Here is a 57,414-nt window from a genome sequence, read left to right as displayed (position 1 = left end):
TTCTGGCTTCTCTGTGAGAATTTTTGGCACTACGGTTTTAGAGAAAGTAAAACAATGCGGACAATAGAAAGAGAAAAACTCAGTAATCTCAGGCTTCGCAGTTGCTGGGCCATCGTTAATCACTGTGTAATGCACACCTTCTTGGTATTCCACAGTCGATACTGCCAGTGGCGCCAGTAACAGAGCCGCGGCCATGAGTAATACTTTTTTCATGAAAATTCCTTAAATCATTTTGATAAATTGGCTGGAGACTAACATATTCCATTTTTTGAGTGTAACTCAAGCTTAAGAGTTCAATCTAATGTCACAAGATACGTCTGTGAAATCATATTTTGCTCAATGCTAATACGGCACTAGGCTCAGTGGTGGTTCGCTAAGGGCAAATAATTGCTCTTTGAACGCCAAAATCTGCTGTTCCCAATACTTTTCATCCCCAAACCACGGGAAGTTCATCGGGAAAGCAGGATCGTCCCAGCGACGGCCAATCCACGCGTTGTAATGCACCATACGCAGCGCCCGCAACGGTTCAATCAAGGCTAACTGTCTTGTATCAAACTCACAAAATTCTTCATAGGCTTCGAGTAAGATCTCAAGCTGCATCAGTTGCTGCGCTCTATCCCCGGTTAGCATCATCCATAAATCTTGAATCGCCGGCCCCATGCGAGCATCGTCTAAATCGACGAATCCGGGACCGTCTGGCGTCCACAAAATATTGCCTGGGTGTAAATCGCCGTGCAAACGAATGGCCGCAAAATCTTGGCGATCCCAAATCGCATTCGCCTTAGCCAGCACCTGCTCTACTACGGTAAAGAACGGCAAGCGTAGGCTATTAGGCACCAGATTAGATTGCTTTAACCAGGCAAGTGGCTCGGCGCCTAAAATCTGCGGATTCAGCGGTTCACGTTCAGCAAATACCGTTTGCGCCGCGTACTGGTGTATCCGACCGATGAACCGACCCACTAATTCCAGCTGCTCTAAATTATCGACTTCGAAGGCGCGACCACCCAAGGAAGGAAACAGGGTAAATCGATAACCTTGGTACTTGTGTAACGTATGGCCTTCGATAATTACAGGTACGGCAATCGGGATATCTTCTGCCGCGAGTGCGAGCGCATAATCATGTTCCTCTTGGATCTGCGCATCGCTCCAACGGTCTGGACGATAGAACTTCACCACATAACGCAGTCCTTCATCGCTACGGAACTGATACACGCGGTTCTCGTAACTGTTCAGCGCGAGTAAGCCCGTTTCCGGGTACACGCCCAGACTTTCGATCGCATCTAAGATCAAATCCGGCGTTAGGGCTTGAAAATGGAACTCTGCGCCGCTAGAACTCGTGGTTGGTGGCGTCATATTCTGACTCATATTCAGTTCACTCTTAGGTGAGGTTGCAGCAAAGTGGCTAAGTATTCCAGCACCTCAAAATCGGCTTCTCGTTCGGTCGAGAGCCAGCAAATGTTGCCGTAAAACTCATAATTGAGCCATAACTGGCTGCCTTCAAATTCTAATAACCATTGGTGCCTATCGGCGCCCCACTGACGCTCGCGCACAGTGCAATCGAGCGCCGCGGCTAAGGGTTCGGCAAAGTCGGCGAAACAATCAAAATCGATATCCGCACTGACCGCTAAACTTAAGGCGCTTTTATCTAAGCTAATGGTATCTAAGCTCATGGCTTTTAAATGCGTGCTTGGTAATTTCATGCTTGTTATCCCATCAACTACTACATGACATGATCAAACCTTGGCCCCAGTCCGGTGGACGCTTGGCTAAGTCTTCATGCTCTGCGTGTTCGGCAAAGGGCTGAGTTAAGATTTTTTGCAGCAAATGCAGCGGCGCAAGATTACCCTCTTCCACCGCAATTATCGCCTCTTGGGCTAAATAGTTACGCAAAATATATTTGGGATTCACACTATTGCGCTCAGTTTGCCACGTTGGGATATCCGCTACTGCGCCCAATCGCTGTTGGTAAACTTGATACCAAACATCAAACTGGCTGACATCAATAAAGTCATCCCGCAGCGCACTGTGTTTGCTGGTCGGATCTAACTTGCCTAATTGACGCCAAGTTTGAGTGTAATCGAGTTGATTTTTCTCCATCAGCACAGTAAATCGACCTATAAGTTCGAGATCCTGTTTGTCTTGCTCCACCGACGAAACATCAACTGCAGATAGACCTAGTTTTGCCCGCATCAAGCGCAAATAAGGCTGCACTAGCGCCTCTTGGTATTGATTAAGAATGGCAATTAAGTCATCGGATGGGATCACTGGTGTGAGCGCCTGCGCTAAACGTTGCAAGTTCCACAAACCGACTCCCGGCTGCTGACCAAAGGCATAGCGACCTTCGGGATCAGAATGATTACAGATAAAGTCTTCTTGGAATGTATCGAGGAACGCAAAGGGACCGAAGTCAAAACTGTCACCTAGAATCGACATATTGTCTGTGTTCATCACGCCATGGGCAAAACCGACCGCCTGCCAGTGGGCAATCATCTTAGCGGTATCTTGCACTACCTGTAAAAACCACGCTTTATAGCCTGCGGCATCACAACTCAAATGGGGATAATGCTGAGTAATAGTGAAGTTGAGTAATTGAGTCAGCTTATCGGCACGACCGCGCTCACTGTGGCAGAAAAACTCGAAATGACCGAAACGAATGTGGCTGCGAGCTAAACGTACGGTAATGGCTGCGGTTTCTTGGCTCTCACGCCATACGGGCAAGTCAGAGCCAATCACAGCCAAGGCGCGGGTCGTCGGCACATGCAGATGATGCAGCGCCTCAGAGACTAAAAACTCGCGCACTGCGGAGCGCATCACAGCACGGCCATCACCACGGCGCGAATAAGGCGTCGGACCGCCGCCTTTAAGAGCGACATCCCATGCGCCATTTGGACCAATCGCTTCACCTAAAATGATCGAACGTCCATCCCCTAAGCGCGGCGTGTAACCGCCAAATTGGTGGCCACTATAGACTTGGGCATAGTAAGTCGCGCCATCGACGGCAGCATTGCCAGATAAGCCCAATAACAGCTCATCTGTGGGTTGGCTTAAGCCAATCAATTGGGCGGCGTCATCACTCCATGCCAGCCATTCAGGCTTAGTTATCCCTTGCGGGTATACTTGCGAGTAAAACTCAGGTAACTGCGTAAAAAAATCCTGTTTAAACTTCATCTTGTCCACCTATTGGCTCATGGTCTTGCAAACCAGCACCGACTTATCGTCGAACTCACATAGGTGCCCACATTGATAAGATCCAAGGCCAAAACCACTCACGCCAGAACGACTTAGGCGTTGCATACCATGAGCCTTGCTCTGGCATTGCGCTAGAGAATCGTAGTAACCATTAATATCTTCGGCCTGCAAAGGTGTCACCGGAATGGCACTCACATCGGGATAATAAAATAGGGTCCATTCTGGGGTTTTAGTACAGCCACTGAGTAGCAATAATCCAAGCCCGAATAAGACATTCGGTAAGGCATAGCTTAGTTTCATTTTTCCCCTATTAAGCCCATAAAAAAAGCGAACCTTAGTTCGCCTTTTGCGCATTCAGTTAGCAGGGATTCTACACTGCTTAGACGAGGGAAATAACCGCTTTTCGACTAAGGGTTTACCCGCTAAACGCTCCCTACAACATATCAAGCCGTGGTTGCTTTAGTCTGTGCTTTCTCAATCCGGTTGATTCGGCCCTCAAAGCCAGTGACAGTGCCATCGCTCAGCCCAAGCTCAAGTGCTTTACGACAGATGACAATGGCGGCATCGAAGGCTTGGGTATCATTTAGCAAGGTGGCTAAATGCAGGAAACCGGAAGATTTAAGCTCAGTATCTTTGCCTTGCTCGGCGCTAGCCGCTTGGAACAGTGCAATATACTCTTCCGCTAATTGAGCACCATAGTTGAGGTAATCCGCCGATTTACGCTGTTTGTAGCATTCAGCAATCATATTTTGCAGCGCGGTATAGCGAGCACTGGCTGACGTCGCTCCTTGATACTCCTCAAAGGCCCGAACTAAAGTCACATTCGCCCAAGCCCCTGGCGCAGCTACCTCAGAACGTGTGTTCGATACTGGCTCTGCTTCAGTCTTAACATCATCTTGTTCATCTGCAGGCGTGGCGCCTAAAATGATCACTGCCTCTTCATTATGGGCCGCAGGAATATCAACTTCGATAATATCTGTGTCTAGCGCCACCGAAATGCTCGCAGGGCTTTCGGTCTCACGGGGCATTAATTCGGCTTCAACTTCGATAACGGGCTCTACTTCAGCCACGCCAGTATCCTCAATCCTTTTAACTGGCTCAGGTTCTACACGCTCGGGCTCAGCAGCGGAGAAAATAGGTGCCTCTTCGGTGGGAACTACAGGTTTTACCGAGGTCGACTTGGGTTTCATCGCCTCTTGTTCTTCTTTCGCCAATCGCTGCGCGCGAAGGAATAAAAACACCCCGACAGCAATCAGTATAAATACGACTAAGATCTTCATTCTTGTTCACCTTTGATGGCCGCTTCTCATCAGAAGCCGTGTCAATGGGTTTGCCAACGTCCATCAGGACAGTGTCTATGGCAACCGAGTCTAGCTAAAAATTGAGCAGAGATTAACCGCTATTAAAGTCCATTGTGTCGGTGCAAATCAAGTATTTATGCCTTTTTATACGATCTTGCGCTCAAATAGTTATAGCCAATTGCGCTAGACTGGCACAATCGAGTTCCCTAATCCCCCCATCCACCTGCTTATAACAAACATAAGGAAAACCTGATGCAAAGTATTCTTATCGTGGCCCATGCCAGTCCCTACGGAACAGAAAAGCTATTTAATAGCTTACGCATCGCATTAGCCCTGAAGGATCAGGACGAGCAAGCGGTCGATCTTAAACTTTTTCTCATGTCAGATGCCGTGTTTGGCGCACTCAAAAATCAAACCACACCTGACTTAAGCTACAACCTGCAGCAGATGTTTGAAATTCTCTCGGCACAGCAAGTTCCTATTCTACTTTGCAAGACCTGCGCTCAAGCACGAGGCGTCACTGCGGAAATGATTATCGAAGGTGCGCATATAGGCACACTGCAAGATTTAACTCGCTGGACACTGGCCGCCGACAAAGTGATGCATATCTAAGATTTATTTTTAGGTGTGACATTGGGGATAGTTGGATTATTTAAAGCCCCATTTTGTGCGCACCTTCATAAATTGGCGCTTTCGTTTTGTCAGCGCCGATTTCACTGCCTATGATGGGATATCCGAGTGACAAGCTAAGGTATTCCAATGGGCACAGCCACACTGCTTACGGGCAAACTCCTGTACGAACACCAAACCATTGCCGCAATGGTGACAATTTATTGCAAGGCGAAACACCAAGGCCAAGACGCGACGAGCCTATGTGCAGATTGCATTGAGTTATTGGATTATGCCGCAACACGCCTAGATCGCTGCCCCTACGGACAAAACAAACCCACCTGTAATAAATGCCCAGTGCATTGCTACAAACCCGCGCAGAAACAAATCGTCAAAGAGATCATGATCTTTTCTGGTCCACGGATGTTATTACCGCATCCCGTTCGTGCAATCAAACACTTACTCGCGGAACGCATCCCTGTTCCCAGCGTTGTGCCCGAGGCGGCTTCAAATCGCCATCAGCGCATAGCAAGCCAACAGAAAAACTAACGGCGATACTTTTACCGAGCCGATTTCCCTGATATAACAGGGCTCGAGGTATCGCATATGAACGAGTTTCATAGTTTTTTCACTCAAGCTTACTGGTGGTTGTCATTATTTGGAGGCGTACATTGCCTCGCGTTAGCTATTTATATTCGCTATTTCTATCACCCAGACGCTAACCAAAAACTCCTCGCCGCTTTCTTAAGTCTTATTGCTCTATACTTCCTCACGGGTATGTTGAACCGCGATAACAGTCCAATTCCCATTCATATCCTATTCAATCTGATTAACCCTATCTATTTTTTGCTCATGCCTTTGCTCTATCTCTATTGCAAACGCAGTTTAGCACCAACCAATAAACCGCTAGGGTTTTCAAAGCATTACTGGCCATCTGCATTAACATTAGTTTTCGCCATTTTAGATATTGCCCTAAGATTAACTGCGCATCCCATTAACGAGTGGCAACCCATAGCTCTGATGCTTAAAGAAATGAGTATCAGCCAATGGGGCGCTCTACTCCCAGCGCTGTTATCTGTACAAACCTGTTTTTACTTTATCGCGCTGTGGATGTTGTTTCGTCGACATAAGCGCAATCAAAGAGATGTCACTCAAACCCAAGAGGCGCTCGGCACCATTCGGTTTCGTTGGCTGATAAGCTTGACCTTGGCCATGTTGTTGAATTGGTTAATCCGCGTATTTGTGGTGATTTTGCCTTTCTATCTTGGTGATAATCTATCGCTACTTTCCCACGCATTGCCAAGGCTGACCTTACTACTGAGCATGTATATGCTGGCGGTGTATGGGCTAAAGCAAATCACCCGCTCTGCCTACTTAAAAGGCCGCATGGCCGAACCAGAGTTAGAGCAACGCCCACTCGTCATTGAAAATATTCTCACCCCAGAGGAGTATGAATTTTTGCATCAAGTTCAGCAGGACGATGCAGAAAAAAACCAAGGTTCTTCGCCACCTAAGAACTAATTGGCGAAACTGCACTCCAATCATCACCACCAATATCACTCCAACCATTAAGTCGAACACTGAACCTAAGCTGACACATATGTCACTTTTGGCTGTCATTTGTGTCGATAAAGGCTAGTCTGGAACAACTAAAGACTTGAAGAGGCGTTACCATGAAATCATTTTTAACAGCCATTGCGGCATCAACATGCCTTATTGTGAGCCTATTTGCTGCCCCAACTGTACATGCAGATGAAAGCTACGATCAGGCTGTAGTCAATTTCCAAAAAGCGAAAGAAACCAGTAAATTTTTCGACACAGCCTATGGCTATGCTTTATTCCCAACTGTGGGTAAAGGCGGAATTGGGATCGGTGCAGCCTATGGCAAAGGCCGAGTCTACCAAGGCGGTGCCTATATGGGTGATTCGAGTCTGACTCAATTATCCATCGGTTTTCAATTAGGTGGACAAGCCTACAGCGAGATCATCTTCTTTAAAGATGCCAAAGCCTATGAAGCCTTCACGAGCGGCAGTTTCGAGTTTGATGCCCAAGCGTCGGCAGTTGCCATCAACATGGGAGCAAGCGCTCAAGCAGGAACCACAGGCAACTCAGCAGGCGCAGGCCAATCAGGTGGTAATCGCTCGGCGAGCGGCTCTTATATCAACGGTATGGCAGTATTTACCGCAGCAAAAGGCGGCTTAATGTTTGAAGCCGCTCTTGCGGGTCAAGCCTTTAGCTTTGAGCCTAAAGCTAACTAAGACGAGCCATTCGGCTGTGATATCAAACGGCGAGCCTAAATGCTCGCCGTTTTTTCTTAAATGATTACCTCAAGCTTCTGACTCAGATGTTCTAACTAAAACCAAGTCATTAGAATTGAGCGAAATAAGTTGAAATGCATATTTAACTTAGCGAAGTAATAACAAGGGGATATGGCTTTTACTGATCATCCTTGTGGTATTACTACCCACAAAAAACTCCCGAATACGCGAATGACCATAGGCGCCCATCACCATAAGATCGATTTGATGCTCAAGTTGATAGATCTCAAGGGCCGTTTGCACTTCTCCCTGACAAAAGGCGGTAACCACATTGAAATCCGCCGCAATCAGAGATTCGGTCACCAACGCCAGTTCAGCTGTCGCCAGCGATTGATCATCAGACACCATCACTAAATGACATTCGAGCCCTTTCAAGAGCGGACTCGTTAGCACTTGATTAAGGGCTTTTTTCGCAGTAATGCTGCCATCATAGGCGATCATAAATCGCTTCGGTGCAGTAAACTCGTCCATCACCACTAAAATAGGCTGCTTAAGCATGCGAATGACATTTTCTAAATGGCTGCCAATGGCCTGCGCTTGGTCTTGATGCTGCTCCCCTTGACGGCCCATCACCACCAGTCTGGCATGGGATTCTTGCTCTAACAGAGTTTCGACTAAATCGCCGTGACGCTGCAAGGTTGCAACCACGACTGCGGGTTGTGCCTCCACGATGCGCGTTTGCGCATCTTGCAACATATACTTACCCTGCTCAAGTGCGAGTTTGCCTCGACGCGCTTCAAGCTCAACCATCTCATTAAGCAAGTGCTCCCGTGTACCTAGGCCAATATTTCCCGACAGATTTGTCTCTGTTGGATAAGTTGATTTATCTAATACATGCAATAACGTCACTGGCGCATCAAGTTGATTTGCAGCCCAGCCACTAGCATCACATACGGCAAGTGTCGCTTTTGAACCGTCGATACAGGCAATCACATTTGTCATCGTTATTTTCCTTTTTACTGTGTTGCTAGAGAGTTAGTGACCAGACATCATTTTTTCGACTTCTTCTGGCTTATCATGCACTCCAAATTTATCGACTATGGTTGCACTGGCTTGGTTAAGGCCAATTAACTCCACTTCAGTTCCCTCGCGACGGAATTTAATCACTACCTTGTCGAGGGCTGATACCGCGGTAATATCCCAAAAATGCGCTTGAGATAAGTCGATAGTCACTTTATCAACCACTTCCCTAAAATCGAATGAATTACTGAACTTATCTGCCGAGGCAAAAAAGACTTGCCCAATAACTTGATAATGGCGACCTGCGTCGGCAGCCGTCGTTGCACTCTTAACCACCATAAAACGGCCCACTTTATTAGCAAAGAACAAAGACGCGAGTAATACCCCTACAAATACCCCCATTGCTAAGTTATGAGTAGCGACCACCACAGCAACGGTCGCCACCATCACAAGATTGGTCGACATTGGGTGATGTTTAAGGTTACGAATGGAATCCCAAGAGAAAGTACCGATAGACACCATGATCATCACAGCAACCAGTGCCGCCATAGGGATGAGCTTTAACCATTCGCCGAGGAATACAATCAATATGAGTAGAAATACCCCCGCTGAAAAGGTCGATAACCGTCCGCGACCACCCGATTTAACGTTGATGATCGACTGACCAATCATAGCGCAACCGGCCATACCGCCCATTAAACCCGCGCCGATATTGGCAATACCTTGGCCCTTACACTCGCGGTTTTTATCGCTTTGGGTATCGGTTAAGTCATCGACTATGGTGGCAGTCATCATAGATTCCAGCAAACCCACCACGGCAAGGCCGGCCGAATAAGGGAAGATGATCATCAGAGTTTCAAGGGTCAATGGCACTTCAGGCCAGAGGAAAATAGGCAAAGTATCAGGCAGTTGTCCCATGTCGCCAACCGTACGAATATCTAACCCCATATAAACCGCAAACAGTGTTAATCCGACAATACACACGAGAGGCGAAGGTAAGGATTTACCAATCACAGGGATGAGTGGGAATAAGTAGATAATGCCAAGACCTGCAATCGTCATCGCATATACATGCCAAGTCACATTGGTCAGTTCGGGTAACTGGGCCATAAAGATCAGAATCGCCAGCGCATTCACAAAGCCCGTCACCACAGAGCGGGAGACGAAACGCATCAAGCTTCCTAGCTTTAAGTAACCCGCGGCAATTTGCAGCACACCAGTTAATAGGGTCGCCGCGAGTAAATACTCGAGGCCGTGTTCTTTCACTAAGGTCACCATCAACAACGCCATAGCACCCGTTGCGGCAGAGATCATACCAGGACGGCCACCTGTAAACGCGATGACCACTGCGATACAGAATGAAGCATACAGGCCGACCTTAGGATCGACGCCTGCAATAATAGAAAAGGCAATAGCCTCAGGGACTAACGCCAGTGCAACCACAATACCGGCTAACAGATCTCCGCGTATGTTGGAGAACCACTCTTTTTTCATGGTTTGTATCATGTCACTCACTCTGATTGAAATTTAATCATATCTTCCAATAGCTAATATCAACACTTGACTCAAATGTCAGCGCATAGCCAATGAGTTACTTATGCGTCAAGGTGACGAAATGCAATTGGGATTATGGGGTACAGCAAAACAACTACCGAGTCGGTAGCGACTAAGGACGGATCTTAACGATCCAAGAAGGAAGGATTAAACTAATGCGGCTTAATGCTCATCACCGAAAAATAACCTCACTTATATGAGCCAACTCAAATTTGACTGCATTAAAAATAGTTGTGCTATTGGGAATAGCGACATAATGACGTGTATAAAACAGGCCGGAGTATAGAGAGTTGTTTGCTCAAAATCAAAAAACTTCAGTTAACATCAGAGTGATTAAAATACCCACCATACTTTGGTGGGTATTGAATAAAAACAACCGCAACAACTCAGGGATAGCTTAGGTAAGTATTAAGCACCATCTGATATCGCTTTATGCCGAGGCAGTTTGATTGAGATAAGCGCCGCTAACGCAATAAATGCCGCCGATATCCACAGACAAGCCGCCATGCCATACACTTGATACACCCAGCCAGACAACACAGTCCCGATCAAGCGTCCCATAGCATTCGCCATGTAGTAAAAACCCACATCTAACGATACGCCATCTTCATCCGCATAACTGACGATAAGATAGCTGTGTAATGAAGAGTTGATCGCGAATAAGGCGCCAAACAGCATCAATCCCCAAATCAGTATATTCGCGGCATGGAAGTCATAACTTATCGCCAGCGCAATGCCTGCCGGCACTATGCTCAATATCGCCGCCCAACCTAAGGCGCTACGTCCATCGGGAACCTTGTTTTGGCTCGCCGACTTTGTCCCCGTCAAGCGAGGTGCGAAGCCTTGCACTATGCCATAACCTATTACCCAGAGTGCGAGAAAACCGCCGACATACCAATGATCCCAACCAAAGGTTGAGGCCAAATAAACGGGTAAAGCCACCACAAACCACACATCCCGCGCACCAAACAAAAACATGCGTGCGGCAGAAAGCGTGTTTACCGCCGGACTCTTAGAGAAAATTTCCGTGAACTTAGGTTTGTTTTTGGCTTTACCTAAATCGCGTTGCAAACTTAACAGACTAAAAATCCACACCAGCAATAGGCCAATCGCCATGCCTAACACGGCCTGCTGGAATCCAAACAGGGTCAGTAAGGCGCCGCCCAAGAAGAACCCCGCGCCCTTTAGCGCATTTTTGGATCCAGTGAGCATGGCAACCCACTTATACAGCTCACCCTGAGCATCACTAGGCACCAACAACTTGATACTGCTCTTAGCACTCATCTTATTGAGATCTTTAGCGATACCCGATAAGGCCTGCGCCGCCATCACCCAAGCAACCGTCAGCATACCGCTAGGCACAAGCAGCATGCTAAGGGCGACAATCTGCATAAATAGGCCCACATTCATGGTCTTATTTAAGCCTAAACGCGCCCCGAGCCAGCCGCCGACTAAGTTCGTTACCACCCCAAAGATTTCATAGAAGAGGAATAGCATGGCAATTTGCAGTGGGCTATAACCTAAGCCATGAAAATGGAGCACCACTAACATACGTAATGCGCCATCGGTAAGCGTGAATGCCCAATAGTTGCCTGTGACCACCAAATACTGGCGGATCTCGGGTGATATGTTGGACAAAAACCCTGTCAGCTTACCCATAAAGCTTATGCCTTATCCATCAGACCGACCATGCGGGCCAGTTCGACGGTGCGATTGGCATAACCCCACTCGTTGTCATACCAAGCGTAGAGTTTGACTTGAGTGCCATTGATAATCATGGTCGATAGCGCATCGATAATGCTCGAACGCGGATCGGTTTTATAATCAACCGAGACTAATGGACGTTCCTCATAACCTAAAATGCCTTTTAGCGGTCCGTCTGCCGCTTCTTTTAACAGGCGATTGACCTCAGCTTCGGTCGTTTTGCGACTCACCTCGAACACGCAATCGGTTAATGAGGCGTTCGCTAATGGCACCCGCACCGCATGGCCGTTAAGCTTACCTTTGAGTTCAGGGAAAATATGGGTAATGGCCGTCGCTGAGCCTGTTGTTGTGGGGATAAGGCTTAAACCACAGGCCCGCGCACGGCGGAGATCTTTATGCGGTGCATCTAAAATAGTTTGAGTGTTGGTAATATCGTGAATAGTCGTCATGGAACCATGCATTATGCCGAGGTTTTCGTGGATCACTTTAACGATTGGCGCCAAACAGTTAGTAGTACAGGAGGCCGCAGTCACAATCGGATGAATAGCTTTGTCATAGAGTTGATGATTCACTCCCATGACAACGTTTAACACGCCCTCTTCTTTAACTGGCGCTGTGACCACAACGCGTTTAACGCCTTGATCTAAATAAGCTTGCAGCACTGCTTTGGTTTTCATTTTACCCGAAGCTTCAATCACCACATCACAACCGGACCAATCGGTTTCCCCGATGGTTTTATTGCGAGTACAGCGAATACGCTTGCCATCGATAATGATGTCATCGCCCTCGGCATTGGCTTCGTACTGCCAGCGACCATGCACAGAATCGAATGTCAGCAAATGGGCTAAGGTCGCCGCATCCCCTGCGGGATCATTAATCTGCACAAACTCAACCTCATCCCAGCCCCAAGCAGCGCGCAGTGCTAAACGTCCCATACGGCCAAAGCCATTTATCCCGATTTTGATTGTCATACCTGCATCCTTCACACTCAGTTTGATATTAGGTGTTTTATATTATTTTTTTAAGATTAAAGCGTTATCTGTTCGATATAGCCGCGCTAATGCCCTTCTCGTTGGCAATGGCGATAATAATCTCAGCGGTTTTAGTGTATTTAGCGCATCCACTACCTAATACTTTGATATTTAACATTTTTATAATTCTCACAGAATGGGACCTATAGCGTTAAAGATCCAACCGATTAAGGTGAATGAAATCAATAAAATAGCAAAAACGATGGCCAGCAAACGCCATTGCATCACCTGCTTGAGCAAAATGAACTCGGGAAAACTGGCGGCAACCGTAGACATACAAAATGCCAATGTCGTCCCTACGGGCAAGCCATTAGTGATAAGGCTCTCCATGATAGGAATAACCCCTGTGGCATTGGAATACAGAGGAATACCAATCAATACCGCCACAGGAACCGACCACCATTGACCATCGCCTAAGTGAGCTTCAATCCAACCGTCAGGAACAAATCCATGGAGCGCGGCGCCAAGCCCAACCCCAATAATGACCCATTTCCACACTCGGCCAAAAATCTCTAGGGTCTCGCCTTTCGCAAACTCATGTCGTTCCGTTAACGTCATGGATGTTGATGTCATACTCTCGCTATTATCGTGACTTGCTTGCGCTTGACCTTGTTCGAGTGCTTTGGCGGCAAAGGACTGCAGCCAACGCTCAGCGCGAATTGTGTCCAAAAATGCCCCCGCCAACATACCCACTAACATGCCGACCAGCACGTATATCACAGTGAACTGCCAGCCCAGCAGACTCACAAGCAACAGTACGGCGACTTCATTAATTAACGGCGAAGTGATCAGAAATGCCATAGTGATCCCAACGGGGATCCCCGCGGAAGTGAAACCTAAAAAAACCGGAATGCTCGAACATGAGCAGAATGGGGTAACAGCGCCAAAACCCGATCCCATAACGTAACCGACAAAACGATTTTTACCCGCCAAGTAATCCCGAACACGCTCGACATTGAGCGAGGCCCGCACCAAAGCGATGCCATAAATCATCAGCAACAGGAGCGCAAAAATCTTAGTGGTATCTTCAATAAAAAAATGGATGGCGTCGGCGAGCTTAGTATTGGGCTCTAAGCCCATCAAATCAAAAGTTAACCAGCTCGCTAAATCTGAAAATATTTGCAGCATTGTTACGCCACCTTAATATTAAGCAAAACTTTAGACACGTAAACATATGAAAAAACGTATATTTGAGGTTAAATTTTTGCTGCTAGTCTTCTAGCAGCAAGCTTTAGCACGGTCAGGACGCCCGCCCATCTTGCACAAATTACGCATATTTTCTTCAAGGAATACAGTGTTTTGGTTGGTAACTTCACTCAACACTAACTGACTCCATTCGGGTAAGTCATTATTGATACGATAGAAAATCCATTGCCCCTGACGGCGATCAACTAATAAACCGCATTTACGTAATTGGGCCAAATGTCGCGAAATCTTAGGCTGGGTCTCTTGCAATGCCTCGGTCAATTCACAGACACAGAGCTCCCCCTCTTGCTGTATCAACATCATGCAACGCAAGCGGGTTTCATCGGCTAAACATTTAAAAAACTGGGTTGGATTAATCATTGATGCCCCTAGACTGAACTAATACAAACATTTTGATCCTTTTGTTAACTTTCCTAAAGGTTCATTCAAACAGCAAGCTGTGAGCGGTAAGAAACAACACTCGTTTTTCATGGCTATGGATCTTTTGGAAAGACCTTGTACAATATATACGAATTTTCATATATGTAAATATCCGTATATAAGATCACCTTAAGTTTCACGCATTAGCCAAAATGGTATTTAAGTATAGTGTTCAACACTAAGATATATACGAAAATTCACATATAAAAAATCATTCAAACCCACCGACAATATCGTTAGGTGAGGGCATTATTTTATGGTTACGGGTAGACAATCTCTACTCTTTGAGGAGCTGGTATGTGGTTAGCAGGGGCAATTTTTGTTCTCACCATAGTGTTAGTAATTTGGCAACCTAAGGGGTTAGGCATAGGTTGGAGTGCTACCTTGGGCGCCGTATTGGCCCTACTACTGGGTGTGGTCCACTTAGGGGATATTCCTGTGGTATGGAATATTGTCTGGAATGCGACCGCCACCTTTATTGCCGTGATCATCATCAGTTTATTATTAGATGAGTCGGGATTTTTCGAATGGGCCGCGCTACATGTGGCCCGTTGGGGCAAAGGTCGTGGCCGTTTACTCTTTACTTACATAGTGTTACTCGGCGCTACTGTTGCCGCATTGTTCGCCAATGATGGCGCGGCGCTGATCCTCACCCCGATCGTAATTGCGATGTTACTGGCTCTGGGCTTTAGCGCCGGAGCAACCTTAGCCTTTGTGATGGCGGCGGGTTTTATTGCCGATACCGCAAGTTTGCCGTTAATTGTCTCTAACCTAGTCAATATTGTTTCAGCAGACTTCTTCAATATAGGTTTTAACGAATACGCTTCTGTGATGGTGCCCGTCGATATTGCTGCCATTAGTGCCACCTTAGTCATGTTGCATCTGTTTTTCCGCAAAGATATTCCCGCGACCTACGACCTAGAAAAACTGCGCGAACCTAAAGCCGCCATTCGCGACCCTCAAACCTTTAAAACCGGTTGGGGCGTATTAGTCTTACTCTTGGTGGGCTTTTTTGGCTTAGAACCCCTCGGTGTGCCCGTGAGTTTAGTCGCTGCCGTGGGTGCCCTGATCCTGTTTATTGTCGCGAAAAAAGGCCATGCCATAGATACCACTAAGGTACTTCGCGGCGCGCCATGGCAGATAGTGATCTTTTCACTCGGCATGTATTTGGTTGTTTATGGTCTTCGCAACGCAGGCTTAACCGATTACCTATCAAGCGTATTAAATAGCTTGGCAGAACAAGGGCTTTGGGCTGCCACTATGGGCACAGGCTTCTTGGTCGCCTTTTTATCGTCCATCATGAACAACATGCCAACGGTGTTAATTGGCGCCCTGTCGATAGACGGTAGCAATGCCACCGGCGTGATTAAAGAAGCCATGATTTACGCTAACGTGATTGGTAGCGATTTAGGCCCTAAAATCACCCCCATCGGCAGTTTAGCAACCCTGCTATGGCTGCATGTACTGGCGCAGAAAAATATTAATATTACCTGGGGTTATTATTTCCGCGTCGGCATTGTGATGACGCTACCTGTGCTATTTGTCACCCTAGCGGCACTGGCGCTGCGCCTCTCCTTCTAATCTTCGTGCATGGGCACTAGAGCATCTGTTTAGTGCCTATGAATAAATTTATAAGCAATTATTTATCAGAGGCATGTTATGACTAATATGATTGATGACAACATTAAGATTTACCACAATCCAGCCTGTGGTACATCGCGCAACACTTTAGCATTGATCCGTAATAGTGGAGTTGAACCCCAAATCATCCACTACTTAGAAACGCCACCCTCCCGCAATGAATTACTTAAGTTAATTAATGAGATGAAAATCTCTGTGCGTTCATTGTTACGCAATAATGTTGAACCATTTGAACGACTAGGACTTCCTGAAGACACATTTACTGATGAAGAACTGGTTAACTTTATGCTGACTTATCCCATTTTAATTAACCGTCCTATCGTCGTTACGCCGCGAGGCACAAAACTCTGTCGCCCATCTGAGACAGTGCTTGATATTTTGACCAAAGCACAACAAGGCCCTTTCACCAAAGAAGATGGCGAAATCATCATTAATGAACAGGGACAAAGAGTTCGCACATGAAACCACTAAACCACGATATGCCAGCGCTCAAGCAAGAATTAATGGTTAATAACATGGATATGGACTGTTTTAATCTAACTCCTTTAACCCACCCGCCTAGAATACTGATGCTTTATGGCTCAGTACGAGAGCGCTCCTATAGCCGACTGACGACGGAAGAAGCGGCTCGACTGTTAACGCACATGGGTGCAGAGGTGCGTATTTTTAACCCTTCTGGACTTCCACTTCCTGATGATGCGCCTGACAGTCATCCCAAAGTCATGGAACTAAGAGAAATGGTACGTTGGTGCGAAGGTATGGTGTGGTGTTCACCAGAACGCCACGGTGCAATGACCAGTATTATGAAAGCTCAAATCGATTGGATCCCTTTGGCTGAAGGTGCTGTCCGGCCTTCACAAGGTAAGACATTAGCAATAATGCAGGTGAGTGGTGGTTCACAGTCCTTCAACACACTAAACCAAATGCGTATATTGGGACGATGGATGCGCATGTTCACCATACCCAACCAGTCTTCAATCGCAAAAGCTTGGTTAGAGTTTGACGAGGCAGGCCGAATGAAACCTTCGCCTTACTACGATCGCGTAGTTGATGTTATGGAGGAATTGATGAAATTCACTTTACTCCTGAGGGGCAATGTTGATTTCCTCACGAACCGATATAGCGAACGCAAAGAAAGCGCTTCAGAGCTATCAACCCGAGTAAATCAAAAAGAAATATAGATTAAACACTAAAAGTATTCTGAACTATGGAGCAAAAGATTAGCCCAGCGCCAACTTTTGCTCCAGATAAGAACCATCACGCCAAATAAATACATTCCAAATACACGAGTGAGCACCTAAATCCTTAAAACCAGCTAAAAACTCTCTGTAACTTGCTATTAAAGATGCAATTCGTCCATTTGCTTGAATTCATGTTTAATCTGTTGATATTGCAATGGCCATTCATCGTACCAAAGAGCAAACTCCTCTACAGGCATAGGCCGAGCAATGCCATAGCCTTGGCACAATTGGCAGCCCAATTCAGCTAAACTTTTACCATGGGCAATGGTTTCAACACCTTCAGCAATCACATTAAGATTAAATACTGACGCTAAGCGGATAACACCCTCCACGATACGCCAATCATCTTCGCTATCGAGCATACCTCGCACAAAACTCTGATCAATTTTTATCGTCGATATGGGTAATTGGCGTAAATACGTTAACGACGAATAACCTGTACCAAAATCATCTAGGGAAAAATGGACACCCAAACGCTTACATTCCTGAAGGATATCAATTGCCAATGTCATATCTTCAATGGCGGCACTCTCTAAAATTTCCAATTCTAGATCCGAGGCCGTCAAATCGGGATATTGCATTAACGTCGATTTTAAGAACGCGCTAAAGTGTTCAGCCAATAGCTGCCGAGCGCTTACGTTAATACTTACTGCTATCGGACGACCACTCTGCTGCCAATTTTGCCATTGCGCTACTGCAGTATTGATAACCCATTCACCTAAAGCAATTTCAAGATCACTGCCTGCAATATCCGGTAAAAACTCACTCGGACCGACTATACCTCGCAGTGGATGACGCCAACGAATTAAGGCTTCCGCGCCAATAATTTTACCGGTAGCGAGATTCACTTTAGGTTGGTAAAACATCACAAATTCATGACGTTCAAAAGCTGACTTGAGTTCTTCTAACCAAGTTCTCCGAGCAATAATGTTACGATCAATATCAGGATCAAACATTTGGAAACGATTCTTACCTGCCGATTTTGCCATATACATGGCTTGGTCGGCATGGCGCAATAAAATGTCGGGGTCAACGTTATCCTCTGGATACAAACTCACGCCAATACAAGCCGTTAAACAAAGATTTATATCGCCGATTGATATAGGCTGATCGACCGCCGCCAGTATTCGTAATAGTACTTGAGTACATTCTTCCTCAGACATCATCTCAAATAAGATAACGAACTCATCGCCCCCTACCCGAGCCAACGTATCTTGCTGCCGAATCACCACAGACACATTATTTGCAATCGCGATCAACAGTTGGTCACCAACCTCATGGCCATAACGATCATTGACCACCTTAAACCCGTCAAGGTCCATAAAACACACGGCACAGATACTGCCATTACGTTGAACATGGGCAATCATTTGCTGAAAACGGTCTAAAAGTAAGCGACGATTTGGTAATCCTGTAAGTGCATCATAATTTGCCACGCGATCTAACTCAGTCTCATGGGTCTTTAATAACGTGATATCGGCTTGGGTTCCCGAAATCATCAACGCTCGACCTTGACTATCCTCTTCAACGACCCGCCCCTTACACAATATCCAGCACAGCTCGCCAGTCTTTTTAATGCAGCGCACTTCCAACTCTATACTGCTTGTTTTATGGATGAGATGCTGTAGAACCTGTTGCTCTATATTTTGCACATCTTCGACATACACATATTGACGCCAATTATTAACCGTCAGCTTCATCTCGCCAGCTTGATATCCCAAAATGGCTTCAAATCTTGGGCTGATTTGCACTTCTCCAGTAACAGCATTCCAGTCCCAGAATCCTTGTTCAGAACCTTGAATAACCCTTTGCAATTGTGCTGTTTGAGCCGCTAGTTGTTGTTGAAGCTGTCGCGCCTGGGTAATATCTTGCACTGTACCGTGCAATTTAAATATCTTACCGTGCGGATCACGCTGTGCTTGACCCCTAGCCATAATCCAACGATGGGCACGATTAGGATCTAGCAACTCAGCTTCGCATTCATACTCTTCTCCCGTATGCACACATCGCATCACCAGCGTACTTAACGCTTGCCAACTCTCAGGAGTAAATAATTTCTGCACTTGTTCTATCGAAGGGGCGGCTTCTTTATATGGCAAGCCATAAATCACAAAAACCTGTTCAGACCAAGTATGCGAATCAGTAACTAAATCCCACTCCCAACTGCCAATCCCTGATAATTGTTGTGCTTGTTTTAATCCCAACTCACTAATGAGTAAATGTTCAGCATTTTTTTCTTGAGTCGTGACATCCCTTGCTATTCCAAATAAGCCACAAATTGCACCTTGAGCGTCAAACACAGGACCTTTGGTCACTTGAAAAATGGCTGCTTCACCCTGAATATGTAAATATTCTTTATGTGTGGTGACCATTGCGGACACTAATACAGTGCGATCTTTTTCTTGGATAATATGAGTCGAGTCAGCATCAAAAATATCAGTGTCATCTTTGCCCAATATGTCACTCATACTCTTGCCTACAAAGGTAGCGGCACCTTGGTTGACCAAGATATAACGCCCCGCCAAATCCTTCACAAAAATACCATCGGTTGTTTGAGAAACCACAGAATCGAGCAGTTGATGATTCACATCCAATTTCTGTAATGAGGCGCGTAAATAGCCGCTTAGTGCACTGATCACTATGCCGTAAACACTTAGACTAATAAGCTGTAACCAATCGACAGAATGAATATTGTCGAGACTATTGGCGGTTGGATGAAGATAATAGACACACAGAACAGAGAGACATGTCGCGACTAATCCAGGGGCAAATCCGCCAGCAATCGCGCTTAATGAAATAGGCAACATAAAAATCAGCAATAGTAAGCGCTGGTGCTGCTCAGCTGAAAGCGAATTGGCAAACCATAGCGTTATCAGCGTAAAACTCAATATTGCAATATATTTAAGCCATGAGATATTGCTTATCGCTACAGAGCGAGCAAAGGTTATTTCTAGCAAATTACCCGATGGAGCATTATGACGGTCAGGAACGGCATTCAGAACAAAAAGTAGGATAAAGGCACTGGTAAATACAAAGAAAAAACCTTTAGCGAGGGATAAACGAAACACAGTTTCAGTGTCCGTAAATACAAGCAACAATTGATCGGATAAAAAGATCCATCCAAGCGCTGCAAGCGCATAAATAGCCACAGCTAAAATAATATATTGAGTCCGAGATTTATGATTATGTACAGTATTGTCAACCATCCTAACTCCATCACAACTAGCGCCATCAAAACGACTCCCTTGATCTATGATTGACACTAACGCCAACCAACAATAGGTGGTCATTCCACAGATGAACATCATATTCAAGCTAAAGACTATAACTTAAAAAACATCAGTATAATCTAATAAAAACCCGAAAGAACAATGTACAACATAAAATGTAAATCAAATACATGCCTAAAATATAGCTATCAGATATTAAACTGCAAACAGTATCTAAAAATGATTATTGAGCGTTCAATCGTTAACGATAAAAAGCGATATATTGCTAACTTACAGTAAATTTTCTAAGTAAATGCACAGCATATCTGGCTCACAGTGCGATTAAAATCTAAAATCCCCGATGTAAATCATTAGAAACTCAGTCACCACATCGCATTTCTAACTCACCAACTAAGATGAGTGCTGAATCAGCTATGCTGACATAAAACCTCTACCTCCAAAACATAAAAAAACCATAATTTAAATACCTAAAAAGGTAGATATTACGGGTAAGGATATAAGCCCATACCTGTGAGGTTAAAAGAAAAATATACAAGCACTATTAAAACCCATGTCTATAGAACTATCGCAAATGCAATGGAATATCATACTTCCTAAAAAGCTTGATTATCGAATCCTTATATAGTGGTTTGATAATGTAACCTTTAGCTCCTGCAGCTATTGCCTGCTGAACTGATGACTTATTTTTATTCCCAGTCAACATAACAATGGGCGTAATTGCATTTATTCCATTAGACTTATTAATGTGGTTAATAATATAAAACCCATTAGTATCAGGAAGATTTATGTCCATTAAAATAACGTCATATTTTTTCTTAGAAAGTAAATCTAACGCCATACGTCCAGACAATGATGTATCAAGTTCAATGGCATACGTTCTAAGAAGCATAATAGTTAAATTCAAACTAATGTGATCATCCTCAACAATTAACATCTTTGGCACTACAGGAACTTCAACTGATACAAGAGAATTTTTTGACTCCGAATACAATCGATTAAACGTGTATTTAGTATCAGGCACGGTTGGAGCTGCCTTATTGCTAACCTCAATATGCTCCTGTTCTGGCAAAGGGGCTTCTGCGACCATCGCCACATTTGATACATCAGTAACAACAAGTTCAAGTAAATGCAACGCCTTACTTTGTAGTTTCAACAAAGCTGGTCTAATTTCATTAGAACGAATAAATGATAATATCTTCTTCAATGAAGCCAGATCTAACTCAGCGGTTCTATTACTTGCAAGGTGCGCTTCTGCCTTATCTAATGATTGCTCGATTTCAATCAAACTTAATTCAAAGCTATGTTCTAAATCCTTCTTGCGCTGAACACCTTTAAGGACAATCTCCTTGATATGCGAAGAGTAGTTATCTTGTACATTTACAAACTCTTCTACTTTTTTATATTTTCCTCTTAACCCAATTTCCCGCAATAAATGTGTACATATTATAATTGCTCTATGTACTTCATACATTGGCCTAGCGATTAAATAATCATTAATCACACCACTACGATAAGCCTCGTACGCTTCTCTTTCTTGATGTTTTGGAATAAGTGAAACAACAGCATGCTCACATATTTCTACAGCCTGCAATTCCTCTATGGCTTCGTAATAAATAAGTAAAGTTTCTTGTAAAGTTTCAGCAGCAACAAGAATCACTTTTGGGGTTGATTGTTTGATTTGCTCAACAAGCTCAGCATTCGTTTTAATCACATGAATACGAGAAAAGTGACGAATTAGAACACTTATCAATAATCTATCATTATCTTGGTCGTTCGTATAGAGAACGATATGCTCAAAATTGACTCTATCCACTAGCATTACTCCTTTGCATAAAAAACTCAATTAACGCAAATAAATCATCATCAACCTCTTGCCAACATTTTAAGATAACTTTGTAATCAATAGCATTGTTACGCGAAACACGCTCTAGTTCTTGGCAAGAAAAATTTAATTTTTTTGCTCCTATGTAAAGAGAATTACTTTTAAGGGTGTGGCTAATTGCAGTAATAATACGAAGATCATTATCCACAATTGCAGACCTTAATGCTTCACGCTTAACAAATAAATTACTGTAATATTGCTCTAAAAAAATAGATAACTCTTCATCGCTTATATCTTCACCTACAAAATTATATATATCTGACAAGTTGACTATCTGTAAGATGTCTACTAATTCCTACGGTGTTTCATCACAACAGAAAAAACTATTATCAAAAGAAGTATTATCTGCTTTAACTGTAGACTTTTTTAAACTTGTATTATTTGACAAAGTGAGTTTTACTTCATCTAAAAGGCCAATCAAATCATTCAACGTCAGAGGCTTTACAAGTACGCGATTTGCCCCAGCCTGCAAACATTCATCTTTACATATGTCGCCATGATCAGCGGTCAACATCACAATAATCGATGGTGCTAATTCCCGATACCCTTCAACTTCTCTAATGACGCCAATGAGGTCTGAGCCCGATATAGTTGGCATTATCACATCAGAAATAACGACATTAAATTTATTTGTCTTAAAAAGCTCAATTGCTTGCATCGGATCTTGAACACAGGAAACTATGACTCCAACAGATAATAACTGTTTTTCGATAACAAATAAGTTTTCTTGACAATCATCAATAACTAACACACTAATATTACTATAATCAGCACTATCCGAAGCCTGCTCGTCAATAATATTCAAATAATTTTTAACATTAACAAAATCAGTTACTGATTGAATTCTGAGTGGTGGATATGAAATCACTTCGTAGTCGGAGTTAGACTTAGAAAGTGACACTCTCCTCAACTCTGCAACTCTTTCTTTTCTTGTAAAAAGACTAGTTACAAATTCATTCTTTGAGATAATATCATTTTGATTCATGTCAATAAAAAGTATTGAGCTTTCAGTTTCAAATTCCAGTAATTCATTACTTGGTAAATATAGCAACTCGAAATCAAGCTCTTTGGAATATCTTGAAACTGATTCGTGAAAAATCGAACTGTTAGTATATGCTGTTACTGAAGCATCAATATCAGAACGATAGGAGCCGCTTACATCAGGTGCCGTAAAGTGACTATCTAAAGCAAAATCAATAACAAAATAGAAAACGCTACCATCACCGATACGACTAATAACCTGAAGATCACTTCCCATTGAACGACATATACTTTTACTTATGTATAGGCCTAAGCCAACACCACCATACTGACGGTAAGAATTTGATGATGCCTGCTCATACTTACCGAACACTTTTGATTGTTCCTCTTCAGTTAAACCGATACCATTATCAATAACAGAAAACTTTAGTTTTACATTTTCGAATGACTGCTCCAGAACTTCTACGTCTAATAGAATCGACGAGTCAATTTTATTGGAAAACTTAATTGAATTGGAGATTAAATTATAGATAACTTGATTTAGTTTAACTTCATCACAAATAACCCTGCGATTAAAATTTAATGGCATAAAAAAGTCTAAATTAATGTCTTTTTTATCTGCTTGAAGGCTAAACGCATCAACAACAGATTCGCCTAACAACCTAACATCTACCGAGTCATTTTTAACATCTGCACTACTCTCATTTGTCTTTTTAAAATCCAACATACTATTAATGAGTAATAAAACTTGTTTTGAAGTACTGAATGCGACAGATAATAACTTCTTATCCTGTGCCCTTACATTACCTAAACTGAGCTCAATTAAGCCTAGCACTGCATTTAATGGTGTTCTAATCTCGTGACCTAGAGTGGCAATAAAATCACTTTGAAAGCTATTCAATTGTTCCAGCTCTGAACATTTATCTATTAATACTTTTCCTTTCTCATATCGTTTAGATTCATCTATAATTAACCCAAGCCGAGTTCTATCATCAAGGAAGAAATCTCTATACTCAAAATACAACCCTGATTTAGTTTTAAAAGATAGACATATTTTTTTATTAGTTGCACATTTATATCTAAACCACTTCATAATTCTATAATTATTTCTACCAACAACCTCATAGCTAACAATATCTTGAATTAAACTAAAAAATGACTTGCCAATATAATTATCAAAATGTAAATATGGGAAAAGGTATTTAACCCCGCCACCAATAAAATCAATATTGCCAAGACTATTTACGACAAGAACACCATCTGAAGTAATTTTCTGATATCTAGAGTCATCACCCGCAGGATTCTCACACCTAAATTGGCCATACTCGAAACTTTTTGTTATTGGCGCATCATGTTCTACAACACAGAGCACAATAAAATTTTTATTGACCATCTTTAATAGTCTAAATTTTAAACAGTTACTTCCTATCATTAAGCATTCATCAGGCGTGATATTCTGTTTAAGTTTTTCAAAATGCGGAATTATTTTTTCCTTAGCATTTTTTAAAAAATTATTATTTGAAAAAATTTTATTCTCGCCTAACCACTCCCCCTCAGGTGATAGCATAAATGCACAAGAATCAAACAAGTCTAAATCAATACCATTCATCATCGCATATCCTTATTGCAAACTAGCATTCATTACTACTGAACTGAATTTTTATACTGATTAAACCAGCTATACACTTTATCGCACGCAGAGATGAGCCTCTCAGGATCAATATTATAATTATCAATGAAATAATCGACAGTAACCCAATCACCTTTCATATACGCCAGAGTAAGTTGTAAACAATGAGCTAAATATCCATGATTATTAAGTAAAGCACGCTTTATTTGCTGTTCAAGAGGAAGCGGCTCTATCGCTCTGTTCATCGGTTTATCTAAAATGGCATCTAAAGTAGATAATAATCCAGTCAAAAATGCTGACTCTTTCAACAAAGGAAATCCCATTAATGATATTAACTCTTCACATAACCGAGCCCTGATTATAGTATTGTTAATTAACACAACTGGTTTATTGGGGTTAAGTTCAGCCAAAATAATGAGACTTACAAACTTACGAAGTTTATTTTCACCTAAAAAAACCATAGTCTGCTTAATAGAGGTAAATTCATTTACATGCTCAAACTGACTTGAATTGACATATCTTAGTAATTTATAAGTAAGATCTAAATCTTGAGAAAAATAATTTTCAAGTTTTTTATAACTAAAATCAGACTTAAAAACCTCATTATAAATAGACATAACAAAATGTTGTGTAGCACCTATTTCACTCCCCTCTATGAGTTCTGGCTTATAAAAATAATAACCTTGAAAATAATCAAAACCGAGTGACTTAGCTAGCCTATACTCTTCCAATGTTTCAACTTTCTCTGCAAGTAGTTTTAAATTATACTGTCTAAATTTAGGGATCAGATGAGAAACACTATCTAAAGGCGTTGAAATTATATCAATTTTTATAAGTTTAAAAAAAGGAAAAAAACGTTCCCACTCAGGAGAATAAACAAAGTCATCTAAAGCAAGATAATAACCCAAGTTAAATAACTCTTTAATTAAAATAAAGTTATCCTCGCTTGGGCTAACAGTTTCCAATACCTCAACAATAATATTTTTGTATGGGAACATGTATAACAAATGGTCTCGCAAGAAATGAGATGGGAAATTAATTAATGCTGGCTTCCCTTCGGTTAAATCCTCTAGATCCATACTTAAATAACTATTTACAAAAACTTTAGCTGTAGCAACATTGTCTGTAACACCCTGTGGGAAATAGTTATCCCGGCTATTTCTAAAGAGCAACTCATAAGCAACAACGTTTTTATTTCTATTCAGTATAGGCTGTCTTGCCATATAAAAGCGCATAGTTCACCTCTTCCCTTTGGGTCACTTAACTTTATAATCATTAGTGAATCAGTCCTTTAATTTTTCAGTCTAGACCTAGGTGCATCATCTTTCAATAGCACTTTCTCAAGCCTACACTATAAATTGATATAAGTAGCGATTAAATCCGGCTTAAATCTCAGATTTATACTTAATTTAGGTGAATATTTAAGAAATCATACTCAAGATATAAATACCTATTTTGAGGTATAACCATCTTGTTTATCCATAAAAATTAAGTATTAAATGAACCGCTATTCTAGTATCCAGCAACGAAATAAAATGAGTAAAATGAACAGTTAAAACTGAAAAAAACTATTATGAATCCTTTTAGACATAATGGACTTATTGGCTTATTGCCAGTTAATGGCGTCATTACATAGCAGTGATACTACTAGATGAAGAACTTACCGCACTAGGGTTTGCTGGCAAGGATGTCACAACGATTTGACTGGATTTGATGCGAGGCTGAGCCCGTGTAGTGTCGTTATCGACATAAACGGGCAACATAAGCAGGTGATGAACACAATTTTGAGCTAGCTTGATAACAACACTAGTTGTCGCTGAAACCAAACCATGACATAGCAGCATACCTAGGAACAAGTACTTAGCTAAAACATATAACCATACATTGACATAAAATGTACTCATAGTCTGACAAATAGGAGCAACTATAAAATAACTAAAGTGAGAAACTGTAATTTTACTACGAATGTCTATTAAACCTTAGCAAAATCACTTTGGGACAATTCTGAGTTAAAGTCTTAACTCTAATTCGTCAATTTCAGATAAAAATTTCTATGGGGATAATACCCTCTTAAAGTAATAGAAAAACAAACTCCTAAATGGGTATCTTTGAGATCCCAATCAATACTATGTACCGTATTGAAATTTTAACCTTACAGTCGTTTACGACTCAGAGAAAACCAAGTTTGTTGCTATGACTATGTAACTGGCCTATTAGGTTTGCAAACCGCAAAAATTAGATGTCAACTTCTTCCAGGCAGTCATCATCGTAACTAAGTAATGTATAAATAAACCCGTCTTTGAGTACAATTGAGCTTGCATATAACTCCAGTAACTTCATGCCATCTCGCTCTGGTGTAACCCAATCTATCGGGTCTACAACGTCAAAGTCACTAGGAAATGCCTCTTGGCTGACATTTGTACAAGAATCCAATTGCTCTGAGGATAGGTTAGTTTGGTTTATATAAAAATTAAAATGCTTTGTAGGAACAAAACGCTTAAATTGCTTGTTTTGGTGGATTACCATCGCCACAGGCGCTTTCTCAAGCCATGATAGTCTTCTAAAAACAGCCTCCAAAGAGGTGTCGCATAGATCGGATATTTGTTTGATGTTATGCCAGTTTACGTCGCCATCAGTCAAAGACTTAACCAATCGCTTTGGCATTAGTAGCCCAGATGCAAAGCCATTAGCTTGGCGTTCGAGCGGATCTTTAAAATAATCTCCAAGCTCAGAGTTGCCACACGCAAAATCTTGAGAGGAGCCTTGCATTATGTGCATACAAACGTGGCCTGCTTCATGTGCCGCAGTGAAATTTAGCCGCCGAGAATCTGGAATATTGCTATTAATAATAATTCCAGCCCCATCTTGACTACCGATTGCCTTACCTAAAAACTGATCGGATACAAATGCATGGAATTCCATTCTGATAGGAAAGCTTTCGTCTGAAACGGCATTAATAAATTGAATTACTTTGATCGGTAACTGATCAAAACCCAGATCTTCAAGTAAAGATTCGGCCTCCATTGCTCCTTTTTGTTCTTCCATACCAACTCCTTACTTCTTGGTGAAGCGTTCCATCATTTCTCGCAATATACGCTGATCCTGTTCTGGCAGCTTATCAAGTTCTCCCCATTTTCGGTAGAACTCAATCGTTTTATCTCCAGAATCTTCTGGTGCATCTTCTCCTGTTATTTCATAAGGTTTAACACCCAATGCCGAAGCGATTTTCCTCAGCACAACAATAGTTGGCATTCGGCCTTCGTCCTTTTCGATCATGCTCAGTGCTGCCGCTGTTATCCCAGCTTCGCTAGCGAGCCTTGCCTGTGTCCAGCCAAGTAATTCTCGCATGTGCTTTATGTTTTTGCTGATAAGTGCGGCTTGCTGAAGTTTGTCAGCCATAAAATAACCCTCCGTTAATTTTTATATTAACAGCAGTTGATCTATTTAGCTAGAAGGCGTATGTTTGTAAACGATGGTTAATAAATTAACTTCTGTTAATAACCAGCGAGAGCGACATAGGTGTAGGTGCAGACCTTGTTCACCTGTGAGTTTGTCTTAGAGAGATTTGCAGTGAACAAATTTATAAGAGGTAGCTAACTATGTCTTTACAAAACCAATTCTCAAAATTTCACGACAAAATTAAATTAGGACGAGAGGATGATACTTACCGGGAAGCCAGGTCGAAGGACTCTAGTATCCTGGATGATTTAAGGGATGAATTTAAAAACGCAGGTTATCCAATAATTGAAACGTTTATTCAAGGTTCTTTAAGCACGCATACAGGCATAAAGCACCCAGTGGCTGACTTTGATATCGATAGAGCAGTTGTTATTGATGCAGATAATGCTCCTGATGATCCGGTTGAAGTTAAAAAACTTGTTCTAAAAGTTTTGGAAAAGCGTGGTTTTAAAAACGCAAGAATAAAAAAGCCTTGTGTCACTGCTGACTACATGAATTTAAACCTACATATCGACATAGTCATATACCGGAAACTAGGTCAGCAGTATGAACTGGCAGTCGGTAAGTTGAACTCAAATGTAGAAAACCGTGTGTGGTCTCCTGCAGAGCCAAAAAAACTGATAGAACATATTAATGATAGCAGCCAATACATCGGCTCTGCAGACCTGAAAATCAGACAGGTCAAACGTTTGGTCAGATACGTAAAACGCTGGAGAGATGAAAAATTCGGCCAAAATGTAGGCAAAAAAGTGTTTTCAATTGGACTCACACTAATGTTGAAAGATAAGTTCAGTCCATCTATCAGCAATGACGGTAAACTCAGTGACTTGCAATCGCTACGCGACACTGTTTCAGCAATTTTGAATGCCAATTATTTCCAGTGGGTTGATGATGGTAAGTACAAAATCGATGTGCGGTTACCGGTTCAACCATACAGAAATGTTTTTGAAAACAGTAGTATTGACACAGGAACACAGCTCTATAACAAGCTAAATGCAATGTTGACTAAACTCGATCAAGCATTAAACGAAGATTCTTTGCGTAAACAATGTGAAATCTTGCAAGGACTGTTCGGTGGTGACTTTGAAGTACCAGAAAAGGAGCAAGACAGTAATGCCAAAAAAGTGGCTTACAGTAGCGCTGGGGTAGTTGGAACGTCACAGGGGGCATAGTGTGCTAAGCGAAATAAAACAGCACCTTATCAACCAGGGCTTCAACTGCACAACCAGTGAAGTAGCTGGAGGTGAGAGGATCGTAGTGGAAACAACGATCCTTAATCATGGTATACAATTAATGCTGGTAGCAGATCCTCCCTACTACCGCCTGCCCGAATTTTTCTTAATTAACCCTGATTCCATTGGCAGGTTGGCTCATGTCTCTGTTCATGAATATGCAGGGATTCAGATTGGCACTGTTTGTGTTAATGCTCCAGAGTCACTGTCAGTAAATTTCGAACAACCACTATTAGTCGTAGAAGAATCGCTTCGGAGGCATATCTTGTTGTTAGAGAAATGCATAACGAATCCAGATTGGAACCATAGTGAATTGCTTCGTGAGTTCTCCAGTGAATGGTTGCGAATCTGTGCTCCAGATAGCTTTAAACCCCTACTGGCAAATATCGCAAGGCCGGTTCTACAAACATTATCGGTATATAGGCCAGTAGGTGGCAAGCAATTTGGCATCGAAAGCCACTATATGGTTCATCCGGCTGACGATTCGCTTTCGGTTATCAGTGATATTCAATTATCTATAGATAAGGGTAATCGACGCATAGCAGGAAAAGCGGTTGTTATTCCAATCGAGACACTTACTCCTGCACCTAAACATTCAGATGCTCTCGATGAATGGTATTTAAATACAATATCTTCGCTACCGGTAAAGGTTAGAAGTGATTTACAACAAAAATACGGTCAATGGCGTGAAACTGCTTATTGGCTCGTGTTTACTGCCAAAACTGTTAATGATGAACGTACTTGGTTCGCACTGAAACTTAGCGGTAAAACCAAAAATGCGCTACCACTATCAGATGAAAAGCTGAAAAACTGGAAATTGGAAGCTTTACCAATACGGCTATTCAATCAAGAGAATACTGTGGAACGTGGTGGAGGCATTCTGTCGTTAGCAGACAAAAAGGTAGCAGTGATAGGTGTTGGCTCAGTAGGCTGTGAAATTGCGCATAAGTTATCTGCTGCCGGAGTCAGGCATCTTACGTTAGTAGATCCTGATGTATACGAAATCAATAATCTGTATCGCCATGTTTTAGAACAGCATTGGGTAGGAGCACCTAAAACCGCAGCCCTAAGTGTCGCTCTTCAACGACAATTCCCCTGGTCTTGTGCACAATGGAAATTAGATAAACTGATGGAGTTTGCTCGCAGTAGCCGTATGAATGATTTTGACCTGATTGTCATTGCTATAGGCAATCCGACCCAGGAACGGTTGTTTAAACAATACCTTTTGGATAACAACTCAAAAGTTGCTGTCATGAACAGTTGGTTGGAAGGTTTTGGCGTTGGCGACCACGCAACATTAGATATCCCTAGTTCAGAGGGATGTTTATTGTGCTCTTACGTTTGCCAAGAAACAGGTGTAAGAGGGCTTGTGTCAAATATGAATTTTATCGAACCCAATCAGGTAACCATGAAAAATATCGCTGGCTGTGGGGAACAATTTATTTCATATGGCGCAGCAAGTTCGGCTCAAACAGCTGTAATGGCAGCAAATTTGGCCATTCGGTATTTGGAAGGCAAACAAGCAAAGTCATGTAAAGTCAGTTGGAAGGGCTTAGATGAAGATGCAATGGCGGAGGGCATCAGGCTGACTCATCGTTACTACAATTTCAGCAGTTCGCTTGAATACTTACCTTTGGTTGATGAGGACTGTGATGTCTGCACTCATTGAGCAAGATACGGGCATCAAAGATACGAAAATTTACCTTTCCGAAGAACTAATTGACGTTTGGTATTCTTACAGGCAGATGTCACGTGATAGAAGTGAAGCTTTTGGAGCATTAATTGGTTCTCAGTCCGCTGACGCTAATGAATTTTGGCTAGAACACTGTACTACCCCTCAGAAAGAAGATTCTGCCACCAGAGTTAACTTTAATATGCGTGCTCCTCATCACCAGAAATCAGTTAATTCTTATTACGAAAGTTCGCATGGCAAACTAGGCTACTTGGGTACATGGCACACACATCCTGAACCAACACCCACCCCATCGTATATAGATATTGCAGATTGGAAGAAATGCATAAAACGTAACCCTGACAGAGAATTAGTCTTTGTAATTGTTGGTCAGAAAGACGTCTGTATCTTTCGGGAAATTAACGGGTCATTTAAACGAATTTTTAAGGAACAAATCGATGACTGACGAGAGGCTACATTTTCATCAAGCATGTTTTTATCCCATAGAGTCAATTGACAAGCTCGCAGAGTTTCTATTGGGCATTAAGACTTTTTTTGTGTGGGAGCATGTTGGATTACTTACCGATGAGCGTGTAAAAAACCAGATATATATATTGTATTCACATGAGTTCCGAGCCAGTTTTCGGCTTAACGTAATTGATGCGGAGCTTAAGGATGCTCTAACATTGATGGATTGTGGGGATAGTCTTGAGGTTCGCCACCTCCAGGGTCGCAACATATCTCAAAACGAATATGGAACAATAGAGTCGCTATTTAAAATATGGAATTCCTGTGTTAGCCAATCTAGAGTCTTGCCAGTCAATGACGTTATCGACTATATCTCTAGGAATATCGAACAGCGATTTAATAAAGGTCGTGGTAAAGATTTCACACAGTCCACAATTAATCAAGTGATGCGTGATAGTCATGGCTATTGTATGTTTGAAGGCTGCGGGGATAGATTGGATATTGATGATCTGACGGGGACATCTGGTAACTATTCATACTTGGCTCACAATGTTGCGTCATCCGAGAGTGGCCCAAGGGGTATACCTTATCTATCCGAAGAACTTTCTAATGAGCCAGCTAATATCTTGCTTCTATGCGACAAACACCACCGATTAATAGATCGAGTTGCGTGTGCTGATTACCCTGCATCCAGACTTACTCAAATGCGAACCGAGTTTTTAATTAATACTGAGAAATTACTTGAAGGACTGAGTTTCCAGCCTATTCCTGTATTTTCAGTTCTTTGGCCGGTAGGAGGCCATGTTGTTTCTCCCCCTGAATCAAGAGACATTGCAGGAAGCTTATCTAGGTTAAGAACTCGCATGAGAGGAGCATTGAATAATCTTAGTGACAATGAACGCCGATACAGAACCAAACCTGAACGGTTTACCAAAGAAATGGATGAAATTGTTACAGAGGAAGCAGAAACCATAGTTAATCAAACAAAAAATTATGGATATCGAGCGGCGCTATTCGCATTTGGGCCAATGCCTGCTTTGATCGGATTAGGAGCGTGTCTAGGAAATAAATCTGAAATCACGCCAATGCTCAGATACCGAGATGGAAACTGCTGGGTTTGGCCTCAGGATTCTCGCTCAGAAACACCTTACAAGGTGAACTGGAAGAGCGAAATAGGAAAATCATCAGAAGTCACGATCTCTATAGCATTAACTCAATATCCTGAAGTAATGAAAAAGACTGCAACAGCTCTCGGTTATCCTGAGATTGAAATCGTAGCCAAGCAAATGGGTAATGCGGCGATCCCGCATCCGGAAAACGGGTTAGAATTAAAAAGTGAACTTCATGCAATACTGCAAAAACTTCATGACCAATTTTCTGTGAAGCGTGTTCACTTGCTCATCTGTGCATCTAACGCTGCTTGTGTATTCATAGGTCAAGCCTTTGATCTCTATCAGCCAGCACTTCTTGTATATGACTTCGATGGTGACGAAATGAGGTCTAAACTGTCGATAACTCAAGTAAACGGAAAAGTTAATCTATCAATACCTCAATGAGTAGCCATCGTTAGAAGAGCCACTCTGTAGCATTACTAAAATTTGGTCAACTGGCGGTTTACAGAGGAGTAAGGATACATATGACTTTTAAGATTTTAAGCATTGATGGCGGTGGAATACGAGGGGTTTACCCTGCGCACATACTTAAATGTTTCGAAGAAAAACTCGGAATCAATCTCTTAGAGTCATTCGACATGATAGCTGGCACTAGTACGGGTTCCATAATAGCGGCTGGTGTTGCCTGCGACATCCGCGCAACCGAAATAGTTAACATGTACAAAGAACATGGCGAAGATATTTTCAAAAAGAAAAAGTCGAGAATACCTTTTAAGAAGCTTCGAAACATTACGCAACCGTTGCTTGAAAGCGTCTATGACTGTGGCAGTTTATATAAAGTTCTTAAAGGTGTTTTCAACGATAGTACGCTTGGGCAAATTGCCAAGCCTCTGATTCTACCTGCAACGGATGTTGGTAACGGCGGAGTTCATGTATTTAAATCGGCTTATGACCCAACGTTTAATCGCGATAGGTTGGTCAAAGTCAGAGATGCTGTTCTAGCATCTTGCTCAGCCCCAACATATTTTGACCCTCATAAAGTTGATGAGTACTTGTTATCAGATGGTGGTCTGTGGGCAAACAACCCAGCATTAGTGGCTGTTATCGATGCCCAAAAACGACTGGGGATAAATTACGATGATATACAAGTGGTATCCATCGGCACCGGTCATTCCAAAGTCGCCTATGGTTTAAAGCACAAGGGAGACTGGGGTCTTGCAACGGGCTGGAAGCATAAAGAATTTATAAGTTTCATGCTATCGCTTCAGAGCCAAAGCGCGTTGAATTATCTAAAGCTTCATTTGAAGCCTGAGCAAATATTAAGAATTGATTTTGAGTCAGATACTGATCTGCCACTCGATGACGTTTCTGAAATCGATAATTTGATCAGTTTAGCCGACAAGAATTTTACATATGGAAGTAAAGAGATTAGCAACTTTGTCTTAGGAGGAAATGTATCGTGACTCAAATAGTTTCTAGGGAAGAGGCCCTATTAACAGCGGCGAAAAAGTTGGATATTTCACCGACTAAATATAAGCAAGCGATTGATCGCTTTAATTCAATGAAAACGCACCTAGAGCAAGGTAACTATCCTGGAACATTTCGTGTCCCAGAGGTATACCTTCAAGGCTCTTTTAAGCTTGGAACAGAAATCCGCCCATTCAAAAATAGTAAAGATGCAGATTATGACATTGATTTGGTCTGCAACTTGGGGCATTCAAAACAGGCTGTACTAGCCTCCACTGTAAAAAATCAGGTTGGGGAACGGATTAAAGAGAATGGCACTTATTCCCGATTGTTAGATGATGAAGGAAAGCGCTGCTGGACTCTTAACTATGCTGAAGATGATGGGGTTGGATTCCATATGGATATACTCCCTTCTGTTGTAGAAAACAGTTTATTAGCCCGACCTCAATCAATTGCAGCTACAAATAAAGATCAAGAAAACAGCTACTCTTGGACAACGAGCAACCCGAAAGGATTTGCTGCATGGTTTTACGAAAGAAATGGCACTGTATTTGAACAAGCAAAATTAACTCAGAAACAACGCATCTTCAACAATCAAAGACAGTTGTACAATTCGATTGACGATGTTCCAAATATCCACGTTAAAACGCCGTTGCAGAGGGCCAATCAGCTATTAAAGAGACACCGTGACGTAAGGTTTTCACAATCAGATATTGAAACCTTCAAACCAATCTCAATGATCATTACTGTATTAGCTGCCAATAGTTATAACAATGAAGCAACTATCTATGACACGTTGAGAAATCTAATATCATCTTTAAACCAGCACTCTCATCAATTAAGCAATAGCTTTGTTTTTAATGATTACTACGCAAGAAATACCTACACATTGATAACTCGCACATCTGATGGGAAGTGGCTTATCCCCAACCCTGCTAATCCGGGAGAAAACTTCGCTGACCGATGGCATGAGGATGATAACGCAAGAGCAAAAGCTTTTTTCCGATGGGTGGATTGGCTCAGAGACGATTTCATCAATATTGATACCTTTATCGAGGAAGATAAGTTAACTAAGTCACTTGTTGATGTATACAAACCAACAAATCTACCTGCACTAAGCTTTAATGTGCCCCATAAGGAACAACTTCGATACCCTATTGTTGCAAACATATATTCAGCGAATATAAAAGCAAGTTATAAATCCAACATATATTGGAAAGAGTTTCAGTCTGGACAGCCTTTACTCAAAGGAAAGGAGTTAAAGTTCAAACTTAAGACTAATGTTCCTGCACCGTTCGACGTTTATTGGCAGGTAGTAAACACAGGTCAAGAGGCGGCAAATGTAGGGCAGCTTAGGGGGGAAATATCTACTCAATCAAACACGTCTGCAGACGAAATTTATCGAACAGAATCCACCTCCTACACTGGTGATCATTGGGTTGAGGGATTCGTCATCAAAGATCGTGTATGCGTTGCGAGAACTGGTGAATTTGTCGTAAGCGTCAGAGATAGGTTCGCTGTATGAATAACGTGAACTTCCAAGAAGAATTAAGTGCAAAAACTACAACACTTACGCTGCTAACTAATCTAGGCGTTGTAACATTACAAAAATTTGGTCAACTGATGAAATTCTGTAATGACGGCAAAAAGTTTCTCTGGCACGCTTTGGGGCAATATTGATTTACATTGGGAAGTGGTCATTTTCATATGATTCAATCAACGAAATCCATTTTTCAAGTTCGTCACCTTCGGCGGTATTAGGCAATGCATCAAACAGTTCGTCAATTCGCTTTAAAGCAGCTCGATACTCTTCTTCAGAACTTATTGATTTCTCTACACTATAAGGAATGACCTCTTTTCCAACAGAGGGGGCATCAAGCAATTCTGCTAAATCATTAGGTATTGGGGCCGTTGGATCACATTTTGAGAGCAATGTATTGAATTTCGAATTCTTCATTTAGTTCCTCCAGTCAAATCGCAAATGATCCTGAATACAATGTGGAGCAATACCAAAATATGGTCAACCCAACAGGACCGAACATTACAACTTCGGCCACAGATAAATTGAAAAGGGTCAAAATTAGCATTTTATCATAGGCAAACAGTCCCACTTGGTTGTGTACTGAGGGCTAAGCAGTTCTCGCCGCATAGCCCACTTTTGTTCGATTCCCTGTGCAGCTAAGAACAGCGTATCACGGCCATACCTAAAGTTAATGCCATCAAGCGCTTGCATCAAAGCAGGATTAGCTTTTGGCGCATTAAATAAGTCGAATTGCTGACGCTTGTCACAAACGAGGTTGATGAGCCCAACTCCGATTTTGTAGTAACGTACACCTTCTCTGAATAATTTGGGTGCAGCCGCTGAGACAGCCTGCGTCATTTCGACCGTGCTATTTGTCGCACATGGGAAATGGATCAGCGTTTTAAAGCTTTTAGGTTGATCATCAAAAGGCGAATTACTGGCGAACAGTAGCATTGATTTGCAACTAGATCCCTGTGCCCTTGCCTTCGCTGCTGCAATTCCAACATGCTTACTCAATGCCTGCAGTAAAGAGTTAAAATCGGTTATCCGCTCACCAACTGAACGAGTTGAAAATATCTGCTGTTTATCGGCTCTTGCCTGATCCCATTGTTTGCACTCGATGCCATTTAGCTCACGAACCGTACGCTCGATTTCAATGCTAAATTGCTTACGAGCATGCCCTGCAGGCATTTGTGCTAGGTCGTAGGCCGTTTTAATATTCATCAACTCTAGTTTTTTACTAATAGGGGACGATAGAGAAAACGGACAAAATCGTACGCTAAGCGTGCGGCCTGTCAGGTTGAGGCCCTAGAGGTTGCAGGCGAGTCGTCAGAAAATGCTGGAATCGGCCCTATTCTGACACTGCCCAAGGTTCCGGCCTGACGCCCAGTTAGGGCATGCCTCAATCTGACGGCTGCGAACCGCCAGGGACAGGCGCAATGTCAGATTCTGTCGCGGCCTTGGCGCGTGCCTGGAAGCGTTCATAGCAATCCAGCCCGCAGAAATGTTCGACGTATTCCGCGCCTTCCGGGGTGAAGGCGGCATCGAGCGGAATTTCTTTGCAGCATACGCAGCAGGTGGTGCAACTGGCAGTGTTCGGGGCGTTTGCGTTCATGGTGGTACTCCTCCAGATTGGTAGCGAAGCTCAAAGCTGCCCACTCTCGGCTGGCTGGGAAGCGGTCATGATCTTCCCTTGAAGGCCCGCAGCAGCCGCGTCACAGACAGGACAAACAAGCCGGTCAGCGTGAGGGCTGCAATACCCCAGTGCTCCCCGATGAACGCGCCGGCCGTCGTGCCGGCTAGCACAATGGCGAGAATCGGCAAATGGCAGGGACAGGTGAGCACGGCCAGCGCGCCCCACAAGTAGCCGGTGATCGGTTTGTGCGTCTCAGACGGCAAGTGCTCTGGGCTGTTCATGGCAGACTCTCCGCGTGCTGTGCCGGTTCGGTTGGCATGGCGGCCAGTTGCATTTCGAGGCTGGCCAGGGCCTCGCGCCGACGCTCGACGAGTTGCCGCAACACGGCAAGCTGCGCAGACGCACCGTCACCGTCCGCAGCATCCAGCGCCCGGCACAGCCGCGCCAGTGCGTCCAGGCCGATACCCGCTTCGAAGGCAGCCCGTACAAAGCGCAGCCGTTGCAACGCGGTGTCATCGAACAAGCCGTAGCCGCCCGTGGTGTACGCGACCGGCCGTAGCAATCCGCGCAGCAGGTAGTCGCGCACGATATGCACGCTCACCCCGGCATCAAGGGCCAGCCGGGACACTGTGTAGGCGCTCATTGAACACCTCCTTTTCCTCATCCGGCGCAGCACGAAAGCTGCTTCACGTCCTTGCTGAAGGTCTGCGCCGCGAGCTTCAGCCCTTCGACCATGGTCAGGTAGGGGAACAATTGGTCGGCCAGTTCCTGCACGGTCATACGGTTGCGAATGGCGAGCACCGCCGTCTGGATCAGTTCACCCGCTTCCGGGGCCACCGCTTGCACGCCGATGAGCCGTCCGCTACCTTCCTCGATGACCAGCTTGATGAAGCCGCGTGTGTCGAAGTTGGCAAGCGCACGCGGCACGTTATCCAGTGTTAGCAGGCGACTGTCGGTCTCGATCCCGTCGTGATGTGCTTCCGCCTCGCTGTAGCCCACGGTGGCGACCTGCGGGTCGGTGAACACCACGGCCGGCATTGCGGTCAGGTCCAGGGCCGCATCGCCGCCAGTCATGTTGATCGCCGCACGAGTGCCGGCCGCTGCCGCCACATAGACGAACTGCGGCTGGTCGGTGCAGTCGCCGGCCGCGTAGATGTTCGGGCTACTGGTGCGCATGCCCTTGTCGATGACGATGGCCCCCTGCGCATTGACGGCTACCCCCGCCGCTTCCAATGCCAGGCTGCGCGTGTTCGGTGTCCGGCCGGTGGCGACCAGCAGCTTGTCGGCGCGCAATTCACCGTGCGTGGTGGTCAGCACGAATTCACCGTCCATATGGGCGACCTGGCTGGCTTGCGTGTGCTCCAGCACCTCGATGCCCTCGGCACGGAAAGCGGCTGTCACCGCCTCGCCGATGGCCGGGTCTTCACGGAAGAACAAGGTATTGCGCGCCAGGGCCGTGACCTTGCTGCCCAGCCGGGCAAAGGCTTGCGCCAGCTCCAGCGCCACCACCGACGAGCCGATTACGGCAAGGCGTTCGGGAATGGTGTCGCTCGCCAGGGCCTCGGTGGAAGTCCAGTAGGGTGACTCTTTCAAGCCCGGAATCGGCGGGACCGCCGGGCTGGCACCCGTGGCGACCAGGCAGCGGTCGAACATCACGACGCGCTCGCCACCCTCGTTCAAACTAACGATAAGGCTCTGGTCGTCCTTGAAACGCGCTTCACCGTGCAGAACGGTGATGGCTGAATTGCCGTCCAGGATGCCTTCGTACTTGGCATGACGGAGTTCTTCGACACGGGCCTGCTGCTGGGCCAGCAGCCGCTCGCGCAAGATCGTCGGCGGTGTGGGTGGCATGCCGCCGTCGAATGGGCTTTCCCGGCGCAGATGGGCGATGTGGGCGGCGCGGATCATGATCTTGGACGGCACACAACCGACGTTGACGCAGGTGCCGCCGATGGTGCCGCGCTCAATCAGCGTGACCTGCGCGCCTTGCTCGACGGCCTTCAGTGCTGCCGCCATCGCGGCTCCACCGCTACCAATGACGACGACCTGCAACGGGCGTTCGTTGCCACTGGGCTTATCAGCGGCCCCTATCCAGCCGCGCATCTTGTCGAGCAGGCCGGCGCGGTTGTCCGTCGGTGGCGCATCGGCAAGCGTTGCCTCGTAGCCCAGTCCGGCCACGGCGGTAGTCAGCGCATCCGATGACGTGCCCGCCTCAATGGCGAGTTGCGCTGTGCCCTTCGGATAGGACACCAGCGCCGATTGCACGCCGGGCACTTTCTCCAAGGCTTCCTTGACGTGAGCCGCGCACGAGTCGCAGGTCATCCCGGTGATTTTCAGGGTGGTCATGTATTTTTCCTTTTCTGTGGTGGCTACGGCTGTTGCCGTCAGCCACGTTGTTCTGGCAATTCACAGCTGTCCGGCCCGCAGCGGCGATGTGCTGGCGAGATGAAATCCCAGACCGACACCCCAACCATCAAGGCCAGGCCGACATAGAGCAGTCCACCGCTCTGCCAGCCGTAAGCCCGCATTAAAAACACCGCTGCCAGCACCAAGATCGGGCCTATCGTGCCGAGCGCCGTGCGTCGCCACTGTCGATGATTGAGCCAAGCGATAGCATTGGCGAGTAACGCGATGCCGGCGAACATCGGCAGCAGGATGCCAATGAATAGCCCCTCGTACTGGCTCAAGAAGCCCAGTCCGATGGCCGCGCCAAAGCTGGCGATGGCAGGAAAACAGGCGGCGCAGCCCATCGCGGAAACGACGCTGCCGAGCGCGCCGGTTTTGCCAGCGATGCGCGTGATGAGTCCCATGTGTCGCTCCCGAGTTCGGTTAACGGATCAGCGTTTGAGGCTGGACGGATAGCCCGCGTCCTCGGTCGCCTTGGTCAACTTCTGGACGTTGGTCTTGGCATCGTCGAAGGTGACGACGGCCTGGCGCTTGTCGAAACTTACGTCGGTCTTGCTCACGCCCTCAACCTTGGAAAGCGCGTGCTTGACAGTGATCGGGCAAGAGGCGCAGGTCATGCCAGGCACGGACAGCGTGACGGTCTGGGTGGCGGCCCACACGGGGGCAACAACGGCAGCGAGGGCGAGGGCGGCAAACAGTTTTTTCATGATGAACTCCTGTGATTAATAGAAAAATGGCATGACGTAGGGAAATCCGAGCGAGACCAGGACCAGCGCGGCCACGATCCAGAAAATGAGCTTGTAAGTAGCTCGCACTTGGGGAATCGCGCAGACCTCACCCGGTTTGCAGGCTTGCGCCGGGCGGTAGATGCGCCGCCAGGCGAAAAACAGCGCGACCAGCGCTGCGCCGATGAAGATCGGGCGATAGGGTTCCAGCACCGTCAGGTTGCCGATCCATGCCCCGCTGAACCCCAAGGCGATCAAAACCAGCGGCCCCAGGCAGCAGGCCGACGCAAGAATGGCGGCCAGCCCACCGGCGAAGAGCGCGCCGCGCCCGTTTTGTGGTTCAGACTTTTGTGGTTCAGACTTTTGTGGTTCAGACTTTTGTGGTTCAGACATACGCTTGTCCTTTCAAATTTGGTTTGGATAGCTTAAGCTTACTTCCGTAGTTATGTACGGAGTCAAGCGATATGCAAATTAATTTTGAGAATCTGACCATTGGCGTTTTTGCCAAGGCGGCCGGGGTCAATGTGGAGACCATCCGGTTCTACCAGCGCAAGGGCCTGCTGCCGGAGCCAGACAAGCCCTATGGCAGCATTCGCCGCTATGGCGAGGCGGATGTAACACGAGTGCGGTTCGTGAAATCGGCCCAGCGGCTGGGCTTTAGCCTGGACGAAATCGCCGAGCTACTGCGGCTGGAGGATGGCACCCATTGCGAGGAAGCCAGCGGCCTGGCCGAGCACAAGCTCAAGGATGTGCGCGAGAAGATGGCCGACTTGGCACGCATGGAGGCCGTGCTGTCTGAACTGGTGTGCGCCTGCCATGCGCGGAAAGGGAACGTTTCCTGCCCGCTGATTGCGTCACTGCAAGACGGAACGAAGCTCGCTGCATCGGCGCGGGGGAGTCACGGGGTGACTACGCCTTAGCGTGCTTTATTTTCCGAATTCTGAGACGACCCCAACTAGCGAAATGTTACAGATTTAATAGGGGTCTTAGTCTGCGAATCTTCATGGGAGACGGGACTAATCAGAGCCCTCGCTCTTGGATAACATTAGACGCTCGCGCGCAAAATTCCACCCATTCCGATAAGGCGGCGTATAGAGCCTTAGCGGCATCTGAGGTTGGCGCGTACTTATCTCTGTCGCAAGCCCATCTGGTGAACCGCTTCAGGGTATGCAGGCATCGTAGTCAGTGTCTGAGGGTCGGTTGAGGTCAATTTTGACTTCAAGAATCTAGACGTGGAGGGGAGGCCTCATGCCCGGCAAGACTTTAATTTCCATTGGCATGAGGCGCATGTTATTCGTGAACAGGCAAGATCCAAGTTTAAGCTTGTTTACTGATATTTTGCGGAGCCGATGAACTTAGAGAAATGCTCGCACCATATTTGGACCGTTGTAAACTCGTTGACGTTGACGCTTGCAGGAATGGTTTTCTTGAAATTCCCGAAGTTTTTCAATTCGCCAATCAGAATTGCTTCTTTCTTTATGTCCAAAAACGATTCTTTGTCGGTGGCTTGTTTCTTTGTCAGGTAAATTTTGTAGTCTGGACCAGGTGCTACATCACCTTTAAATACAATTTCGTTATCCGTAACAAAAAGTTGTCCATTCGCCCAGTGAAGGGCGTCGCTGCCTTTCTGATCTTTCTTGAACTCTCCGCTATACTTTGCCACCTTTTGCACTTCTTCAATTTCGGCGATGGTGGCGTTTTCTTGTGCTGTCAAAATCGGAAGTATATAGATCCCTAGCCCAACTCCCGCGCCAAACAGAGCCAGGTGGGACGCGAGCAGAATTATTTTTAATTGCTTTTTCATGGGTTGCCTCATGCAGTGAGTTATTTGGTGTGTCCATCATAATAGCTGGTTGCAGGATCTGAGTGCAAGGGGTTATTGAATTGAAGCGGGAGCATCATGCCGCATCACCACGGCTTCTTGCATCACTTCGCCCATCACCTCGATCGGGCATTTGAAGTCGAAGCGTTTGCGCGGTCGCATATTCAGTTGCAAAGCGATGGCGTCCAGGGCTTCCTGACTATGCACCGACAAGTCCGTGCCCTTGGGCAGGTACTGGCGGATCAGTCCATTGATGTTCTCATTGCTGCCGCGTTGCCAGGGGCTGTGCGGGTCGCAGAAGTAGATCGCCACCCCGGTCCGCTGGGTGATCTCGGCGTGCCGCGCCATCTCCCGGCCCTGGTCGTAGGTCATGCTCTTGCGCACCGCCAGCGGCATGCCATTGAGCGCCGCACTGAAGCCCTCCAGCGCCGAGGTCGCCGTCGCGTCGGCCATCTTGATCAGCATCAGGTAGCCGCTGGTACGCTCCACCAAGGTGCCCACCGCCGAGGCATTGGCCTTGCCCTTGATCAGGTCGCCCTCCCAATGGCCTGGCATCAGCCGGTCTTCGACCTCCGGCGGGCGCACGTGGATGCTGAGCATTTCAGGGATCTGGCCGCGCCGATCGACGCCGCCAGAGCGCGGCCTGCGACTCGTCTTGCCCTGGCGCAGGCAGATGATCAGCTCCTTGCGCAGGCCACCGACCGGCAGGGCGTAGATCGCGTTATAGATCGTCTCGCGGCAGACGTAGGCCTCTCTGAGGCTGGGTATGTTCATGCTGCGCAGCTTGCCGGCAATCTGCTCGGGAGACAAACCCTCACGCAGCATATGGACGACCAGCTCGAAGCGCTCACTGCCCGGCAGCAGCTTGCACTGAGGCCTGCAGACCTGGCGGCGGACCTGCATCTGCTGCTGGGCAGCACAGGCCTGGTAGCGGGTGCCAGGGGCCCGGTTGCGGCGCAGCTCCCGGCTGATGGTCGAGGGGGAGCGGCCGAGCATCCGGGCAATTCGCCGCTGGCTGAAACCTTGGGCAAGGCCGAGTTGAAGGGTCGCACGTTCGGGGATACTGAGTTCGTGATAGGACATAGTGGCAGCACCGTACCGGAAAGGTCAGGTGTTGCACTCAGTTTTTGCGGCCGCCGTGCGTGATATGGCTTTGAGGGGAGGTAGTCGAAAGAATATTGGTATCTTTTGGGAGTTCTAAGTTTCGACCCGTCACTGGTAAATTCTGGCGCATAAGAGCCTCAAGGGTTGGCTGTTTTATTTTATTGTATTCGGCATTAAGCCCAATTTCTTGAGCGTTACGATAAAGCTAAATAACTGTGCGAAATAGTAGATCACTCAGGTAAGGGAACTCAATGCAGTTTGCGCGATCAGATCAGTCGCCAAACAAACCAAACCCACAAACGCATTGAGTATGAACAAAATAGCATTTTTGTACGGCGCTGAACAATGATTGACGATCTAACGCTCCAGAACCAAATCAGGGATCTGGCTTTAGCGAGTCGGAGCGAACCGACCGATGGTTGGCGTACCGAAGAGCTTGACCCTAAGTTGTGGAACGGTTGGCGTAAAATGATTCAGGGGGACCGGCTAGAAATCGCTGAATACGATCTGACGGCTAAGGTTAGCCAAGGGGACTCTCCTAGTGACAAGCCCGGAGTGGTTGAAGGTCTAAAACAAAGAATAAGGGCTTACAACTTTAGTAAACAAAGGACGTCATCAATAGCAGTGATATAAAAAGTTATCTTTGCCGCCCCGATAAGGCTTTACGGGGCGACTAAGTCTCACCCAACCGACAATTCCGATAGTTTCAGAATAAGCTTTGAGTTTTCTAAGATTGGAATTACTACACCACAGCACGTACTCGAGATACTACAAATAGCTTTTTGGTAGGACCGATACCGAATAAATATCCATAATACATCAGGAGAAACTTTTTTTAATTTTCTGTAACCGGTCATAAATCAGTGGCGGATAATTTGCATGATATTCACCACACTCTGGGCAATGCTCTTGTTTTAGGTACGCTTGATTGTCGAGATCTTGATAAGGAAAAACGCTGAAGAGAAGTTCGTGCTGCATAAGCGTTTTATAAAAACTCTTATGATAAGGTGCAATCTCGCTGTCTTTGATTTTGTCGAAATATAGGTCAACGCTGTTCAAAATGCTCATAATTTCTTTAACCCCGTCGAACCTTAAAATGTCGTCATCTTTGTGAATATCAACATCTAAGCTCTCTAGATCCTCAATGAAACATTTAATCGCTCGCCGGGAATGCAAAAGGATCATTTGCGACTTGCCATCAATCATCTTTTCCTGATCGTAGCTAAAATTTTTAATGTTTCTTTCGACGAACATATAAAGTTCGTGAAGCTGATTCAACTCGTGCCTCAGTTGCTCCTTCGTATATTCCTTTTCGATTTGCTGATGGAGGATGCCATTAGCGTCAATCTGAGCTTTTAACACCAGAAAGAGAAGCACTGAACCCAGAATTTGTACAAATGGGCTTGAAATACCTCCAAGAACATCTCCTATTTCGCCATAACCTTTCAAATATTGCAGCGGAAGAAGAGGTGCAAACAAAGGGATAAGCAGGCAAGCCGCACCACCAATGACTATGACCCAGAAAGCTATTTTGGTAACAGGAGAGTTATAGATATTCATTTTTACACCTTTTCAGAATTTTCTTTTCTGTACGCGCTAGGAGTTTTGCCAATTTTTTTCTTAAACAACTTTTGAAAGTGTTCATGTGCCGGATACCCAATGGCTTCACTCACTTCGGGAACAGACTTACCGGATTCTTTAAGCAGCTGCTTTGCTTTTTCAAGCCGACAATAGGTTAAATAATCAAGAGGTGTCATGCCTGACAGCTCCTTAAATTTGACGCTGTAGTTCGTACGCGACATCCCCGCAATCCCGGCGAGATCGTCAAGACCCCATTTTTTATCGAGACTATGATGAATAGCTTCCAAGGTTTTGCTGAGTTGCGGATTTTCGATCAGTTTGAAGAATCCAGCATTTTTATTGGATTTGTACATGTGGATTCTTAACGCTTGCACGAAGATAATTTCGGTCAGCTTTCTGACTAACGTGTTGCTTCCAGGAAGCCCTGATTTTGCTTCCTGCTCTATAATACTTAAAAGCATGGCAAGCCAAGGCGAGTGGGAGTTATCAGCACTCTTGATATGCACGACATTTGGCAGCGAATTTAAGAATGGATGATCGGGTCCGCCATTAAAACAAAAATGTCCGCAAACGACGTTGGCTTTGAGCTTGCTCTGATCACCGTATTCCAAAACTTGAGCTTCGGTGAGGTTGGCTTTAGCTCTAAATTCGACCGCAGGCTCGGCCTTGATTTTTGGTGCACTGGCCATGGTGTGCTCCATCCCTTTGAAAAAGATCAAAATATCGCCCTGCTCCGCCAATGCTTTAAGTTTAAGTTTTGGCACCTCATACCAAAACTCGCCATGAGTCACGATGTGAAATCTCGCTAGATTCTCTTCCTGCGGGAGGCTGATGCCCCAGTCTCCCGCAAATGAGGTTCTATACCAGTAGCTGCTAGTAAGCTCTACCTTATCTAAAATTTCACTGAGAACATCCATATATAGCTCCTACGTAAACTGTCCAATAGGTCATGTTATACGAACTATTGAACATATTATATCTATTTTACATGCTGTAAAGTCAGTCTAATCAGTAAGTGGATGAAAACTAAGGAGGCTTTATGAAACTAGATTATGTGATCGTTGCCGGAGGGTGTTTTTGGGGTCTCGAAGACCTCCTTAGGAGTCTGGACGGTGTGACGTCAACGAAGGTGGGCTACTCTGGCGGAGATTTTGATGATCCTACCTACGCCGATATTATAACAGGGAAAACGGGGCACGCCGAAGCGGTTCGCGTGGAATACGACCAAGACGAAATATCTCTCGAAGAGATTCTACATTACTTTTTCAAAATCCATGATCCGACTACGAAGAATCGCCAAGGAAATGATGTTGGCACTTCGTATCGCTCGGCAGCGTTCTATCGTGACGATGCACAGAAAGCGATTATCGAAAACGTGATTGATGAGGTCAATGAGATCGGTCGCTTCGAGAATGAAGTGGTCACGACCGTCACCCTGGAAAAAGAATTCTACGACGCTGAGGCATATCACCAAAACTATTTGCAGAGGAATCCCAGCGGATACTCTTGCCATTTTGAAAGAGACTAAATCATGAACCAAATGAACGAGGAAAAAATGAAAGCACTTAAGAATGTTGTTATTTATACGAAAGACCATTGTCCATTTTGCGCACGCGTGAAGAATTACCTAACTGCTGAAAAGGTCGATTTCAAACAAATTCGCGTAGACGACGATCCGAAGACTTACCTGGAGTTGAAGGAAAGAACAAATCTCCAAACTGTACCGCAAGTTTTTGTGGATGGAGAATTCATTGGTAGTGCTACAGACTTCTTCTCGTGGATTGATAGCTAAAGAGTGAACCCTAAAATAAAGGAGCAAATATATGTTCAATTGGAAAAGCATTTACAACTACCTGGATAACGGCACTCCCGCGCCTCCCAAAAAAGTAGAAAAGAGCGAGGAAGAGTGGAAAGAAATTCTGACGCCAGCGCAATTTCGGGTCATGCGGATGAAAGGCACCGAACGCGCGCACACCGGAGAACTCTGTTCATTTTATGAAGCTGGAAGGTACGCCTGTGTGGGCTGCGACACCGAACTCTTTGACTCGAACCTAAAGTTCGATTCGGGAACGGGATGGCCGAGTTTTTCTGAGCCAGTCGCAGACAACGTAATTCAATATGAACTGGATACGACCTTCGGGCGCAGAATCGAAGTGCTATGCAATGTGTGCGAAGCCCATCTGGGGCACGCTTTTCCAGACGGTCCTGAGCCATCAGGGGTCCGATTCTGTATTAACTCGGAGTCATTGAAGTTTGTAGAATAATTTTTAAATCGAGGGGGTTTATGAAAGTGAACCTTTTGAAAAAAGGAGCCGTTCGTGTTGATTAAGCTGTTCGGTCATAAAGACTGCCATAAAACCAAGATTTACCATTCGTACTTGCAAGAAAAAGGGAGCCAGTTTGTTTTTTTGGATGTTCATGAAGACGACGCGGCTGCTGATGAACTGTGCTCCCTCTATTCGAACGGAAAGCTGAATTTCCCGACAATAGTGGTTGGGACAAAGAAGCTGAGAAACCCCAAGTTCAAGGACCTTGACAGGTGGTTGGAAGCTTCAATGAAATAATGAGTTTTTTAGAATTATTAATAACTTAATAAGCAGTAAGATCAATGATTACAGCAATTTTCCGCAGTTGTGTTACCAAGAAACATGCTGCGGAGTTTTAGCAAAGATACTTCATCAAGCTGGTGTTGGAAAACGTGGTCTTATCGTCGTTTGCACGGCGTGAGGAATGGGAGTGGCTTCAATTTTTGAAAGTTAGGTGAAAAATATGTCGGATCTAAAAATGAATAAAGAAGACGGTGTTGAAAGCTATGAATTTGCAACCCCTGAAGCAATCGAAGAAGCATTGAAAATCGGGAAGCTTAGTCAAACGGTTTTCGGCATGGGTTGCTTTTGGGGACCGGATTCTAATTTTGGAGGGACGCAGGGAGTAGTGCAAACACGTGTTGGCTACGCTGGAGCATCAACTCTGGATCCGAGTTACCGCAACATCAACGGACACGCCGAAGTCGTCAGAGTGATCTACGATAAAGACCAAATCAGCTACAGGGAACTTCTTGGAAGTTTTGAATCATGGTCTGTTCATGGTAGAAAGCAGGGCCAGTATCGCCAGATACTTTTTGTTTTTGATCTGGAGCAAAAACAAGTAGCTGAAGAACTGATTCAAGCGATTGGAAAGGAGAAATCTCCCGAGGTGATTGAGGCCGGAGAACAAAATGGTTATTTTTGGCCCGCCGAAGATTACCATCAAAAGCATCGTCTTCGCAGAAACAAACAGCTTGTAAGTCTTGCAGAAGTAGATTTCGGTCCTCGCTGGGATGAACATCTGTATTTTACTAAATTAAATAGTACCGATAGAAAAGGCTTCAGTCTCTCAAGCTGGCTAAAAAAGTTGTCTCCGGAAATGCAGAAAGCTTACCGAATCGGTTAATCTGAAATTGCAGCTGGCTAAAGAACTCTATTTTCTATATGTAAAGAATGTGACGATCTCCTTCACATGGAGTCCAAGAGAGCATAAAAAATCTGTGTAAGTCGCATTACCCATGTATTTGAAAGGAATAAATAATGCCAATATCAGACCAGCTTATCGACCGAAGCAAGACCTCAGTTTTTATGAGGTCTTGAGATCAGCGCAGCATGAACAGATCTCTTACAGTGTGGCGAACACACTGGTTTGATTGCGGCCTTGGGTTTTAGCTTTGTATAACATCTGATCGGCGACTTCGAGCAACTGCTTTTTGTCGTCAAATAAATCAGCGCTGGCCAAACCTATGCTGACCGTTAATTGTCGTAATAACCACTCATGGTTAGCCACTACCAGCCTTAACTTTTCCAGTGTTTTATTTGCGGACGCTGTGTCTGTGCCTGGCAGGATCAGCACAAACTCTTCACCACCATAACGGGCGAAAAAGTCATAGTTCCTGCTATGGCGCTGAAACAGAGCCGCGACTTGACTCAGTGCCTCATCTCCTGCGGCATGACCATAGCTGTCGTTAAAACTCTTAAAGTGATCAATATCAATCAATGCCAGTACAAAAGATTGTCCTGTTCTTTGCCAGCGAGCAAATTCAGCTTCAAACTTGAGGTCAAAAGCTCTTCTGTTGTTCACCCCTGTCAGCGCATCCGTCATGCTGGTATTATGTAATTGTTCGCCGACTTTTTTCAGCTCCAGTATGGCGATCACTTGTCTGGACAGAGCCTGCAAAGAGCTTATCTGCCGCTGGTTCAGCTGCTTAGGAACATGATCATAGACACAAATAGTACCAATCACTGCACCTTCGGGATCAATCAGCGGCGAGCCAGCATAAAATCGGTAGCCAGGTCCTGAAATCACCATAGCATTGGTACTGAATCTGTGATCTAAAGTAGCGTCAGGGACCACCATTACCGCATCAGGTGTTTCCATTGCATACACGCAAAAGGACTCTTTAATTAATACAGAGGTACGCGAAATACCAACTTTTGCAATTAGATTCAGCTTTGTGTCATCGGTTCGCGTCACCATAGCCACTGGTGCATCACAGATATAACACGCCAGTTCAGTGATATCCCGCAGGTTCTGATCTGCTTCAGCAGGTGCTTTTAGTGTGGTTTCTGCACTAGCTGTTTGAGCTAAACTAAAGGTCATGTACTTCTCCGTTTTTCTACTGCATTTTTCAAAGATCCTGCATAGAAAAATGAATTAAATCGTTGATTTAACTCTAGCATAGATCTGTCAGACTTGAAGTTATCTCTGTAGCAATGGTATTGTTTTGTACAATATTCGCCTGCTTGATTTGAGTTTTAGCTGTATTTATAAACTTTTGGCTTTTCCGGTCGCAGGCTCTATAATTTGCTCGTTTAAATCCAACTCTTCGTCTAACGTCATCTATTTAGTGTGCATGCGGCCTCCGGAGCATTTTCCGTGGCTTATTTTACCGAAGCATCGGGATTGCTAAATAGAGCTGAACGCTGTAATGCGCTTTCGAACTGAGCTTTCCGTAACTTCGGCATTAGTTCATGTACCTTGCTTACTGGATGTTGGTTGACGCGCAGCAGCACGTCCGTCAGATAATCGTAAACGTTAATAGCAGTGTTGACCTTGCTTTGAATGACGCCAACATGCTTAGCACCAAGCTCCGTTCAGCAGAATCACAGCCAGTTTTTCAGTTATCCCAAGTGTCACTCTCAGATTAAAGGCCGCCATACCGGATGTAGTGCCAACAAGAAAACTAAAACACAACTTCGCTGATCATCGCTGAGTGTTTATAAATCGTCTCCCATCACCGGTATCGATAAGCAGATAAGCCTGGTTATGCCATTAGCAGTTCTTGAAGCATTCCTGCTTTCAATGTCGTCAACGTGATCACGATTTGAGTTGAGATAACGACTCTGTTGCTGAAGACTCTCAGTTAATTGCCACTCACCAGATTCAAGAACAGCACCCGCTAACTCGGCACATACTGTTGCAAAACCATAAAGCGCTTGATTATCGCGGGTAAAACGCAGCGGCATCGTCTGGCCTTTTACAAGAAGGGACCATTCCAAAACTCTGTACTTACCTTTTAATCGGTTACTGACAAAAATAGTTATACTTGTACCGCTGGCGCCAACAACTAAAAAGCTCGTGATAGCTAGTCCTATCAGAGACCATAACTCTGGTTTCCCACTTAGTAACAGTGGATTAGGCAAATGACTCCTCAAAACGAGATCAGCACCAAGGGTCAGCGCTGTTTTATACACTGCTTGTTCTAATAATGGAGTTGCATTGACCAGTGACGCAACAGCATCACAACTATAAGGTTCTAGAACTGCCGTAGCTCTCAACCATTCTGTTTCATGGGCAATCGCCAACAAATTTGACCAAATTCGAACCAGTGCCGCTATATGAATGGAGTTTTCATCAGTCAGGACGGTTTGATTAAGCTGCTTATCCAGTTCCTGATGCCAGTATTGGTATTGGCTTGTCAAAAGTACAAACAACTCAGATTGAAGCAACTTATTATTAGTTACCGGTCTTATCCTATTTGACATCTCATTGAATAGTTGTATAAATTTTTTGTCTGCTTGTTGCTCACGCTTTAGCAGATCTTGCTGTTGTTGAAGCATCTGTAAATCGTATTCAATGGCCTGCTTAAAAAGTGTGAGTAAGGAACAGTGTTGTGATGCCCGATCTGGGCTTGAAAAGTCCAACATACACAAAGTACCGAAAGTTTTTCCGCTAGGCCAAAGCAATGGCAGGCCATAGTAATAACTAAAGCCTGCTGCAAATGTTGGGTTATTGTTTTCATATCGGGTACCGATTGCATTTTCAACTAGTAATGGCTGGTTACTGGAAATGACTTGGGAACAATAAGTGTTAAGTGCCAATGGAACAGGTTCACCGCAATAAAAAGTTGGTACTGACACACTGCCAACAGCCTGACAAATTTCGTTTTTATCTAATCGATTAATCAGCACACAAGGCACTTCCGCGACTTGAGCCATCGAGTTTACAATGCCTTGCCAGCGCTCTAGGAGCAGAGCGGTTTCTATGCTCAAATCTACTGCCATTTGTTCCCTCAGTATTTAAATAGTCCCCTTTTGCATCATTCGATCTTGTTTATCTCAGAGTATCAAACAGGAAACAAAGTGATTGATGTCAATCAGGGAATTAGCAGCATTGATGCATTAAGCGGCGCACATACACTCTAAGTAAAGTGCTTAAGTCTGATTATGGCAAGAAATTGTTACTTTGTCAGGGATAGTCAACACTTTATTAGCGAGAGACTTGCTTGGCTGACATTTAAGACAAATCGCGAGATTCCAAATCTGCCACCAACAGTCGGAACTGAGTAACTCACTTGAGCTTTAAAAAGTAAAGCATTGAAATATTTATGGTATTTATACATCCTACCTAGCTCACAGCAGAGTTTAGCATCGTGCATTAATATGACCTTACACTAAAAATACGTACTAGTTGACGTCTATCAAACTCGTTTACGAGATAGTGTAGTGGTCGACAAATTTTGGCCACATCGTTATTGCCTAATAACCGATGCTCTCTTTAAATGCGAAATGAGTAGTGCACGCATTTTTAGCCTTTTGGCAAAACGTTGATGTCTCGAAATTTTCAAGCGCTGTGCCTTGTTTATTTTCAGAAACGTCTGCTTTCAGTGAGTTCCTGATGCTCGGGCGCTCTAAATTATGGGTATAGACAATCTGATTTGCCCTATATTTGCAGTTTTTCGTGAACCCTTAATTTCACAACTCTTTTAATCTGATATCCAAAGTCTGCATCCATACATAGCCCCTACGTAAACTGTCTAATAAGTCACATTATACGAACTATTGAGCATGTTATATCTATTTTACATGCTGTAAATTCAGTTCCATTAGTAAATAGATAAAAACCAAGGAGGCTTTATGAAAAATAAATAATGTGATCGTTGCCGGAGGGTGTTTTTGGAGTCTCGAAGACCTCCTTAGAAATCAGGACGGCGTGACGTCAACGAAGGTGTGTAGTGGCACTGAAATGGCGACTGCGCAAGACGTGAAGATGAGCTGTCTGATAGCAACGGATTATCAAGCAGAACCTTCTTAAATACAATTTATTCCACGCCAATACAGCGTGCTGTCTTTCAAATCACTAGGAGAAATTTATGTCACGTTTGAACACCCCTACCACAATCGACGCCGCGCCTACTGCTACCCATACCTCACTCAAGGCTGTGGAAAAACAACTGGGCCGCGTTCCTAACATGTTCCGCGTCGTTGCCAACAGCCCTGCTGCGCTGACTGGCTACCTGCAATTGAGCGCAGCATCAGCACAGGGCGGCTTGGGTACAGCGACTCTTGAGCGTATTGCCCTAGCCGTCGCTGAGATCAACGGCTGCGATTATTGCCTTGCTGGCCATTCCTTCCTAGGCCGTAAGGTGGCCAAGCTTGATGATGCTGAACTCACTGCCAACCGCAGCGGTGCATCAAATGACCCTAAGGCCGACGCAGCCGTGCGTTTTGCTGCCGCCGTAGTCCGCCAGCGCGGGCAAGTCAGCAATGACCAGGTCCAAGCGGTGCTGAACGCTGGCTACAGTGATGCACATGTAGTGGATATTCTGTTGGCTGTTGCCCTGAACACTTTCACTAACTACGTTAACGAAGTGACACAGACCGAGGTCGACTTCCCGGCCGTTCAACCACTAGGCATTGATGTCTAATCCATTGGTGCTCAACTACAGCAATTACCTAAGTTAGGTTCGACTCGAGTAAACATATAGTTTTTCTCAAGAGTCATATCATTTTAGTGGGCTACATAGAGTGAGTCCACATGGCTAAAAATAATTGGAGATATAAGATGACTATTCCCGAAATTGAAAATGGTGTCCAGACTACCAATATCCTTAGTAATAATCTCGGTGCAAAAGTCACTAAGTTTGGTATAGGTGGCATCTACGTTGCCATGACGATAATATATTTGTGGTTTGGTGGTATGAAATTCACTAGCTACGAAGCAAACGGTATACATGGTTTTGTTAGTAATAGCCCTCTGCTTTCATGGATGTATAGTTTCCTCAGCATTCAAGGATTCTCAAATTTTCTGGGTGTGCTTGAAATTTCAGTTGGCCTGTTAATCGCTGCACGAGTTTTCTCCCCTAAGCTCGCAATCTTGGGCGGTGTACTTTCAACCGGACTCTTTTTTACGACATTGTCGTTCATGCTGACTACACCCGGTGTTTTTGAGGCATCTCTTGGGTTTCCTGCGATCTCTGTGGTTCCTGGCCAGTTTTTGCTAAAAGATTTAGGCTTGTTTGTCGTGTCTATATTTATCGTAGGCACATCACTTACAGCACTGGAGCACAAAAACAAATAAGCCGCATCCGAAACAACTATAAGTTAGAGGGCCTTAAATTCTGCGGTATAGGTCTTGCAGTTCTTTTTAGCTGTCATAGGCACCTCGTTATGTGATTTTACTCACTTAGCGCGGTGTACAGAACTACTGGATCAGATCATTTTTTCGGGTTAACGGCCTAAGTGAAATAAATTCTGTAAACAGAAGGTCTCTTATAATCTGAAAGGCACATGGCTCTACTCTATAAGAGGACATTTATGAATACCTATCAAAAATCTATGAATGCGATTTCTGCTCTGACTAAGGAGCAGTATCGGGTGACGCAAGAAAATGGTACAGAGCGTCCAGGGACTGGTGAATTGCTAAAGAACACCAAGCCCGGCATTTACGTGGATATCGTGTCAGGTGAGCCTTTATTTGCGTCTTCTGCCAAGTATGAATCAGGGTGTGGTTGGCCGAGCTTTACCAAAGCGATAGACTCTGTCAACGTAATTGAAATCACTGATAGGTCGCACGGCATGACCCGCACAGAAGTGCGCTCAACTCATGGCGACAGTCACTTAGGCCATGTATTTTCAGACGGTCCCAAAGACCAGGGTGGCCTACGTTATTGTATTAACTCAGCGTCATTACGTTTTATTCCTAGGGAAGAAATGGCAAGTAAAGGTTACGCAGAGTATTTAGACCAAGTAGAGGACATTTAATTATGGCAATTGAACGCGCAGTATTAGCCGGTGGCTGCTTTTGGGGCATGCAGGATCTTATCCGCAAACGTCCCGGTATCACTTCAACCCGAGTAGGTTATACCGGTGGTGAAGTGGCTAATGCTACCTACCGCAATCATGGTAACCATGCTGAAGGCATTGAAATAATGTTCGATAATGAAATCACCAGCTATCGACAAATTTTAGAGTTTTTCTTTCAGATTCATGACCCTAGTACAGTAAATAGACAAGGTAATGACAAGGGCACATCTTATCGCTCAGCCATTTATTATACCTCTGAGGCACAGCATGCTGAGGCAGTAAAAACCATTGCTGACGTGGATGCTTCGGGATTATGGCCTGGAAAAGTAGTGACTGAAGTCGAACCTGCAAGTGATTTTTGGGAAGCGGAGGCTATGCATCAGGACTATTTGGAACTCCGACCAAATGGCTATACCTGCCACTTCCCCAGACCAGACTGGAAGTTGCCCTCATCTCAATGAGTTTGCAGCAGCCCACACAGACTTGCAATTTGCATACGACAACCACCCTTAATACAATCGGCTTAGGCGGTGGTTGTCACTGGTGCACCGAAGGCGTATTTTCATCACTTATTGGCATTGCTACTGTCAATCAAGGTTGGATCGCCTCAATTGGTGACAACGCTCAGTTCAGCGAAGCCATTGAAGTGGTTTTTGATCCGACTGTTATTTCTTTATCAACCTTGATCGAAATCCATTTACATACTCACGCGAGCACATCAAACCACTCAATGCGTGGTAAATATCGTTCAGCGATATACGCTTATGAGGTTCAGTATAACCAGGCTGTAAACATATTAGATGCCTGTAGAGCTGATTTTGAGCAGCCAGTCATTACTCAGGTTTATTTTTTTAAGGATTTTAAAGCGAATAAAACTGAGCTTATCGACTACTTTTATACAGCACCCAACAGACCATTTTGTCAAAGGTACATTCATCCAAAACTCACCTTCTTATTAGCACGTTTCAGCCACTATGTTGATACGCATAAATTGACAGAGTCAGGTGTAGAGTTAACATCGATATAGGCTGTGCTACTCTGCAAGTTCGAGCGTCATGATTACGGGGTGTGAAGCCCAATGGTACGAAAACGTACGCTAAGGCCATTTGTCCAGCTCCGGTGGTTGTTTCAGCGGCCTCAGTTGCCCATTTAGTACTTGTTCAGTAAGGGTAAACGAATAATGCCCCAACATGTTCACGTGTTTATGGCTGAGCGGAGATAATCTGGCTTCGTCTTCTGCTTTCACATCCTCGCCTTGCTGTTTCAAGTGATCAAGAGCGGCCTGCATATAGATTGTGTTCCACAGCACCAGCGCGTTAGTCACCAAACCCAGCGCGCCAAGTTGATCTTCCTGCCCCTCTCGATACCGCTTCCGAATTTCACCACGCTGACCGTGGCAGATCGCCCGTGCGACCGCGTGACGGCTTTCTCCTCTATTCAACTGGGTCAGAATTCGACGGCGGTAGTCTTCATCATCCACGTAGTTCAGCAAGTAAAGTGTCTTATTGATACGGCCCGCTTCAATAATGGCTTGTGCTAGGCTGGAAGGCCGCTCACTTTTCAGTAGCGAACGGATCAGCTCGGAAGCCTGCACTGTACCCAGTTTGAGCGATCCCGCAATGCGCATCATGTCATCCCAGTGTTGTTCGATTTTGTGGGTATTGACGCAACTGCGAGCTAGCTCATCCAATGGGCCATAGTCAGCGGCCTTGTCCACGCGCCAGAACACGGATTCACCTGCGTCTGCAAGACGCGGTGAAAACTGGTATCCAAGCAACCAAAATAAGCCAAACACCATATCGCTGGCACCGGCGGTATCGGTCATAATCTCCATCGGGTTCAAGCCGGTTTGCTGTTCCAGAAGGCCTTCCAGCACAAAGATGGAGTCACGCAGTGTTCCTGGGACGACAATGCCATGAAATCCGGAAAACTGATCCGAGACAAAGTTATACCAGGTAATGCCTCGGCTGGAGCCAAAGTACTTCCGGTTCGGCCCTGCATTGATGGTGCGGATCGGAGTGACAAAGCGCATACCGTCGGCGGATGCCACCTCTCCACCGCCCCACTTATTGGCCAGAGATAAAGTAGACTGGTAGTTCACCAGTTTGGCATTGGCCTTCACCAGCGTCTCGGCACGCAGGTAATTCTGTTTGACCCAGTTTAAGCGGTGTCGGGTTAATGCGGGTACTTGATGCTTAATCAGCGACTCTAAGCCGATGTTGCATGCTTCCGCCAAAAGCACGGCGCAGACGCTGACAGTCAGGTCTTCGGCTCGGGCATTAGATTCGCTAACATGGGTAAATTCATCGGCAAAGCCGGTATGGGCGTGGATCTCCAGCAACAGCTCCGTCAGGTCCACGCTGGGCACTAAGGATTCGACTTGTTGAGAGAGCTGCGTTAGGCTGGGCGGCTCATCCAGCTTAGCAAAGTTGGCTAAATTTGCCCAACGCGGTTAAAACGTAAATTTAGCCGAATTTTATAAGGTTCAAAATGTATACATTTTGATAAGGTGCATTTTTGACTTTTATCGCCCAACTGGTGTAAATTGAGCGAATCGAACGATTCGTTTAAAGGTGATAAATGAACACTCTTTCAGCCAATGAAGCAAAAATTCACTTTGGAGATTTGTTGCTCAAAGCTCAACAAGCTCCAATCCAAATTAATAAAAATGGCAAGCCTGTGGCCGTTGTTATTTCAGCTGATGCATACCAAAGTATCGAGACACTAAAATTACATTTGCTTCAATCCAAAGCGGTG

60 protein-coding genes and 2 pseudogenes (1 of these 62 only partly in view) are annotated in these 57,414 nt (G+C 44.9%); 27 read left to right on the top strand and 35 right to left on the bottom strand.

Annotated features, from left to right (window positions below):
• The 6 genes from L5M51_RS18140 to L5M51_RS18115 form a co-directional block, all read right to left on the bottom strand.
• Positions 1-213: the 5' end (the start) of a thiol:disulfide interchange protein DsbA/DsbL gene (locus L5M51_RS18140; RefSeq protein ID WP_263173983.1), read on the bottom strand. It extends 396 nt beyond the left edge of the window; only the first 213 of its 609 coding nucleotides appear in the window; its start codon is at positions 211-213; the stop codon falls past the left edge of the window.
• 129 nt (positions 214-342) lie between these two features.
• Positions 343-1,365, bottom strand: coding sequence for a serine/threonine protein kinase (locus tag L5M51_RS18135; protein WP_263147576.1), 1,023 nt, complete (start codon positions 1,363-1,365; stop codon positions 343-345).
• 2 nt (positions 1,366-1,367) lie between these two features.
• Entirely contained in the window at positions 1,368-1,700 is a 333-nt protein-coding gene (locus L5M51_RS18130; RefSeq protein ID WP_173496154.1) for a DUF3630 family protein, read from the bottom strand.
• 13 nt (positions 1,701-1,713) lie between these two features.
• On the bottom strand, positions 1,714-3,168 hold the full coding sequence (locus tag L5M51_RS18125; RefSeq protein ID WP_263173982.1) for a protein adenylyltransferase SelO: 1,455 nt from the start codon (positions 3,166-3,168) through the stop codon (positions 1,714-1,716).
• A 9-nt stretch (positions 3,169-3,177) separates the two neighbouring features.
• Complete coding sequence (locus L5M51_RS18120) at positions 3,178-3,489, bottom strand: hypothetical protein (protein ID WP_263173981.1); 312 nt, start codon at positions 3,487-3,489, stop codon at positions 3,178-3,180.
• A gap of 143 nt (positions 3,490-3,632) precedes the next feature.
• Entirely contained in the window at positions 3,633-4,469 is an 837-nt protein-coding gene (locus L5M51_RS18115) for a hypothetical protein (protein ID WP_263173980.1), read from the bottom strand.
• A gap of 273 nt (positions 4,470-4,742) precedes the next feature.
• Here L5M51_RS18115 and L5M51_RS18110 point away from each other — a divergent pair, with 273 nt between their 5' ends.
• The 4 genes from L5M51_RS18110 to L5M51_RS18095 all read left to right on the top strand — a co-directional run bounded on the left by L5M51_RS18110 (position 4,743) and on the right by L5M51_RS18095 (position 7,357).
• Positions 4,743-5,102: a DsrE/DsrF/TusD sulfur relay family protein gene (locus L5M51_RS18110; RefSeq protein ID WP_006083495.1), complete on the top strand. Its 360-nt coding sequence runs from the start codon at positions 4,743-4,745 to the stop codon at positions 5,100-5,102.
• A 147-nt stretch (positions 5,103-5,249) separates the two neighbouring features.
• The gene (locus L5M51_RS18105; protein ID WP_071940633.1) at positions 5,250-5,648 is read left to right on the top strand and encodes a nitrous oxide-stimulated promoter family protein; all 399 of its coding nucleotides are present in this window, start codon (positions 5,250-5,252) and stop codon (positions 5,646-5,648) included.
• A 57-nt stretch (positions 5,649-5,705) separates the two neighbouring features.
• Positions 5,706-6,620, top strand: a complete 915-nt coding sequence (locus tag L5M51_RS18100) for a hypothetical protein (RefSeq protein ID WP_168826004.1) — start codon at positions 5,706-5,708, stop codon at positions 6,618-6,620.
• Between the two features lie 152 nt (positions 6,621-6,772).
• A complete protein-coding gene (locus L5M51_RS18095; RefSeq protein WP_105250489.1) occupies positions 6,773-7,357 on the top strand; it encodes a YSC84-related protein in 585 nt (194 codons plus the stop codon).
• Positions 7,358-7,504: 147 nt separating this feature from the next.
• On the opposite strand, the gene L5M51_RS18090 is transcribed toward L5M51_RS18095, so the two are convergent.
• From L5M51_RS18090 to L5M51_RS18065, 6 genes are all read right to left on the bottom strand, one after another.
• Positions 7,505-8,359 (bottom strand): universal stress protein, encoded by an 855-nt coding sequence (locus L5M51_RS18090; RefSeq protein WP_263173979.1) that lies wholly within the window; start codon positions 8,357-8,359, stop codon positions 7,505-7,507.
• Positions 8,360-8,392: 33 nt separating this feature from the next.
• On the bottom strand, positions 8,393-9,883 hold the full coding sequence (locus L5M51_RS18085) for a SulP family inorganic anion transporter (RefSeq protein ID WP_263173978.1): 1,491 nt from the start codon (positions 9,881-9,883) through the stop codon (positions 8,393-8,395).
• A gap of 456 nt (positions 9,884-10,339) precedes the next feature.
• Complete coding sequence (arsJ, locus tag L5M51_RS18080) at positions 10,340-11,590, bottom strand: organoarsenical effux MFS transporter ArsJ (protein WP_263173975.1); 1,251 nt, start codon at positions 11,588-11,590, stop codon at positions 10,340-10,342.
• Between the two features lie 5 nt (positions 11,591-11,595).
• Positions 11,596-12,606, bottom strand: a complete 1,011-nt coding sequence (locus tag L5M51_RS18075; RefSeq protein WP_263173973.1) for an ArsJ-associated glyceraldehyde-3-phosphate dehydrogenase — start codon at positions 12,604-12,606, stop codon at positions 11,596-11,598.
• Positions 12,607-12,795: 189 nt separating this feature from the next.
• Complete coding sequence (locus L5M51_RS18070) at positions 12,796-13,794, bottom strand: permease (protein WP_263173971.1); 999 nt, start codon at positions 13,792-13,794, stop codon at positions 12,796-12,798.
• Between the two features lie 90 nt (positions 13,795-13,884).
• Positions 13,885-14,232: a metalloregulator ArsR/SmtB family transcription factor gene (locus L5M51_RS18065; RefSeq protein WP_105250495.1), complete on the bottom strand. Its 348-nt coding sequence runs from the start codon at positions 14,230-14,232 to the stop codon at positions 13,885-13,887.
• 357 nt (positions 14,233-14,589) lie between these two features.
• Here L5M51_RS18065 and L5M51_RS18060 point away from each other — a divergent pair, with 357 nt between their 5' ends.
• The 3 genes from L5M51_RS18060 to arsH all read left to right on the top strand — a co-directional run bounded on the left by L5M51_RS18060 (position 14,590) and on the right by arsH (position 17,114).
• On the top strand, positions 14,590-15,873 hold the full coding sequence (locus tag L5M51_RS18060; RefSeq protein WP_263173969.1) for an arsenic transporter: 1,284 nt from the start codon (positions 14,590-14,592) through the stop codon (positions 15,871-15,873).
• A gap of 87 nt (positions 15,874-15,960) precedes the next feature.
• Positions 15,961-16,395 (top strand): glutaredoxin-dependent arsenate reductase, encoded by a 435-nt coding sequence (gene arsC, locus L5M51_RS18055; protein WP_217363115.1) that lies wholly within the window; start codon positions 15,961-15,963, stop codon positions 16,393-16,395.
• Entirely contained in the window at positions 16,392-17,114 is a 723-nt protein-coding gene (gene arsH / locus L5M51_RS18050) for an arsenical resistance protein ArsH (protein ID WP_311981122.1), read from the top strand. The genes arsC and arsH overlap by 4 nt, the downstream gene beginning before the upstream one ends.
• Before the next feature lie 158 nt (positions 17,115-17,272).
• Here the strand turns inward: arsH and L5M51_RS18045 are convergent, their stop codons facing one another.
• The 7 genes from L5M51_RS18045 to L5M51_RS18015 all read right to left on the bottom strand — a co-directional run bounded on the left by L5M51_RS18045 (position 17,273) and on the right by L5M51_RS18015 (position 28,296).
• Complete coding sequence (locus L5M51_RS18045) at positions 17,273-20,380, bottom strand: EAL domain-containing protein (protein WP_263173968.1); 3,108 nt, start codon at positions 20,378-20,380, stop codon at positions 17,273-17,275.
• 586 nt (positions 20,381-20,966) lie between these two features.
• Complete coding sequence (locus tag L5M51_RS18040) at positions 20,967-22,217, bottom strand: response regulator (RefSeq protein WP_263173967.1); 1,251 nt, start codon at positions 22,215-22,217, stop codon at positions 20,967-20,969.
• On the bottom strand, positions 22,210-22,551 hold the full coding sequence (locus L5M51_RS18035; protein ID WP_263173966.1) for an Hpt domain-containing protein: 342 nt from the start codon (positions 22,549-22,551) through the stop codon (positions 22,210-22,212). Before L5M51_RS18035 ends, L5M51_RS18040 begins: the two co-directional genes overlap by 8 nt.
• A 30-nt stretch (positions 22,552-22,581) precedes the next feature.
• A complete protein-coding gene (locus L5M51_RS18030; RefSeq protein ID WP_263173965.1) occupies positions 22,582-24,879 on the bottom strand; it encodes a hybrid sensor histidine kinase/response regulator in 2,298 nt (765 codons plus the stop codon).
• A gap of 32 nt (positions 24,880-24,911) precedes the next feature.
• Complete coding sequence (locus tag L5M51_RS18025; RefSeq protein ID WP_263173964.1) at positions 24,912-26,132, bottom strand: EAL and HDOD domain-containing protein; 1,221 nt, start codon at positions 26,130-26,132, stop codon at positions 24,912-24,914.
• A 1,000-nt stretch (positions 26,133-27,132) separates the two neighbouring features.
• Positions 27,133-27,942 (bottom strand): ImmA/IrrE family metallo-endopeptidase, encoded by an 810-nt coding sequence (locus tag L5M51_RS18020; RefSeq protein WP_011711670.1) that lies wholly within the window; start codon positions 27,940-27,942, stop codon positions 27,133-27,135.
• 9 nt (positions 27,943-27,951) lie between these two features.
• On the bottom strand, positions 27,952-28,296 hold the full coding sequence (locus tag L5M51_RS18015; protein ID WP_011711669.1) for a helix-turn-helix domain-containing protein: 345 nt from the start codon (positions 28,294-28,296) through the stop codon (positions 27,952-27,954).
• A gap of 200 nt (positions 28,297-28,496) precedes the next feature.
• Between L5M51_RS18015 and L5M51_RS18010 the strand changes: the two genes are divergently transcribed.
• From L5M51_RS18010 to L5M51_RS17985, 6 genes are all read left to right on the top strand, one after another.
• Positions 28,497-29,528 (top strand): nucleotidyltransferase, encoded by a 1,032-nt coding sequence (locus L5M51_RS18010; RefSeq protein ID WP_011711668.1) that lies wholly within the window; start codon positions 28,497-28,499, stop codon positions 29,526-29,528.
• 85 nt (positions 29,529-29,613) lie between these two features.
• A complete protein-coding gene (locus tag L5M51_RS18005) occupies positions 29,614-31,257 on the top strand; it encodes a ThiF family adenylyltransferase (RefSeq protein WP_263173962.1) in 1,644 nt (547 codons plus the stop codon).
• Positions 31,241-31,726, top strand: a complete 486-nt coding sequence (locus L5M51_RS18000) for a Mov34/MPN/PAD-1 family protein (RefSeq protein ID WP_049796111.1) — start codon at positions 31,241-31,243, stop codon at positions 31,724-31,726. Before L5M51_RS18005 ends, L5M51_RS18000 begins: the two co-directional genes overlap by 17 nt.
• The gene (locus tag L5M51_RS17995; protein ID WP_011711665.1) at positions 31,719-33,284 is read left to right on the top strand and encodes an SAVED domain-containing protein; all 1,566 of its coding nucleotides are present in this window, start codon (positions 31,719-31,721) and stop codon (positions 33,282-33,284) included. Before L5M51_RS18000 ends, L5M51_RS17995 begins: the two co-directional genes overlap by 8 nt.
• Before the next feature lie 80 nt (positions 33,285-33,364).
• The gene (locus L5M51_RS17990) at positions 33,365-34,303 is read left to right on the top strand and encodes a CBASS cGAMP-activated phospholipase (protein WP_263173960.1); all 939 of its coding nucleotides are present in this window, start codon (positions 33,365-33,367) and stop codon (positions 34,301-34,303) included.
• Complete coding sequence (locus L5M51_RS17985) at positions 34,300-35,832, top strand: nucleotidyltransferase (RefSeq protein ID WP_263173958.1); 1,533 nt, start codon at positions 34,300-34,302, stop codon at positions 35,830-35,832. Before L5M51_RS17990 ends, L5M51_RS17985 begins: the two co-directional genes overlap by 4 nt.
• Before the next feature lie 156 nt (positions 35,833-35,988).
• Here the strand turns inward: L5M51_RS17985 and L5M51_RS17980 are convergent, their stop codons facing one another.
• From L5M51_RS17980 to merT, 9 genes and pseudogenes are all read right to left on the bottom strand, one after another.
• Positions 35,989-36,264 carry a transcriptional regulator gene (locus L5M51_RS17980; RefSeq protein WP_041413367.1) on the bottom strand — a complete coding sequence of 92 codons (276 nt, stop codon included), beginning with the start codon at positions 36,262-36,264 and terminating at the stop codon, positions 35,989-35,991.
• Positions 36,265-36,387: 123 nt separating this feature from the next.
• Positions 36,388-37,074, bottom strand: a pseudogene (locus L5M51_RS17975) (DUF4113 domain-containing protein); the annotation flags it as partial.
• A gap of 157 nt (positions 37,075-37,231) precedes the next feature.
• The gene (locus L5M51_RS17970; RefSeq protein WP_000993245.1) at positions 37,232-37,444 is read right to left on the bottom strand and encodes a DUF3330 domain-containing protein; all 213 of its coding nucleotides are present in this window, start codon (positions 37,442-37,444) and stop codon (positions 37,232-37,234) included.
• Positions 37,445-37,509: 65 nt separating this feature from the next.
• Positions 37,510-37,746: a broad-spectrum mercury transporter MerE gene (gene merE, locus L5M51_RS17965; RefSeq protein ID WP_001087807.1), complete on the bottom strand. Its 237-nt coding sequence runs from the start codon at positions 37,744-37,746 to the stop codon at positions 37,510-37,512.
• Positions 37,743-38,108, bottom strand: a complete 366-nt coding sequence (gene merD, locus L5M51_RS17960; RefSeq protein WP_001277466.1) for a mercury resistance co-regulator MerD — start codon at positions 38,106-38,108, stop codon at positions 37,743-37,745. Before merD ends, merE begins: the two co-directional genes overlap by 4 nt.
• Before the next feature lie 17 nt (positions 38,109-38,125).
• Positions 38,126-39,811, bottom strand: coding sequence for a mercury(II) reductase (merA, locus tag L5M51_RS17955; RefSeq protein WP_000209296.1), 1,686 nt, complete (start codon positions 39,809-39,811; stop codon positions 38,126-38,128).
• Positions 39,812-39,849: 38 nt separating this feature from the next.
• The gene (merC, locus tag L5M51_RS17950; RefSeq protein WP_000522996.1) at positions 39,850-40,275 is read right to left on the bottom strand and encodes an organomercurial transporter MerC; all 426 of its coding nucleotides are present in this window, start codon (positions 40,273-40,275) and stop codon (positions 39,850-39,852) included.
• A gap of 27 nt (positions 40,276-40,302) precedes the next feature.
• Entirely contained in the window at positions 40,303-40,578 is a 276-nt protein-coding gene (gene merP / locus L5M51_RS17945) for a mercury resistance system periplasmic binding protein MerP (protein ID WP_000732275.1), read from the bottom strand.
• 15 nt (positions 40,579-40,593) lie between these two features.
• The gene (gene merT / locus L5M51_RS17940) at positions 40,594-40,989 is read right to left on the bottom strand and encodes a mercuric ion transporter MerT (protein WP_001294653.1); all 396 of its coding nucleotides are present in this window, start codon (positions 40,987-40,989) and stop codon (positions 40,594-40,596) included.
• Between the two features lie 71 nt (positions 40,990-41,060).
• On the opposite strand from merT, the gene merR reads away from it, so the two are divergent.
• Positions 41,061-41,516 (top strand): Hg(II)-responsive transcriptional regulator, encoded by a 456-nt coding sequence (gene merR, locus L5M51_RS17935; RefSeq protein ID WP_001166628.1) that lies wholly within the window; start codon positions 41,061-41,063, stop codon positions 41,514-41,516.
• 407 nt (positions 41,517-41,923) lie between these two features.
• On the opposite strand, the gene L5M51_RS17930 is transcribed toward merR, so the two are convergent.
• Positions 41,924-42,400, bottom strand: a complete 477-nt coding sequence (locus tag L5M51_RS17930) for a DM13 domain-containing protein (RefSeq protein WP_011711661.1) — start codon at positions 42,398-42,400, stop codon at positions 41,924-41,926.
• Between the two features lie 72 nt (positions 42,401-42,472).
• The gene (locus L5M51_RS17925; RefSeq protein WP_011711660.1) at positions 42,473-43,501 is read right to left on the bottom strand and encodes an IS30-like element ISShes10 family transposase; all 1,029 of its coding nucleotides are present in this window, start codon (positions 43,499-43,501) and stop codon (positions 42,473-42,475) included.
• Positions 43,502-43,867: 366 nt separating this feature from the next.
• Here L5M51_RS17925 and L5M51_RS17920 point away from each other — a divergent pair, with 366 nt between their 5' ends.
• Entirely contained in the window at positions 43,868-44,155 is a 288-nt protein-coding gene (locus L5M51_RS17920; protein ID WP_004911214.1) for a hypothetical protein, read from the top strand.
• A gap of 186 nt (positions 44,156-44,341) precedes the next feature.
• On the opposite strand, the gene L5M51_RS17915 is transcribed toward L5M51_RS17920, so the two are convergent.
• Positions 44,342-45,082: a hypothetical protein gene (locus tag L5M51_RS17915; RefSeq protein ID WP_011711659.1), complete on the bottom strand. Its 741-nt coding sequence runs from the start codon at positions 45,080-45,082 to the stop codon at positions 44,342-44,344.
• A gap of 2 nt (positions 45,083-45,084) precedes the next feature.
• Positions 45,085-46,020, bottom strand: a complete 936-nt coding sequence (locus tag L5M51_RS17910; RefSeq protein WP_002123001.1) for an AraC family transcriptional regulator — start codon at positions 46,018-46,020, stop codon at positions 45,085-45,087.
• 122 nt (positions 46,021-46,142) lie between these two features.
• Between L5M51_RS17910 and msrA (L5M51_RS17905) the strand changes: the two genes are divergently transcribed.
• The 5 genes from msrA (L5M51_RS17905) (at position 46,143) to L5M51_RS17885 (ending at position 48,535) form a co-directional block, all read left to right on the top strand.
• Entirely contained in the window at positions 46,143-46,631 is a 489-nt protein-coding gene (gene msrA, locus L5M51_RS17905) for a peptide-methionine (S)-S-oxide reductase MsrA (RefSeq protein WP_069785042.1), read from the top strand.
• A 3-nt stretch (positions 46,632-46,634) separates the two neighbouring features.
• Complete coding sequence (locus L5M51_RS17900) at positions 46,635-46,895, top strand: glutaredoxin (RefSeq protein ID WP_005403706.1); 261 nt, start codon at positions 46,635-46,637, stop codon at positions 46,893-46,895.
• A gap of 31 nt (positions 46,896-46,926) precedes the next feature.
• Positions 46,927-47,367: a peptide-methionine (R)-S-oxide reductase MsrB gene (gene msrB, locus L5M51_RS17895; protein ID WP_005403705.1), complete on the top strand. Its 441-nt coding sequence runs from the start codon at positions 46,927-46,929 to the stop codon at positions 47,365-47,367.
• Positions 47,368-47,421: 54 nt separating this feature from the next.
• Positions 47,422-47,667: a glutaredoxin family protein gene (locus L5M51_RS17890; protein ID WP_011711656.1), complete on the top strand. Its 246-nt coding sequence runs from the start codon at positions 47,422-47,424 to the stop codon at positions 47,665-47,667.
• Positions 47,668-47,887: 220 nt separating this feature from the next.
• Positions 47,888-48,535, top strand: coding sequence for a peptide-methionine (S)-S-oxide reductase MsrA (locus L5M51_RS17885; RefSeq protein WP_223846397.1), 648 nt, complete (start codon positions 47,888-47,890; stop codon positions 48,533-48,535).
• A 219-nt stretch (positions 48,536-48,754) separates the two neighbouring features.
• Here L5M51_RS17885 and L5M51_RS17880 read toward each other — a convergent pair whose 3' ends face one another.
• Together L5M51_RS17880 and L5M51_RS17870 are read right to left on the bottom strand one after the other, a co-directional pair.
• Positions 48,755-49,732, bottom strand: coding sequence for a sensor domain-containing diguanylate cyclase (locus L5M51_RS17880; protein WP_002119794.1), 978 nt, complete (start codon positions 49,730-49,732; stop codon positions 48,755-48,757).
• A 617-nt stretch (positions 49,733-50,349) separates the two neighbouring features.
• Positions 50,350-51,636: a GAF domain-containing protein gene (locus L5M51_RS17870; RefSeq protein ID WP_000257537.1), complete on the bottom strand. Its 1,287-nt coding sequence runs from the start codon at positions 51,634-51,636 to the stop codon at positions 50,350-50,352.
• An 868-nt stretch (positions 51,637-52,504) separates the two neighbouring features.
• On the opposite strand from L5M51_RS17870, the gene L5M51_RS17865 reads away from it, so the two are divergent.
• The 6 genes from L5M51_RS17865 to L5M51_RS17840 all read left to right on the top strand — a co-directional run bounded on the left by L5M51_RS17865 (position 52,505) and on the right by L5M51_RS17840 (position 55,684).
• On the top strand, positions 52,505-52,666 hold the full coding sequence (locus L5M51_RS17865; RefSeq protein ID WP_223290059.1) for a peptide-methionine (S)-S-oxide reductase: 162 nt from the start codon (positions 52,505-52,507) through the stop codon (positions 52,664-52,666).
• Between the two features lie 58 nt (positions 52,667-52,724).
• Positions 52,725-53,279, top strand: coding sequence for a carboxymuconolactone decarboxylase family protein (locus tag L5M51_RS17860; protein WP_011711655.1), 555 nt, complete (start codon positions 52,725-52,727; stop codon positions 53,277-53,279).
• A 137-nt stretch (positions 53,280-53,416) separates the two neighbouring features.
• The gene (locus L5M51_RS17855; protein WP_011711654.1) at positions 53,417-53,932 is read left to right on the top strand and encodes a YkgB family protein; all 516 of its coding nucleotides are present in this window, start codon (positions 53,417-53,419) and stop codon (positions 53,930-53,932) included.
• Positions 53,933-54,168: 236 nt separating this feature from the next.
• Positions 54,169-54,615, top strand: coding sequence for a peptide-methionine (R)-S-oxide reductase MsrB (gene msrB / locus L5M51_RS17850; protein ID WP_011711653.1), 447 nt, complete (start codon positions 54,169-54,171; stop codon positions 54,613-54,615).
• A 2-nt stretch (positions 54,616-54,617) separates the two neighbouring features.
• Positions 54,618-55,118, top strand: a complete 501-nt coding sequence (msrA, locus tag L5M51_RS17845) for a peptide-methionine (S)-S-oxide reductase MsrA (protein ID WP_011711652.1) — start codon at positions 54,618-54,620, stop codon at positions 55,116-55,118.
• Positions 55,119-55,147: 29 nt separating this feature from the next.
• The gene (locus L5M51_RS17840) at positions 55,148-55,684 is read left to right on the top strand and encodes a peptide-methionine (S)-S-oxide reductase (RefSeq protein ID WP_317629952.1); all 537 of its coding nucleotides are present in this window, start codon (positions 55,148-55,150) and stop codon (positions 55,682-55,684) included.
• 69 nt (positions 55,685-55,753) lie between these two features.
• On the opposite strand, the pseudogene L5M51_RS17835 reads toward L5M51_RS17840, so the two are convergent.
• Positions 55,754-57,079 (bottom strand): annotated as a pseudogene (locus tag L5M51_RS17835) (Tn3 family transposase); the annotation flags it as partial.
• Between the two features lie 158 nt (positions 57,080-57,237).
• Between L5M51_RS17835 and L5M51_RS17830 the strand changes: the two are divergent.
• A partial coding sequence (locus L5M51_RS17830; protein ID WP_263174020.1) for a type II toxin-antitoxin system Phd/YefM family antitoxin occupies positions 57,238-57,414 on the top strand: 177 nt, incomplete at its 3' end.

Origin of the sequence: Shewanella sp. SM73, from assembly GCF_025653795.1 — a bacterium.
Lineage (GTDB): Bacteria > Pseudomonadota > Gammaproteobacteria > Enterobacterales > Shewanellaceae > Shewanella > Shewanella oncorhynchi.
The sequence above is the reverse complement of the archived record's forward strand: the minus strand, read 5'-3'. Positions and strand labels throughout refer to the sequence as shown.

What these genes read in the sequence shown, in the direction of transcription:
- L5M51_RS18085 (WP_263173978.1), bottom strand. Translation starts at nt 9,883, where the DNA reads ATGATACAAACCATGAAAAAAGAGTGGTTCTCCAACATACGCGGAGAT.
- L5M51_RS17885 (WP_223846397.1), top strand. Translation starts at nt 47,888, where the DNA reads ATGAATAAAGAAGACGGTGTTGAAAGCTATGAATTTGCAACCCCTGAA.
- L5M51_RS17930 (WP_011711661.1), bottom strand. Translation starts at nt 42,400, where the DNA reads ATGAAAAAGCAATTAAAAATAATTCTGCTCGCGTCCCACCTGGCTCTG.
- L5M51_RS17870 (WP_000257537.1), bottom strand. Translation starts at nt 51,636, where the DNA reads ATGGCAGTAGATTTGAGCATAGAAACCGCTCTGCTCCTAGAGCGCTGG.
- msrB (WP_005403705.1), top strand. Translation starts at nt 46,927, where the DNA reads ATGTTCAATTGGAAAAGCATTTACAACTACCTGGATAACGGCACTCCC.
- L5M51_RS18115 (WP_263173980.1), bottom strand. Translation starts at nt 4,469, where the DNA reads ATGAAGATCTTAGTCGTATTTATACTGATTGCTGTCGGGGTGTTTTTA.
- L5M51_RS17900 (WP_005403706.1), top strand. Translation starts at nt 46,635, where the DNA reads ATGAACCAAATGAACGAGGAAAAAATGAAAGCACTTAAGAATGTTGTT.
- L5M51_RS18100 (WP_168826004.1), top strand. Translation starts at nt 5,706, where the DNA reads ATGAACGAGTTTCATAGTTTTTTCACTCAAGCTTACTGGTGGTTGTCA.
- L5M51_RS18130 (WP_173496154.1), bottom strand. Translation starts at nt 1,700, where the DNA reads ATGAAATTACCAAGCACGCATTTAAAAGCCATGAGCTTAGATACCATT.
- L5M51_RS18045 (WP_263173968.1), bottom strand. Translation starts at nt 20,380, where the DNA reads ATGGTTGACAATACTGTACATAATCATAAATCTCGGACTCAATATATT.
- L5M51_RS18135 (WP_263147576.1), bottom strand. Translation starts at nt 1,365, where the DNA reads ATGAGTCAGAATATGACGCCACCAACCACGAGTTCTAGCGGCGCAGAG.
- L5M51_RS18075 (WP_263173973.1), bottom strand. Translation starts at nt 12,606, where the DNA reads ATGACAATCAAAATCGGGATAAATGGCTTTGGCCGTATGGGACGTTTA.
- L5M51_RS18125 (WP_263173982.1), bottom strand. Translation starts at nt 3,168, where the DNA reads ATGAAGTTTAAACAGGATTTTTTTACGCAGTTACCTGAGTTTTACTCG.
- merA (WP_000209296.1), bottom strand. Translation starts at nt 39,811, where the DNA reads ATGACCACCCTGAAAATCACCGGGATGACCTGCGACTCGTGCGCGGCT.
- L5M51_RS18065 (WP_105250495.1), bottom strand. Translation starts at nt 14,232, where the DNA reads ATGATTAATCCAACCCAGTTTTTTAAATGTTTAGCCGATGAAACCCGC.
- merT (WP_001294653.1), bottom strand. Translation starts at nt 40,989, where the DNA reads ATGTCTGAACCACAAAAGTCTGAACCACAAAAGTCTGAACCACAAAAG.
- L5M51_RS18030 (WP_263173965.1), bottom strand. Translation starts at nt 24,879, where the DNA reads ATGATGAATGGTATTGATTTAGACTTGTTTGATTCTTGTGCATTTATG.
- L5M51_RS18110 (WP_006083495.1), top strand. Translation starts at nt 4,743, where the DNA reads ATGCAAAGTATTCTTATCGTGGCCCATGCCAGTCCCTACGGAACAGAA.
- L5M51_RS17860 (WP_011711655.1), top strand. Translation starts at nt 52,725, where the DNA reads ATGTCACGTTTGAACACCCCTACCACAATCGACGCCGCGCCTACTGCT.
- L5M51_RS18015 (WP_011711669.1), bottom strand. Translation starts at nt 28,296, where the DNA reads ATGGCTGACAAACTTCAGCAAGCCGCACTTATCAGCAAAAACATAAAG.
- L5M51_RS17910 (WP_002123001.1), bottom strand. Translation starts at nt 46,020, where the DNA reads ATGGATGTTCTCAGTGAAATTTTAGATAAGGTAGAGCTTACTAGCAGC.
- merE (WP_001087807.1), bottom strand. Translation starts at nt 37,746, where the DNA reads ATGAACAGCCCAGAGCACTTGCCGTCTGAGACGCACAAACCGATCACC.
- L5M51_RS17980 (WP_041413367.1), bottom strand. Translation starts at nt 36,264, where the DNA reads ATGAAGAATTCGAAATTCAATACATTGCTCTCAAAATGTGATCCAACG.
- L5M51_RS18105 (WP_071940633.1), top strand. Translation starts at nt 5,250, where the DNA reads ATGGGCACAGCCACACTGCTTACGGGCAAACTCCTGTACGAACACCAA.
- L5M51_RS18060 (WP_263173969.1), top strand. Translation starts at nt 14,590, where the DNA reads ATGTGGTTAGCAGGGGCAATTTTTGTTCTCACCATAGTGTTAGTAATT.
- L5M51_RS18095 (WP_105250489.1), top strand. Translation starts at nt 6,773, where the DNA reads ATGAAATCATTTTTAACAGCCATTGCGGCATCAACATGCCTTATTGTG.
- L5M51_RS17990 (WP_263173960.1), top strand. Translation starts at nt 33,365, where the DNA reads ATGACTTTTAAGATTTTAAGCATTGATGGCGGTGGAATACGAGGGGTT.
- L5M51_RS18020 (WP_011711670.1), bottom strand. Translation starts at nt 27,942, where the DNA reads ATGGAAGAACAAAAAGGAGCAATGGAGGCCGAATCTTTACTTGAAGAT.
- L5M51_RS18070 (WP_263173971.1), bottom strand. Translation starts at nt 13,794, where the DNA reads ATGCTGCAAATATTTTCAGATTTAGCGAGCTGGTTAACTTTTGATTTG.
- L5M51_RS18025 (WP_263173964.1), bottom strand. Translation starts at nt 26,132, where the DNA reads ATGCGCTTTTATATGGCAAGACAGCCTATACTGAATAGAAATAAAAAC.
- merD (WP_001277466.1), bottom strand. Translation starts at nt 38,108, where the DNA reads ATGAGCGCCTACACAGTGTCCCGGCTGGCCCTTGATGCCGGGGTGAGC.
- merR (WP_001166628.1), top strand. Translation starts at nt 41,061, where the DNA reads ATGCAAATTAATTTTGAGAATCTGACCATTGGCGTTTTTGCCAAGGCG.
- arsJ (WP_263173975.1), bottom strand. Translation starts at nt 11,590, where the DNA reads ATGGGTAAGCTGACAGGGTTTTTGTCCAACATATCACCCGAGATCCGC.
- L5M51_RS17880 (WP_002119794.1), bottom strand. Translation starts at nt 49,732, where the DNA reads ATGACCTTTAGTTTAGCTCAAACAGCTAGTGCAGAAACCACACTAAAA.
- L5M51_RS17970 (WP_000993245.1), bottom strand. Translation starts at nt 37,444, where the DNA reads ATGAACGCAAACGCCCCGAACACTGCCAGTTGCACCACCTGCTGCGTA.
- L5M51_RS17925 (WP_011711660.1), bottom strand. Translation starts at nt 43,501, where the DNA reads ATGTCCTATCACGAACTCAGTATCCCCGAACGTGCGACCCTTCAACTC.
- merP (WP_000732275.1), bottom strand. Translation starts at nt 40,578, where the DNA reads ATGAAAAAACTGTTTGCCGCCCTCGCCCTCGCTGCCGTTGTTGCCCCC.
- msrA (WP_011711652.1), top strand. Translation starts at nt 54,618, where the DNA reads ATGGCAATTGAACGCGCAGTATTAGCCGGTGGCTGCTTTTGGGGCATG.
- merC (WP_000522996.1), bottom strand. Translation starts at nt 40,275, where the DNA reads ATGGGACTCATCACGCGCATCGCTGGCAAAACCGGCGCGCTCGGCAGC.
- L5M51_RS17920 (WP_004911214.1), top strand. Translation starts at nt 43,868, where the DNA reads ATGATTGACGATCTAACGCTCCAGAACCAAATCAGGGATCTGGCTTTA.
- L5M51_RS18010 (WP_011711668.1), top strand. Translation starts at nt 28,497, where the DNA reads ATGTCTTTACAAAACCAATTCTCAAAATTTCACGACAAAATTAAATTA.
- arsH (WP_311981122.1), top strand. Translation starts at nt 16,392, where the DNA reads ATGAAACCACTAAACCACGATATGCCAGCGCTCAAGCAAGAATTAATG.
- L5M51_RS18120 (WP_263173981.1), bottom strand. Translation starts at nt 3,489, where the DNA reads ATGAAACTAAGCTATGCCTTACCGAATGTCTTATTCGGGCTTGGATTA.
- msrB (WP_011711653.1), top strand. Translation starts at nt 54,169, where the DNA reads ATGAATACCTATCAAAAATCTATGAATGCGATTTCTGCTCTGACTAAG.
- arsC (WP_217363115.1), top strand. Translation starts at nt 15,961, where the DNA reads ATGATTGATGACAACATTAAGATTTACCACAATCCAGCCTGTGGTACA.
- L5M51_RS18090 (WP_263173979.1), bottom strand. Translation starts at nt 8,359, where the DNA reads ATGACAAATGTGATTGCCTGTATCGACGGTTCAAAAGCGACACTTGCC.
- L5M51_RS17915 (WP_011711659.1), bottom strand. Translation starts at nt 45,082, where the DNA reads ATGAATATCTATAACTCTCCTGTTACCAAAATAGCTTTCTGGGTCATA.
- L5M51_RS17855 (WP_011711654.1), top strand. Translation starts at nt 53,417, where the DNA reads ATGACTATTCCCGAAATTGAAAATGGTGTCCAGACTACCAATATCCTT.
- L5M51_RS18000 (WP_049796111.1), top strand. Translation starts at nt 31,241, where the DNA reads ATGTCTGCACTCATTGAGCAAGATACGGGCATCAAAGATACGAAAATT.
- L5M51_RS17995 (WP_011711665.1), top strand. Translation starts at nt 31,719, where the DNA reads ATGACTGACGAGAGGCTACATTTTCATCAAGCATGTTTTTATCCCATA.
- msrA (WP_069785042.1), top strand. Translation starts at nt 46,143, where the DNA reads ATGAAACTAGATTATGTGATCGTTGCCGGAGGGTGTTTTTGGGGTCTC.